We start from the raw sequence: 54,982 nt of genomic DNA, 5'->3' as shown, positions 1-54,982 counted from the left end.
GGGGCAGCCGTTCGATCCCTATCCCTACATCTTCCTCAACCTGATGCTGTCGACGCTGGCCGCGGTGCAGGCGCCGATCATCATGATGAGCCAGAACCGCCAGGCGGCGAAGGACCGGCTGGCCGCCAGCCTGGATTACGAGGTGAACCTGCGCACCGAGCTGGAGATGCTGCGGATGCACGAGGTGATCGACCAGTCGATCGCCGCGCGGCTCGACGAACTGCTCGCGCTGGTGCGCGCGCAGGCGGACGGCGGCGAGCGGGGCCGATCGCGGACGGAGGGGGCGGGATGACGACGCTGCGGCTGCTGGGACGCGCGGTCCTGGCGTTCCTGGTGCTGGCGACGCTGGGGGCGCTGATGTCGATCCATGCGATGCGCGCGCCGCGCGCCGCGGGGCCGGATGCGACCGGCGCCACCTTCGTCGCGGCGCCGGCGGGACTGACGGCGGGGCTGGTCGTCACCAGCCTGCGCGCCGGCGGCCGGGCGGAGGCCGCGGGCCTGCGCGTGGGCGACGTGGTGGAGCGCGTCGGCGGCCATCCGCCCGATTCGCTTGCGGAGGTCGATCGCGCGGTGGCATCAGGGGGCGATGTCGACCTGGTGGTGCTGCGCGACGCGGCCGAGGTGCGGATGACGATGCCGAAGGAGGACGGGCCGCTTGTCAGCGAAGATATTGCTGGTGGAGGACGATACCGCCACCTCTGACTATGTCGCCAAGGGGCTGATCGAGGAGGGGTTCACCGTCGATCGCGCCGACAACGGCCGCGACGGCCTGTTCCACGCCACCGACGGCAGCTACGACTGCATCGTCCTCGACCGGATGCTGCCGGGGATCGACGGCATGGCGGTGCTCGCCGCGCTGCGCGGGGCGGGGATCGACACGCCGGTGATCGTCCTGTCCGCGCTCGGCTCGCCCGAGGATCGCGTGAAGGGGCTGACCGGCGGGGGCGACGATTATCTGGTCAAGCCGTTCGCCTTCGCCGAACTGCTCGCGCGGATCCGCCTGCTGATCCGCCGCGGCAAAGCGGCGCCCGCGGTGCAGACGGTGCTGGCGTGCGACGATCTGGAGATGGACCTGCTGGCGCGCCGCGTGAAGCGCGCCGGGCGCGTCGTCGACCTGCAACCGCGCGAATTCCGGCTGCTCGAATTCCTGCTGCGCCATGTCGACCAGGTGGTGACCCGCACGATGTTGCTGGAGGGCGTGTGGGACTATCACTTCGATCCCGGCACCAACGTGATCGACGTCCACCTCAGCCGGCTGCGCAAGAAGGTGGACGAAGGCTTTGCGCGCCCGCTGCTGCACACCGTGCGCGGCGCGGGCTACCGCCTGGGCGCAACGCCCTGATCCGCGCGATGCTGTGGCGGTCCACCACCTTCCGGTTCGCCGCCCTGGTGTTCCTGCTGCAGATCGCGGCGGCGGCCACGCTGCTCGCCGCGATCCGCACCGTCGTGCTGCGCCAGGTCAGCGCCGGCGCAGCGGAGGCGGGGGAGGTGCTGCGCCAGGATCTGCTGGCGGTGCGCGCGGCGGGCGGCGATGCCGAACTGGCGCGCGCGATCGCGCTGCGTACCACCCGCGTGGTGACGCCGGGCAGCGTGATGCTGCTGGCGGATGCGCGCGGGCGGCGGATCGCGGGCAATCTGGCCGCCTTTCCCCCCAATGTCGCGGTCGATCGCCGGCCGGTGCAGGTCGAGCTGTATCGCATCTCGCACGACGCGCCGGAGGCGATGCTGCTGCGCGCCACCGCCTTGCCCGGCGGGCGGCGCCTGCTGACCGGCAGCGTGGTGGAGGGCGAGCGCCGCGCGGTGCGGCTGCTGGAGGCGGCGACGCTGTTCGCGCTGTCGCTGGCGATCGCGTTCGCCGCGCTGGCGGCATGGCTGGCGGCGCGGATGATCGTGGTGCGGCTGGAGGCGACGGTCGCGACCCTGGACGCGGTGCGCGATGGCGACCTGTCGCGGCGCGTGCCCGCCGACCGGTCGGGCGATGCCTTTGCCGCGCTGGCGCAATCGGTCAATGCGATGCTGGGGCGCGTCGACGGGCTGGTCGCCGAGCTGACGATCGCCACCGACGGGCTGGCGCACGACCTGAAATCGCCGCTCACCCGGTTGCGCTCGGCGCTGGAACGCGCCGCCGCCGCGGTCACCGAACCCGCCGCGCAGGATGCCGTCGACCGCGCGCTGGCGGAGGGCGAGCGGCTGCTGGCGATGGTCGAAACCGCGCTGCGCATCACCCGCGCCGAGGCGGGGATCGGCAAGGAGAGCTTCACCCCGGTCGACCTGGCGGTGGAGCTGGAGGAGATCGCCGAAATCTACGGCCCCGTCGCGGAGGACGCCGGCCGCGCGATCCGCGTCGCCATCGCCGGTCCCGCCACGCTGCCGCTGCACCGCGAGCTGCTGGGGCAGGCGCTGGGCAATCTGGTCGACAACGCGCTGAAATACGGTGCCGGCACGATCACGCTGGCGCTGGATGTCGGCGGGGACACGGCCACCGTATCGGTCGCCGACGAAGGCACCGGGATCGCCCCCGCCGACCGCGACGCCGCGCTGCGCCGCTTCGGCCGGCTCGACACCGCGCGCGGCGGCACCGGCGCGGGGCTGGGCCTGTCGCTGGTCGCCGCGGTCGCACGGCTCCATGGCGGCGCGGTGCGGCTGGACGATGCGGCGCCGGGGCTGGTGGTGGCGATCGATCTGCCGCGGTCGGCCTGCGCCGGGGTGACGAAGGGATGGAGGCAGGAACCCGCTTCGCGTGAGGCTTGAACGCGACCTCGGACGCCCCGCCGAAACGTCACCTCACCCCGCATAGGCCTTTACCAGGTCGAACAGATAATCCCGCGCGGCGTAGAGCGAGGAGACGCGGATCCTCTCGTTCAGGCCGTGGATGCCGTTGAAATCGGGGTCCAGGAACGTGCCCGGCGCGCCATAGACGGGGATCCCAACCGCTTCCAGGAACACGCCGTCGGTCGCGCCGGTCGACATGCTGGGCAGCATCGGCACGCCGGGGAAATGCCTCTTCGCGACCGCCTGCATCGGGCCCAGCACCTTCGGGTCGAGCGTCGGGGGCACCGCGGTGGGGCGGATCGGCTGGTTGGCGGTCACCGTCACCTTGTCCCCCGCCAGCCGCTTCAGCTCGGCCAGCGTCTGGTCGACCGTCTCGCCGGGGAAGATGCGGCAATTGACGTTGGCGGTGGCGCGCTGCGGCAGCGCGTTCTCGGCATGGCCGGCGTTCACCAGCGTGGCGACGCAGGTGGTGCGCAGCGTGGAATGCAGCACCTTGTCGCGGCTGACGATCGCGTCGGCGGCCGTGTCGGCCGGATCGGCGAGCAGCCGCGTGATCGCCGCGCCCAGCTCGCCGCCGCGCACCTTCGCGGTCTGCGTGAAGAAGGCGCGCGTCGTGTCGGTGAAGCGGATCGGGAATTCGTGGCCCTGCACCGCCTTGATCGCGTCGGCCAGTTCGTAGATCGCATTCTCGGGTGTCGGCGCGGAGCTGTGCCCGCCGGGATTGGTGGCGACCAGCGTGAAGTTCTGCGCCGCCTTCTCGCCCACCTGCACGCTCAGCAGTTGACGCTTGCCGGCCGCGTCGAGCAATCCGCCGCCGCCCTCGTTCAGCGCGAATTCGGCGTCGATCAGGTCGCGCTTGTTCTTCGCCAGCCATTCGGCGCCGTTGAACGCCCAGGTCGTCTCCTCGCCGCAGGTCAGCGCCAGTTTCAGCGTGCGCTTGGGCGTCCACCCGGTCTGTTTGAACCGGACGAAGGCATCGGCCCAGATCGCCGACATCGCCTTGTCGTCGACGGTGCCGCGGCCGTAATAATAGCCGTTCTCCTCCACCAGCGTGAACGGGTCGCGCGTCCAGTCGGCACGCTTGGCCTCGACGACGTCGAGATGGCCGAGCAGCAGGATCGGTTTCGCCGCCCGGTCGCTGCCGGGCAGGATCGCGACGATCCCGCCGTCGTCGGGATGCTCGGGGGTGGAAAACAGCGTGATGTCGCCGTCGCGATAGCCCGCCGCCTTCAGCCGCGCCGCCACTTGCGCCGCCGCCTTGGTGCAGCTGCCGACCTTGGCGACGGTGTTGGTCTCCACCATCTCCTTGTACAGGCCGAAGAACGCCTTTTCGTCGGGGCGGTTCTGCGCCGCCGCCGGCATCGCCAGCATCGCGGCCGCCATCGTCGCGATCATCCGTCCTGCCCGCATCATGTTCCCCGTCCTTGCCTTCGTGTCGTGCGAAGGTTGCAGCGAAACGGGCGGCGCGCAAATCAAAAGGCGGCGGCGGTCGCCTGTCGCGGCATCGACAGCCGAAGTTCGCGCCGCGCGAAGTCGATCTCCACCCGCCGGAACAGCCTGAGCGCGTCCATCCCCAGCAGGATCGCGGGCTTGTCCGACAGGCCGAAGGCACGGAACGGCGCCGCCTCGGCAAAGGCGACCGGCAGGGTCTGGATCGTCGCGCTGCCCAGCGTCATGGCGCGGACGATCGCATAGTCGCCGGTCATCGGCTGCCCCAGCACGCCGGTGAACGTCTCCGACGCGATCGGATCGCGCTTGCCCAGCAGCCGGCGCAGCGCGGCATTGCCGATGCTGATCGAAGTGCCGGTGTCCAGGATCACGCGCACCTTGCGCCCCGCGACGCTGGCCTGCGTCACCACCAGCTGGCCGTACAGGTTGCGCGCCTGGATCACGATCTCGTCCGCGGCGGCGCGACGCGTGCGCCCCTCGGCGGAGGAGGGGGTGACGGTCATCCGCTCCGCGACGAAATCGATCGCCAGCCGCCGGCCCTGCAGCGTGTCGATCCCCAGCATCCCGGGCGCGCCGAGCAGCGCATGGTCGATCGCCGGCGCCTCGATCCGCTCGCCGCCCAGCGTACCGGCGGCGACCGTGTCGACGCTCAGCCGCGGGACGATCACGGTATCCGCCTCGCCGGTTCCCGACATCGCGATCAACCGCACGCGCGGCCCCGCCGCCAGCCCCAGCCGCCGCGCCAGCTGGCGCGAGATGACGCTGCGCTGCGCCCCCGTGTCGATCACGAACGGGAACGGCCCTTCGCCCGCGACGCGCACCGGCACGGTCATGCGCGTGTCCGCGGTCAGGAACGACAGGTCTTCTCCGGTGACGGGGTCGACGGGCGCGGGCGGCGTCGCGGACATATCCGTCGCGGGCGCGCCGGCCGGCACCTGCGCCATCGCCGGCGCACCCGCCGCGATCAACGCCAGGGCGATCCACCTCTCCATGGCGGGCAGATTACGCCCGATCCGGCCATGGGCCTAGCAAATTCAGTCGACCGCCATCGCCTCGGCGGCCAGCGCCTCCGCCTCGATCAGCAGCGCGTCGTCGGCGCTGCCGGTCGCCACCTTCTCGCGCCCGATCAGCGTCAGCACCGGCACCGCCAGCGGGGTGACGCGCGGCAGGTCGACATGCACCATCGTGTCGGCGGCGCGGTCCATCAGGTCGGCCAGCCGCCCGACGTCGGTCATCCGCGCGCGCGCATCGGCCCAGGCCGCCTCCAGCAGGACGTGCCCCGGCTCGTACTTGCGCAGCACGTCGTAGATGAGGTCGGTGGAAAACGTCACCTGCCGCCCGGTCTTGCGCTTGCCGGGATGCTGGCGCTCGACCAGCCCGCCGATCACCGCCACCTCGCGGAACGCGCGTTTCAGCAGGTGCGATCGCTCCACCCAGTCGACGAATTCATGTTCCAGGATGTCGGCGGAAAACAGCGCGGCGGGATCGGTCACCGGCTCCAGCGAATAGGTGGCGATCGCATAATCGTTGGCCACGAAGCCCAGCGGCTTCAGCCCCTGCGTCTCCATCCGCTTCGTCACCAGCATGCCGAGCGACTGGTGCGCGTTCCACCCCTCGAAACTGTAGGCGACCATGTAATGCCGCCCCTCGCGCGGGAAGGTCTCCACCAGCAGCTGGTCGGGGCGGGGCAGGGTGGAGCGGCGCTGCTGGATCTCCAGCCATTCGCGCACGTCGTCGGGAAAGCGGTGCCATTCCGCCGGCTCGGCCAGGAAATGGCGCACGCGCGCGGCCAGGTTGGTCGACAGCGGCATCCGCGCCCCGCCATAAGTGGGGATGCGCGCCGGCCGGCTGGTGGCGCGCACCACCAGATCCTCGGTGTCGATCTTCTCCACCTCCAGGCTTAGCCCGGCGAAGAAGAAGGTGTCGCCATGGCTCAGCGTCGCGGCGAAGCCTTCCTCCACCTTGCCCAGCGCGCGGCCGTTGCGGAAACGGACGGTCAGCATCGTCGCCTCCACGATGATCCCGGCGTTCAGGCGATGCTGCGCCACGAATTGCGGATGGCTGACGCGCCAGCGCCCGTCGGCATCCTGCACCAGCCGGCGGAACCGGTCATAGGCGCGCAGCGAATAGCCGCCGTCGCGGATGAACCCCAGCACGCGGTCGAACAGCTCGTCGCCCAGCGCAGAATAGGGCAAGGCGCCGCGCACCTCCGCCAGCAATGCGGCCTGATCGAACGGCGCGGCGCAGGCACAGGCCATGACATGCTGCGCCAGCACGTCCAGCGCGCCCATGCGGAACACGTCGGCGTCCAGCTCGCCCGCCTCCACCGCGTCCAATGCGGCGCGCGCCTCCAGATATTCGAAGCGGTTGCCGGGGACCAGGATCGCCTCCGACGGTTCGTCCAGCCGGTGGTTCGACCGCCCGATGCGCTGCAGCAGCCGCGACGATCCCTTGGGCGCGCCCATCTGGATCACGCAATCCACATCGCCCCAGTCGACGCCCAGGTCCAGGCTGGCGGTGGCGACCAGCGCGCGCAGCCGCCCGGCGGCCATCGCGCCCTCCACCTTGCGGCGCGCCTCCTTTTCCAGGCTGCCGTGGTGGATACCGATCGGCAGCTGCATCGCATTGGCCTTCCACAGGTCCTGGAAGATCAGCTCGGCCAGGCTGCGGGTGTTGCAGAACACGATCGTGGTGCGGTGCGTCTCGATCTCCGCCATCACCTGCTGCGCGGCATAGCGGCCCGAATGCCCCGCCCAGGGGACGCGATCCTCGGGCAGCAGGATCGCGATGTTCGGATCGACCCCGGTATCGCCCGCGACCAGCGCGACCGTGTCGATATCACCATCCGGCGCCAGCCATGCGCGATAGCCGTCCGGGTCCGCCACCGTCGCCGACAGCGCGACGCGCCGGCACCCCGGCGCGATCGCCTGCAACCGCGCCATGCACAGCGCCAGCAGGTCGCCGCGCTTGGTGGTGGCGAAGGCGTGCACCTCGTCCACCACGATCGTCTTCAGCCCCGCGAACATCAGGAAACTATCGGGATAGCTCAGCAGCAGCGACAGCGATTCGGGGGTGGTCAGCAGGATCTGCGGCGGCCGGGCGCGCTGGCGCGCCTTGCGGTCGGACGGGGTGTCGCCGGTGCGCGTCTCGACACGGATGTCGACGCCCATCTCCTCGATCGGGGTGACCAGGTTGCGCTGGATATCGACCGCCAGCGCCTTCAACGGGGACACGTACAGCGTGTGCAGCCCGTCGTGCGGATGCTCGATCAGTTCGGCCAGCGTCGGCAGGAACCCGGCCAGCGTCTTGCCCGCGCCGGTGGCGGCGATCAGCAGCGCATGCCGCCCCGCGCGCGCCTGCTCCAGCATCGCCAGCTGATGCCCGCGCGGCGCCCACCCGCGCGCGGCGAACCAGTCGGTGAGGATGGGGGGCAGCGTGGACAAGGCGCTGATCTAGGAAGCGTGCGCGCGTGCCGCCAGAGCAGATGGTTCGCGCGAAGACGCGAAGACGCGAAGAGCGACCGGCCGGAACGGTGCGATCGGCAGACGACAAGCCAGCGTGTCGCCGGTGCCGCTGCCGCGACCCTGACCTCTTTGCGTCCTCGCGTCTTCGCGTGAATCCGTTCACGGCAGCGGATACGATCCTGCCGCTCGGTAGTTGAAAGATGATGGCGACCCTGGGGGATTGGCTGGAACCGCATCCGACCGGGATCTACGTCCGCCCCGCCGACGCCTGGGTCGATCCCTCCACGCCGCAGCCGCGCGCGCTGGTCACGCACGACCATGCCGACCACGCCCGCGGCGGGCATGGCGCGGTGTGGGCCACGCCGGAGACGCTGGCGATCATGGCGGCGCGCTACGGCCCGCAGGCGGGCATGCCGGTCGGCTATGGCGAGACGATCCGGCTGGGCGAGGTGGAGGTGGGCTATGTCCCCGCCGGCCATGTGCTGGGATCGGCGCAGATCGTGCTGACCCACCGCGGCGAGCGGGTGGTGGTGTCGGGCGACTACAAGCGCCGCGCCGATCCCACCTGCGCGCCGTTCCAGCCGGTGGCGTGCGACGTGTTCATCACCGAGGCGACGTTCGGCCTGCCGGTGTTCCGCCACCCGGACACCGGGGACGAGATCGACAAGCTGGTCGCGCGGCTCCACGCCAATCCGACGCGCTGCGTGCTGGTCGGCGCCTATGCGCTGGGCAAGGCGCAGCGCGTGATCGCGGAACTGCGCGCGCGCGGGCATGACGCGCCGATCTATATTCACGGCGCGCTCCAGCGCCTGTGCGATCTCTATGCCGACCTGGGCGTCGCGCTGGGCGAGCTGATCCCGGTGGCGGGCGTGCCCAAGGCGGCGATGGCCGGGCATGTGGTGATGTGCCCGCCTTCCGCGCTCAACGACCGCTGGTCGCGGCGGCTGCCCGATCCGATCACCGCGATGGCATCGGGCTGGATGCGGGTGCGCCAGCGCGCACGGCAGAAGAATGTCGAGCTGCCGCTGATCCTGTCCGACCATGCCGACTGGGACGAGCTGACCGCCACGCTGGAGGAGATCGCGCCCAAGGAGGTGTGGGTCACCCACGGGCGCGAGGAGGCGCTGGTCCATTGGTGCATGACCCGCCAGATCCGCGCCCGCGCACTGGCGCTGGCCGGGTTCGAGGACGAGGACGACTGAGCGTCTATTCGGCCGGCGCGGCCGGCGCGTCCTGCCCGGTCAGCACCCAATGTTCGGCCGCGTCCATGTCGGCGAATATCCGAACGTTTGCGCCCAGCCGGCCGCCCAGCGCGCGGGTCAGCTGCATCCGCGCCAGCGACGATCCGATCACGAATCCCAGCCGCCGCGACCGAAAGGCCGGGTCGGCGAGCGTCGTGGTGAAGGCGCCGACTATGTCCTGCGACTGGATCATCATCTCGCGCAGGTCGGTCAGCGACAGATGCTCGTTGGGGCCGCACCGCAGCTGTCGGAACGCCGCGGCGCGCGCGTCGAGGTACCGGCCCATCGCCGCCGCATCGAAGAATCCGGTCAGCGTCGTCCGCACCAGATCGCGGTCGACGTCCACCGCCACGTGGAAGGTCGCGTCCATCGTCCCGCTGTGCCTGATCGTGGTTAATGGATGGTTGCCGACGCACGGCTTGCGCGCCGCGCACGCCGCCGATTAGACCAGCGACCCTGACCGATCGGAGGATGTCTTTCATGCGTTTGCGCCTTGTCGCCGGGTTGTTGCTGGCCACTTCCACGATCGCGGCGGCGCAGGACCGCGGCGCGCCCGCCGGCCGGCCCCAGAAGCCGGCGGAAAAGACCGCGGCCGACGCGCAGAAGGATGCGGTCGAGGCGGGCACCGCCGTCGCGCCCGTGGAGGAGCGCGAGGAACGATCGAAGGGCGCGGTGACGGTGGCGGGGCGGCGGCTGGCCTATACCGCCACCGCCGGCACGCTGACGCTGCGCGATACGGAGGGAAAGCCGACCGCGTCGATGTTCTACACCGCCTATACGCTCGACGGGACGAAGCCGGGGACGAAACGCCCGATCACCTTCTTCTATAACGGCGGGCCGGGCAGTCCGACCTTCTGGCTGCACATGGGGTCGTTCGCGCCGGTGCGGCTTCAGACCGGCAACCCCGAATTCATCCGCCCCGCGCCGTATGATTTCGGGCCGAACCCGTACACCCTGCTCGACAAGACCGACATGGTGTTCCTGGACGCGATCGGCGCGGGCTATTCGCGCCCGCTGGGCGACATGAAGCCGGCGGCCTTCTACGGCGTGGACGAGGATGCCGATGCCTTTGCCAGGGCGATCCTGCGCTACGCCACCAAGTTCGGGCGGTGGAACAGCCCGAAATTCCTGTTCGGCGAAAGCTATGGCACGCTGCGGTCGGGCGCACTGGCGTACCAGTTGCAGGATCGCGGCATGGCGCTGAACGGCGTGGTGCTGCTCAGCTCGATCATGAACTACGGCTATCGCCAGCCGGGGCTGGACCAGGTCTATCTCAACTATTTGCCCAGCTATGCCGCCACCGCTTGGTACCACAACCGCCTCGCCAACCGCCCGGCGGACGTCGCGACGGTGGTGCAGCAGGCGCGCGATTTCGCGACCGGGCCGTACATGTCGGCGCTGGCCAAGGGGCAGAACATCTCCGATGCGGAGCGCGACCAGGTGGCGGAGGGGATGAGCCGGCTGATCGGCCTGTCGCCCGATTTCATCAAGCGCGCGAACCTGCGCATCGACCTGCCGCGCTTCCAGAAGGAATTGCTGCGCGGCACGCGCCAGACGGTCGGCCGGTTCGATTCGCGCTACACCGGCACCGACAGCGATGCCGCCGGCGAGCGGCCGGAAACCGACGTGTCGTCGGATGCGATCTCGGGCGCGTTCATCGCCACGTTCAACGATTATACGACCCACACCCTGGGGTATAAGACCGACATGCCCTATCGCCTGTCGGCGCGCGACGCGGCGGGGTGGACGTGGAACTGGAAGCATGACGCCCCCAATCGCATGGGGCAGCAGAACAACCCCAATACCGCGATCGACCTGGCCGCGGCGATGCGCGCCAACCCCTATCTGCAGGTGCTGTCGATGAACGGCTGGTACGACATGGCGACGCCGTTCTTCGGGACGGAGAACGACCTGGGCCACATGATGCTGGAACCGGGGCAGCGCGCGAACCTGCGCTTCGTCTATTACCCCGCCGGGCACATGACGTACCTCAACCCGGAAGCGCTGGTGGCGATGAAGCGCGACCTGTCCGACTGGTACGACCGCGCGGTCGCGGTCGCCCGCTCGGGCACGCCGCCGGTGACGCCGACGGTCGCGGCGGCGGGACCGACGCCGAACTGACGGCCGGCGGCCCCAGTCGGTCGCCCCGCACCGCGTCGCCCCAGCGAAAGCTGGGGCCTCCCCGTGATGACCGGTGCGCTTAGCCGCAGGAGATCCCGGCTTCCGCCGGGATGACGTCAACGCGAACCGCTACGCCCCCTGCAACGCCTTCGCGCGCCGGCGCTGTACCGAACTGCCGATCCCCATCGCTTCGCGATATTTCGCCACCGTGCGCCGCGCGATGCCGAAGCCCTTGGCGTTCAGCATCTCCACCAGCGTATCGTCCGACAGGATCGTGTCGCCCTCGCCCGCGATCAGCGCGCGGATCGCGCTCTTGACCGCCTCCGCCGACACCGCATCGCCGCCGTCCGCGGCCTGGATCGCGGAGGTGAAGAAATATTTCAGCTCGAACAATCCGCGCGCGCAGCTGAGATATTTGTTGCTGGTCACGCGGCTGACGGTCGATTCGTGCATCTCGATCGCCTCGGCCACCTGCCGCAGCGTCAGCGGCCTGAGGTGCGCGACCCCCTTCAGAAAGAACGCCTCCTGCTGCTTCACGATCTCGGTCGCGACGCGGATGATCGTGCGCTGCCGCTGGTCCAGCGCCTTGACCAGCCAGTTGGCGCTGGCCAGCTTTTCCGCCAGCCACGCCTTGCTGCCCTTGTCCTGCGGCCCGGCCGACAATTCCCCGTAATAGCGCCGGTTGACCAGCACGCGCGGCAGCGTCGCGCTGTTCATCTCGATCGCCCAGCCGTCGCGCGTGCGCACCACCGTCAGGTCCGGGATGACCGGCATCGGCGTGTCGCCGCCGAACCGGCAGCCGGGCTTGGGATCATAGCCGCGCAATTCGCGGATCATGTCGGCCAGATCCTCGTCATCCACCCCGCACAGCCGCCTGAGCCGCGAAAGGTCGCCGCGCGCCAGCCAGTCGAGATTGTCGATCAGCCGCGCCATGCACGGATCGTAGCGATCCGCCTCGCGCGCCTGGATCGCCAGGCATTCGGCCAGGTCGCGCGCGCCCACGCCGGTCGGCTCGAACCGCTGGATGCCCGCCAGCACCGCCTCGATCCGCGACAGCGGCACGCCCAGCCGCCGCGCCACGTCGATCAGGTCGGCGCGCAGATAGCCGGCCTCGTCGATCTGGTCGATCAGCGCGCGCGCGATCATCAGGTCGGCCCCCGCGAAGGCCGCCCCCGCCTGCGCCAGCAACACGTCGGCCAGGCTTTCGCTGGTGTCGGCGAAACTGTCGAAATCGATCGCCTCGCCCGATGCCGATCCGCTGGCGGTCGCCCCGGCGGACGGGCCGGCATGGTCGCCCGGCCCGTCGTCGAAGCGTTCGGCGGCGATATCGACGTCCAGCGATTCGCCCGCGCCCTCGCCGGCCATCACCAGTTCGTCCGCGCCGGCCGGTTCCTCGCGCGCCGGGGCAGGCGCGTCGGCGGGGGCGGCGGCCGGGGCGTCGCCCGCGGCGGGCGCGGTTTCCAGCAGCGGGTTCTTCTCGATCTCCTCGGCGATCACCCCCTCGATTTCCAGGTTGGACAGCGTCAGCAGCTTGATCGCCTGCTGCAGCTGCGGCGTCATCACCAGCGATTGCGACTGGCGCAGGTCGAGGCGCGGCGCGAGCGTCATGCGGGGCGGCGGCGATCGGAGGCGAGGGGCCGGGCCATGGAAGCTACAGCGTGAAACTTTCGCCCAGGTACAGGCGGCGCACGTTCTCGTCGCGGACCAGTTCGTCCGGGCTGCCGGTGAACAGCACCTTGCCGTCGTAGATGATGTAGCCGCGGTCGACGATGTCCAGCGTCTCGCGCACATTGTGGTCGGTGATCAGCACGCCGATCCCGCGTTCCTTCAACTGGCACACCAGGTCGCGGATATCCGCGATCGAGATCGGGTCGATCCCCGCGAAGGGTTCGTCCAGCAGCATGATCGACGGGTCGGCGGCCAGCGCGCGCGCGATTTCCGCGCGCCGCCGCTCGCCGCCCGACAGCGCCATCGCGGGCGCATCGCGCAGCCGCGTCAGCCCGAATTCGCCCAGCAGCTTCTCCAGCTTCTCGGCGCGCGCCGCCGCATCCGGTTCGGCCAGTTCCAGCACGGTCAGGATGTTCTTCTCGATCGTCAGCCCGCGGAAGATCGACGTTTCCTGCGGCAGATAGCCCAGGCCCAGGATCGCGCGGCGATACATCGGCAGGCCGGTGATATCGTGCCCGTCCAGCATGATGCGGCCCGAATCGGGCTTCACCAGCCCCATCACCGAATAGAAACAAGTCGTCTTGCCCGCGCCGTTGGGGCCGAGCAGCCCGATCACCTCGCCGCGCCCGACCGATACCGACACGTCGGTCAGCACGACGCGCTTGTCATAGCTTTTGGCGATCGACACCACCTGCAGCCCGTCCGTCACGGGCGCCTCGTGGATCGCCTCGACCTGGTCGAGCGGGGTGGTCATCACATCCATCGGCGTTCGGCCTCGCGAAACAACGGGCGGCGACGTGCTGGCACGGCGCCTTGGCAGGATTCATGCATGATGGCGCGCGCGCGGCATAGCCCCGACGTGGCGCGGCGCGCCGACTTGCCGGTCAGTTGTTGCGTTTGGGCACCGCGAACGTGCCGGTGACGCGCCCGTTGGGGGCCGGCTGGACGCCGTTCGCGCCGCTGCCGCCGCCCGCCACCGACGATCCGTCGATCACCGCGCGCCCCGAATCGAGGTTGATGGTCAGCCGCCCGCCGTTCACCGTGCTGCCGCCCTGCGTCAGCCGCACCGCGCCCAGCATCGTGATGATCCGGCGGTTGAGGTCATAGACCGCGAACTGGCTGCGCGCGGTCTGGTCCGGGCGGATCACCGTCACCCCGCCGCTGGCGTCCATGCGCGAGATCTGCGGGTTCCCGCCCTCGATCTGCCCGGTGTAGGTCAGCACGATACGCTGCGCGCGCAGCGTCATTTCCGCCTGCTGGACCTGAACGTTGCCGGCGAAGACCGCGCGGTTGGCGCGATCCTGCAACTCGATATGGTCCGCCGCGACGTTGACCGGCGCGTTGGTATCGTGGCGCGTCTGCGCCGTGGCCGGCGCCGCAATGGCAAGCGCGAGCGCGAGGATCGGGAAAGCGGCGTGGCGCGACATGGCGGGCTATTTCGTCGCTCGCGGGTCGATCCGCAAGCGGGCATTGCCGTCCAGCCGCACGGTCCGCGATTCGAGGTCGGCGCGCATCGAATTGGCGCTGAACGTCCCCTGCCGCACCGTGCCGGTCACCGCGCCGGTCGATTGCAGCTGGCGCGTCTTCAGGTCGACGACCGCGTCCTGCGTGTCGAGCGCGTAATTGTTCGGTCCGCGCACCGCGATCGGGCCGTCCACCTTCACCTGTTCGGTGTCCATGTCGTAGCGGCCCGACGGCGCCTTCACCGTGGCGGGGCCGTCCGACAGGCGGATCGCGGCGGCCAGGTCCTGGATGCGCACGATCGGTTCGGCGGAGCTCTTCTGCACCGCGGAGCCGGCGTCCAGCTCGAACGGCTGCCCCTTGCCGTCGGTGCCGCGATAGCGCGCGGCCTCGATCTTCATCCGCTCCTTGGCCACCTCGACCTTGTTCTTGTCGAGCACGAACGACGATTCGCCGCCCATCGTCAGCGGGGCGAGCACCAGGAAGGCGGCCAGCACGCCGATCGACACCGGCAGCAGCCAGTTGGCGGTGGCGATCACATGGTCGTGCCGCCCGCCGGGCAGCGCCCAGCGTTGCCGCGCCGACCGCGATCGCACCGCGACGTCAGACATGCGCGAAGATGTCCGTTTCCGGCCAGCCGGCCAGATCCAGCTCGGCGCGCGCCGGCAGGAAATCGAAACATGCCTGTGCCAGCGCGGTGCGCCCCTCGCGCACCAGCCGGCGGTCCAGCTCCTCGCGCAGGCGGTGGAGGTAGCGCACGTCCGACGCGGCATAGTCGCGCTGCGCCTCCGACAGGTCCGGCCCGCCCCAGTCGGACGATTGCTGCTGCTTGGAAATGTCCTGCCCCAGCAGTTCGCGCACCAGTTCCTTCAACCCGTGGCGGTCGGTATAGGTGCGCACCAGCCGCGAGGCGATCTTGGTGCAATAGACCGGCGCGGCGACGACGCCCAGGTAATGGCGGATCGCGGCGATATCGAATCGGCCAAAATGATACAGCTTCACGCGCCCCGGATCGGCCAGGACCGCGCGCAGCACCGGCGCGGCATAATCGCTGCCCGGGCCGAACCGCACCAGATGCTCGTCGCCCAGCCCGTCGGACAGCTGGACCAGGCACAGCCGGTCGCGCGCGGTGATCAGCCCCATCGTCTCGGTATCCACCGCGATCGCGGCGCCGGGGGCGAACACGTCGCCCGGCAGGTCTTCTTCGTGAAAAAATACGGCCATGATCGCGCTCTAGCGGGGCCGGGCGCGCGGCTCAACGCTTCACGTCACCGGCGGCGCGATTGCGGCATGAGCGGGGCGGGGCCGGCACGACGTGCGATGAATTGTGCCCAAGTTGCGATCGTTGCGGACAAAATCGACATGCGGACACGAAAAGATGCGCAAAACGATTCGCCGCGCGTGATCGGATCGGCTATGGATGGGATGAGGCGCGATTGTCATCTGCGCCCGGGGAGCCGCGTTCGCCGTCCTGCGCGTGGCCTCGATGCAATCGTTCGGGCGGACCGGGAAGACGAACAGGGTTATGGGTTACGACAAGGGCGGCCGCGGCAATCGCGGCGGGCGTGGGCGCGACAAGCGCGATGGTTTCGGCGGCGGCAGTGACGATTTCGGCGGCGGTGGCGGCTTCGGCGGCGGCGGCTTCGGTTATGAGGACCGCGGCGGCTTCGGCGGCGGCGGCGGTGGTCGCGGCTTCGGCGGCGGCGGCGGTGGTTTCGGTGGCGGCGGCTTCGGCGGTGGCGGCGGCGGTGGTCGCGGCTTCGGCGGTGGTGGCGGCGGCGGTTTCGGCGGCGGTGGCCGCGGGATGCCCCCGCAGGTCGTCGGCGAAGGCACCGGCGTGGTCAAGTTCTTCAACGGCCAGAAGGGCTTCGGCTTCATCGTCCGCGACGACGGCGGTGAGGACGTGTTCGTCCACATCTCCGCCGTGGAGCAGGCCGGCCTGACCGGCCTGGCCGAGGGCCAGCCGCTCGGCTTCACCCTGGTCGATCGCGGCGGCCGCATCTCGGCCACCGATCTCAAGATCGACGGCGAGCCGATGGCGGTGCAGGAACGCGCCCCGCGTGACGGCGGCTTCGGCGGTGGCGATCGCGGCCCGCGCGCCGGCGGTGCCCCGCAGCGCCAGCTGACCGGTGAGAAGGCGACCGGCACGGTCAAGTTCTTCAACGCGATGAAGGGCTTCGGCTTCATTCAGCGCGACGACGGCCAGCCCGACGCGTTCGTCCACATCTCCGCCGTCGAGCGTGCGGGGATGCCGACCCTGAACGAAGGCGACCGCCTCAGCTTCGAAATCGAAGTCGATCGTCGCGGCAAGTATGCGGCGGTGAACCTCGAATCGGGCAGCTGATCGCTTCCTGACCGACGTTGATCGAACGACGGCCCGTCCGGCACCCGCCGGGCGGGCCGTTGTCGTTGGTGCGGTGACGATCGCAGGTACGCGGCGGTCTGGAAACGGTATCGCCGCCCGCGTGATGCGCCCCGTCATGCCGGACGTGTTCCGGCATCCATCGTGCCGCATGCGCACAGGTCAGCGAGGTCGCGTCACTGCGCCACCGAAACATTGCGACCGGCGCCGAACGTCCAACCGCCCCGCCCGCCGCCACCTCCCCGCGCCTCCACGCCTCCGCGCGAACACCCTTCTTCCCGGCGCCCCGCCCCAAAGTCGATGACGCGCCCCGCCATCCGCGGTAAGCCTGTCGCGATGACGCGCTGGTTCCTCCTCCCGCTCGTGGCGCTGGTCGCGCCTGCCTCCGCCGTACCGCAGGCCGCTGCCCCCGCGGCGCCCGCCGCCGCGGCCGCGCAGCGCCCGCCGCTGATCGTCCCCACCGTCGTCGCGCGCTACCCGCACGATGCCGCGGCCTTCACCGAAGGGCTGATCTGGAACGGCGGGCAGCTGGTCGAAAGTGTCGGTCTGGAGGGGCAGTCGGACGTGCGCCGCGTCGACCTGGCCACCGGCAAGGTCACCGCGCGCGCGACGATCCCCGCGGCGCAGTTCGGCGAAGGGCTGGCGGCGTGGAAGGGGCAATTGGTCAGCCTGACATGGCATGACGGCATCGCTCACCGCTGGGCCGCGCCCACGCTGAAGCGGCTGGGCATGCTGCGCTATGCGGGCGAGGGCTGGGGGCTGGCGAGCGATGCCACCGGCCTGGTCCGGTCGGACGGCAGCGCGACGCTGACCTTCCACGATCCCGCGACGCTGGCGGTACGCCGTACGGTGTCGGTGACGCTTGCCGGTCGCCCGCTGACCCAGCTCAACGAACTGGAGGTGGTCGGCGGCGCGATCCTCGCCAATGTCTGGCACCAGCCGTTCATCGTCCGCATCGACCCCGCATCGGGGCGCGTCACCGGCGTCATCGACCTGCGCGCGATCGTCGCGGAGGTCGGCGCGACCGATCCGGAGGCGGTCGCCAACGGCATCGCCTGGGACGCGGACGAGCGCCGGCTGTTCGTCACGGGCAAACGCTGGCCCACCGTCTTCGAGATCCGCCTGCCGCGGTAGCGCGGGAACGGGCGTGCCCGCGCCCATCGGGGCACCGGTGCCTTGATGTGGCCCGGGCGAACCGTGACCATATCCAAACCGTGCGCCGACGGTCCCGCCATTAACTCTCCGTCATGCCGGACTCGTTCCGGCATCCACCGCCCCGCGCAACTGTCAGCCGTTGATCGTGCGGAACCCTGGATGCCGGAACAAGTCCGGCATGACGGAATGAGCGCCACCCCGCGCCCACCAAAAAAGACCCGGTACGTCGCCGTACCGGGTCGAGGTGTGTCCGCAGGAGGAACCTGGTGAGCGGTGGCGGGCCGTCCCGCCGCCGCAATCTCGTCAACTGTTGTAGGCGCGCTCGCCATGCTCGCCGAGGTCGAGGCCTTCGCGCTCGACCTCCGCACTGACGCGCAGCCCGGTCAGCGCCTTGGCGGCATAGGTGGCGATCACGGTGCCGATCGTCGCCCATACGATGGTGGTGACCACCGCGATGACCTGCGTGGTCAGCTGCGATCCGATCGCGAAGTCCGGCTTGCCCGGCCCGCCCAGCGACGGGGCGTAGACGATCGCGGTGCCGACCGCGCCGATCATGCCGCCGATGCCGTGGACGCCGAAGGCGTCGAGCGCATCGTCATAGCCCAGCTTCGGCTTGAGCACCGACACGGCGTAGAAGCAGATCACCGAGGCGACCGCGCCCAGCACGATCGCGCCGAACGGGCCGGAATTGCCCGCCGCCGGGGTGACCGCGACCAGTCCGGCGACGATGCCCGAGCAGAAGCCCAGTGCCGATCCCTTGTGGCCGTTCAGCCGTTCCGCCAGCATCCAGAACAGCCCGCCCGCCGCGGTCGCGACGAAGGTGTTGATCATCGCCAGCGCCGCCGATCCGTTGGCCTCCAGCGCCGAACCGGCGTTGAACCCGAACCAGCCGACCCACAGCAGGCCGGTGCCCACACCGGTCATCGTCAGCGAGTGCGGCACGATCCGCTCGGTCGGATAACCGATGCGCTTGCCCAGGATCAGCGAGGCGACCAGCGCCGACACGCCGGCGTTGATGTGCACCACGGTGCCGCCCGCGAAGTCCAGCGCACCCATCTTGAAGAACAGGCCGCCCGATGCCCACACCATGTGCGCGATCGGGAAATAGACGATCGTGAGCCAGATGGCGCCGAACACCATCACCGCGGAAAATTTCATCCGCTCCACGACCGATCCCAGCACCAGCGCGACGGTGATCGCGGCGAAGGTCATCTGGAAACAGACGAAGACATATTCGGGGATCGCGACCCCGGCGGTGAAGGTGGCGGCGACCGAATCCGGGGTGATCCCCTTCAGGAACGCCTTGCCGAAGCCGGAGATGAAGTCGTTGCCGCCGTCGCCGAAGGCCATGGTATAGCCGTACATCACCCAGATCAGCATCGCGAGGCACGCGACCGCACCGATCTGCGTCATCGTCGACAGCATGTTCTTCGCGCGGGTAAGCCCGCCGTAGAACAGCGCCAGCCCCGGCACGATCATCATCAGCACCAGCACGGTGGACGTCATCATCCACGCGGTGTCGCCCTTGTTGACGGTCGGTGCGGCGGCGGCGGCCTGCGCGAGCGCCGGGCTGGCGGCCAGCGCGCCGAGCGCCAGCATCGCGCCCCCGCCGATCGTCTTCTTCGATATCGTCATTGTCACCCCCCTCAGAGTGCGGTGTCGTCGGTTTCGCCGGTGCGGATGCGCACCGCCTGTCCGACGTCCAGGACGAAGATCTTGCCGTCGCCGATGGCGCCGGTGTTGGCCGATGCCTGCACCGCTTCCACGACGCGATCGGCGATGTCGGAGGCGCAGACGACCTCGATCTTGATCTTGGGCACCATGTTCGTGCTGTATTCGGCACCGCGGTATATTTCGGTCTGGCCCTTCTGCCGGCCGAACCCCTTGACCTCGGATACCGTCATCCCGGCCACGCCGATCGTGGTGAGCGCTTCGCGCACCTCGTCCAGCTTGAACGGTTTGATGATGGCTATGACCAGCTTCATCGCGCCCCCTTCCGAATAACCCGGAACAGGGCATCGCAAGCCGCGTGCCAATCGCCGCCACGGCGCGCGGCAGGGCCATTCACGCGCCGGCGGGCGTTAACGGAACGTAAAAATTATGCAGCGCCGCGAAGCTGCCCGTTTTTTAGGCAGTGCCAGCTATCACCTGCGCGGCGGCCAGGTCATCCTCGTCCACCATCACCCGTACCGGGATCAGCAGCCAGCTGCCGTCGGCGATCGACGCGCCGCCGTCGAAGGCGAGCGCGGGGATCCCGTCCGCCTCCAGCCGCGATACCAGGATGTTCGCCAGGTTGCGGTCGTACCGCCCCAGTTCCACCAGCGCCATCAGGCCGCGGCCGTCATGCGGGCGCCCGCGTCGGGTTGCGCACCGGCAGGCCGTCGATGCTGGTCGTGCGCACCGCATATTTGGCGAAGCGCGTCGCATCGCCGTTGGCGGTGTGATATTTGCTCAGCGTCGTGCGCTCGCGCTCGAACGCCATGTACGGCACGCCCCAGCCGCACGACGTCTGCACCTGCTCCACCGCGATCACGAAGATCTGCCGCGTGCCCGGCAGCAGCGTGAAATGCGCGGCCAGTTCCGCCCATTCGTCGTCCTGCGGCAGCACCGGGCGCCCGCGGCCATAGATGCGGAAGATCAGCGCCGGATTGTCGAAGGCGCAGAACATGATCGTGATCCGCCCGTCCGCGATCAGATGCGCATTGGTCTCGTTCCCCGAACCCGCGACGTCCAGATAGGCGACGGTGCGATCGTCCAGCACGCGGAAACTGTCCATCCCCTTGGGGCTGAGGTTGATCCGCGCATCCGCCGCGGCGGTGGCGACGAAGAACACCGGCTGCTTCGCGACGAACGCGCGGTGATCGGCGGTGAGGGCGGGGAAGAACTCGGCCATCGTGCGCTCCATTGACGCGCATGGATCATGCGCATAGCTTGGGGCGCATGAAGCATGAAATTCTCGATGCGGGCAAGCCGAAACGCCGATCGGTCAACCTGTCGCTCGACACCGGCATCGTGGCCGCCGCGCGCGAGGCCGGGCTGAACCTGTCGCAGATCAGCGAGGATGCGATCCGTCGCGCCACCAAGGTCGAACAGGAGCGACGCTGGCGGGAACAGAACCGACCGGCCGTCGACGCCTGGAGCCGATGGTACGAACAGAACGGTCACCCGCTGGAACGGCACAAGGCGTGGTGAGGGCGCCGTTCGATGTTTATCGGCTTCCCGACGCAACGCTGGTGGTAGACGTCCAGTCGCCGCTCGCCTCGGTTCATGCGACGCGCTTCGTCATTCCACTGCTGCCCCTTGGCGACGCCACGCCGCCGATCCCGCGACTCAACCCGAAGGTCAGCATGGACGGGCAGCCATGGGTTCTGGCCACGCATTTCGCGACCACGGTCGACAACCGCATTCTCACACACCCCGTTGGGTCCGTGGCCGATCAGGAATGGGTCATCAAGGGCGCGCTCGACTTCCTGGTCAACGGGTTCTGACCGCCTAGCCCGCCGCGGTCCCGCCCACCGTCAGCCCGCCGACCAGCAGCGTCGGCTGCCCGACGCCGGCGGGCACGCTCTGTCCGCCCTTGCCGCACACGCCGATCCCCTCGTCCAGCGCCATGTCGTTGCCGATGCCCTGCACGCGCGTCAGCACGCTCGGCCCGTCGCCGATCAGCGTCGCGCCCTTGATCGGCGCGCCCAGCCTGCCGTCCTCGATCAGATACGCCTCGGTGCAGGAGAAGACGAACTTGCCCGACACGATATCCACCTGCCCGCCGCCGAACGATTTGGCGAAGATGCCCTTCTTCACGCGCGACAGCAGCTCGGCGGGATCGTCCTGACCGCCCTTCATGAAGGTGTTGGTCATCCGCGGCATCGGCGCATGGGCATAGCTTTCGCGGCGGCCGTTGCCGGTCGGCTCCACCCCCATCAGCCGGGCGTTGAGCCGGTCCTGCATATAGCCCTTCAGGAAGCCGTCCTCGATCAGGATCGTCTCGCGCGTGGGCGTGCCCTCGTCGTCGATGGTCAGGCTGCCGCGGCGATCCGCGATCGCGCCGTCGTCCACCACGGTCAGGCCGCGCGCCGCCACCTGCTCGCCGATCCGGCCGGAGAAGGCCGACGTGCCCTTGCGGTTGAAATCGCCCTCCAGCCCGTGGCCGATCGCCTCGTGCAGCAGCACGCCGGGCCAGCCCGGGCCGAGCAGCACGGTCATCTCGCCCGCGGGCGCGGCGACCGATTCCAGGTTCACCAGCGCCTGCGCCAGCGCCTCGTCGATCGCGCGGTTCCAGGTCGCCGGCTCGAACAACCGGTCGTAGAGGTAGCGCCCGCCGATCCCGAACGTCCCCGTCTCGCGCCGCCCGTTCGCCTCCGCCACGATCGACACGTTCAGCCGCACCAGCGGACGCACGTCGGTGGCGACGAAGCCGTCGGGGCGCACCACCTCCACCACGCTCCACGTGCCCGACAGCGATACCGACACCTGCGCCACGCGCGGATCGCGCGCGCGCGCGGCGGCGTCGATCGTCTGGCACAGGTTCACCTTGTCGGCGAAGGGGATCAGGTCGAGCGGATCGGCATCGGTATACAGGCGATGGTTGGTGCGCGCGGGCGGCGCGGCCCGGGTCGCGCCCGACGGGTCGATCAGCGCCATCGTCTCGCCCGCGCGGCGGATCGCGGCCTCCGACAGCTCGTTGGCGTGCGCGAAGGCGGTCATCTCGCCCGATACCGCGCGCAGCCCGAACCCGGCGTTGGTGTCGTAGCTGGCGGTCTTCAGCCGCCCGTCGTCGAACCCGAACGCCTCCGCGCGGCGATATTGCAGGAACAGCTCGCCGTCATCGGCCTTTGCCAGCACGTCGGCGGTGACGCGCAGCGCGTTGTCGGGATCGAGCGTGTCGCGGTACAGGAAGGAGCGGGGGTCGGTCATCGCGCCAAGATAGGCGCGCGCGTCCCCCGATACTACTGCGGGCTTGCTACTGCGGGCTGGCGCCTTCGGAAATGTCGGGCAGGCGGCTGTGGTCGGCGCCGTCGGCGGGGCCGCCGATCAGCACGAAGCGCCGGTCGCAATAGCCGCAGTCGATATAGCCATGCTCGTCAATCTGCAGCCACACGCGCGGATGGCCCAGCGCCGCGCCGCCGGGAATGTCGCTCGCCCCGTCGCAGGCGATGCGGGTCTGGGAAACGCGGACGATTTCGGGCGGCGGCAACATGGGGCGATGCGTTAGCAAGCCGCGCGCGATGCGACAATTCCTTTCGCCGCAAGGATTGGATTCGCGCCGCCGCGGGCGTAATCCCCGCGCATGACCGATGCCGCCATCTCGATCCGCGACCTGTGCAAGACCTACGCCGGGGTGAAGGGCGGCGCACCGAAACGCGCGCTGGACGGCGTTTCGTTCGACGTGCAGCGCGGCAGCATCTTCGGGCTGCTCGGCCCCAATGGCGCTGGCAAGTCGACGCTGATCAACATCCTGGCCGGGCTGGTCAACAAGACCAACGGCAGCGCGACGATCTGGGGCTTCGACATCGACGAACACCCGCGCAACGCCAAGGCGTCGATCGGCATCGTCAACCAGGAGATCCTGTTCGACCCGTTCTTCACCCCCGTCGAGACGCTGGAGATCCAGGCCGGCCTGTACGGCGTGCCCAAGAAGGAGCGCCGTTCGATGGAACTGCTGCGCGCGGTCCATCTGGAGGACAAGGCGAAGGCCTATGCCCGCACGCTGTCGGGCGGCATGAAGCGGCGGCTGATGGTGGCCAAGGCGATGGTCCATTCCCCGCCCGTGCTGGTGCTGGACGAACCGACCGCGGGCGTCGACATCGAACTGCGCCAGCAATTGTGGAGCTATGTGCGCAGCCTCAACGACGCGGGCGTCACGGTGGTGCTGACCACGCATTACCTGGAGGAGGCCGAGGAACTGTGCGATCGCATCGCGATCATCAACCACGGCCGCGTCATCGCCAACGAACCGACCGCCGAACTGGTCGGCAAGGCGCAGGAGAAGATCGTCGCGGTCACTGTCGACCGTGACGTCGCCGCGCTGCCGCGCTCGACCTGTTTCGAGAAGATCGTGCTGAAGGGCGCGCGCACGCTGGAGATCACCTATTCCAAGGACCGGGTGAACGCCGGCGAGGTGCTGGGCGCGGTGCAGGCCGAGGGGTTCGGGATCGTCGACGTCTCCACCAAGGAAGCCGATCTGGAGGACGTGTTCCTCAACCTGACCCGCGCCGCCAACGCGGGCTGATCCCGCCGGCCCGTCGCAGGCCATGTCCCGGCGAGGGCCGGAATCCAGGGCGCGGCGCGCCGACGCCCGTCACGACCCGCAATCCTTCGCTTCTCCCTGCGCCGGCGCACAACGCGCCCGCACCCCCTGTCCCACGCCCCCCGATCTGTGCCACATGATCGTCATGCCCCGCCCGATCCCCGCCGCGATACCCCGCGATCGTCTCAACATTCGCAACATTCGCGGGGGCGCGCGATGACCGACAGCGACGTGCTGATCGTCGGTTCGGGCGCCGCGGGCCTCACCGCCGCGCTCAACCTGGCGGATCGTTTCCGCGTCACCGTGCTGGCCAAGGGCGCGCTCAACGAAGGGTCGACCGCCTGGGCGCAGGGCGGAATCGCCGCGGTGCTGGAACCGGGCGACACGTTCGACAACCATGTCGACGATACGATGGTCGCGGGCGCCGGCCTCAACGACCGCGCGGTGGTGGAGATGGTGGTGGAACGCGCCCCCGCCGCGATCCGCCGGTTGCAGGAACTGGGCGTCCCCTTCGCCGAGGAAGGCGGCGCGCTGCACCTGACGCGCGAGGGCGGGCATTCGCACCGCCGCATCGTCCATGTCGCCGATGCCACCGGCTGGGCGGTGCAGGAGGCGCTGCAACGCGCGGCGGAGGCGCATCCCAACATCACGCTGGTGCCCGATCAGGTCGCGATCGACCTGGCGACCAGCCGGCACGAGCAACGCTATTCCGGCGCGGGCAACGTGTGGGGCGTCTATGCGATCGACCGGCAGAGCGGGCGCGTCGCGCTGCACACCGCGCGCGCCACGGTGCTGGCCACCGGGGGCGCGGGGCGCACCTATCTGTTTTCCACCGCGCCGCGCGGCGCGACGGGGGACGGGATCGCGATGGCGTGGCGTGCGGGCGCGCGCGTCGCGAACATGGAATTCATGCAATTCCACCCCACCTGCCTCTATCATCTGGAGGTCAAGAATTTCCTGATCACCGAGGCGGTGCGCGGTGAGGGCGGGCGGCTGATCAACCCTGTCACCGGCAAGCGGTTCATGCCCTATTACGACGAACGGCTGGAACTGGCGCCGCGCGACGTGGTGGCGCGCGCGATCGACGCGGAGATCAAGCGCTACGGCCTCGATTACGTCCATCTCGACATCAGCCACCAGCCGGCCGACTTCGTCCGCGGGCATTTCCCGAACATCTACGACAAGCTGCTGGGGCTGGGCATCGACATGACGGTGGCGCCGATCCCGGTGGTGCCGGCGCAGCATTATACCTGCGGCGGGATCATGGTGGACCAGGACGGGCGTACCGACCTGCCCGGCCTCTATGCCGCCGGGGAATGTACCGAAAGCGGGCTGCACGGCGCCAATCGCCTAGCCAGCAACTCCCTGCTGGAATGTTTCGTGTTCGGCGAGGCGGCGGCGCGCCACATCGCCGCGCATTGGGATGCGCTGCCCGCCGTCCCCTCGATCCGCCCGTGGGACGAAAGCCGCGTGACCGATTCCGACGAGGAAGTGGTCATCAAGCAGAACTGGACCGAAATCCGCCGCTTCATGTGGAATTACGTCGGCATCGTGCGCACCACCAAGCGGCTGGAGCGCGCGAAGCACCGCATCGACCTGCTGCGTTCGGAGATCGAGGATTATTACGGCCATTTCCGCGTCACGCCGGACCTGATCGAGCTGCGCAACCTGCTCCAGACCGCCGACCTCATCGTCCGCTCGGCGCTGCACCGCAGGGAAAGCCGCGGGCTGCACTATACGCTCGACTATCCGCAGCTGGTCGATCCGCCGGTCGATACGGTGCTGGTGCCGTGACGCGCGCGCCGCGATCGGTATCGGAATCAACGGCTTGATCGCCGGCGACCGACCGGTCGCGACTCGTCGCACGTCCGGGGGCGGTCGTCGCACCGGCACGCCCGCCGGGATTGCCACGCCCGCCACCCCCGCCGAAGGCTCCGGCTCGGCAGGGGTAGGCGTACACGACATGAACAGCAGGACTTTCGGACGCCGCGCGATCATGATCGGCTGGTCGCTGCTGATCGCCGGATGCGGCGCGGGCGCCGGCTCCGCGCTGATCCCCGCGCCGCCGCCCGCGCCGCTGGTGTCGATCCCGCTGCCCCCGCCGCCGGTGCAGACCCGCCCGTCGCTGCCGCCGCGCGCGTTGCAGGCGCGCGTCGCCGAACTGGTCCGCGCCTTCCCCGGAAAGGCGGGGGCGGCGATCCGCTCGGTCGATGACGGCTGGGTGGTGGGGCAGGGTGGCGACCTGTCGCTGCCGCAGCAGAGCGTCAGCAAATTGTGGGTCGCGATGACCGTGCTGGCGCAGCGCGACGCCGGACGGCTGAAGCTGGACGATCCGGTGCTGGTGTCCCGCGACGACCTGACGCTGTTCCACCAGCCGATCGCCTCGCTGGTGAAGGGCGAGGGATATCGCACCACGCTGTCCGGGTTGCTGACGCGCGCGCTGACGCAGAGCGACAATACCGCCAACGACCGGCTGCTGACCTATGTCGGCGGCCCCACGGCGGTGCGGCGTTTCCTGGCCTCGAAGGAGTTGACCGGCATCCGCTTCGGTCCGGGCGAGCGCCTGTTGCAGAGCGGCACCGCCGGGCTGACGTGGAACCAGTCGATGGCGCTGGGCCGCGGGTTCGAGGCGGCGCGCGCCCGGCTGGCGCCGGCGGTGCGGCAGGCAGCGCTGCAACGCTATATCGACAATCCGCCCGACGGCGCGTCGCCCAACGGCATCACCGCCGCGCTGGCGCGGCTGGCGCGCGGCGAATTGCTGACCGAGACGTCGACGCGCATCCTGCTCGACACGATGGCCGCCTCGCGCACCGGCCACGCCCGGCTGCGCGCGGCGACGCCGACGGGGTGGCAGCTGGCGCACAAGACCGGCACCGGGCAGGAACTGGGCCGCCGCAACGCCGGCTTCAACGATGTCGGGCTGCTGACCGCTCCCGACGGGCGGCGCTATGCCATCGCGGTGATGATCGGCGACACCACCGCGCCGATGCGCGACCGCCAGAAACTGATCCAGGACGTTTGCGCCGCGCTGACCGGCGCGCAGCCGCGCGGCGGCGCGGCCGAGGTGGACGAGCGGCTCGAATAGCTTGGCGGTTTCGCCCGCGCGCGAATCGCTTTAGGGCAGGGCCATGCCGCACCTCTACCTCGTCGACGGATCGGGCTACATCTTCCGTGCCTATCACCGTCTGCCCCCGCTCACCAACAAGCATGGCGAGCCGGTCGGCGCGGTCTATGGCTATACCGCGATGCTGTGGAAACTGGCCGACCAGGTCCACAAGGCGGACGGGCCGACGCACATGGCGGTGGTGCTGGACAAGTCGAGCAAGACGTTCCGCAACGACCTGTACGACCAGTACAAGGCGCATCGCCCGCCCCCGCCGGAGGATCTGGTCCCGCAATTCCCGATGATCCGCGACGCCACCCGCGCGTTCAGCCTGCCGTGCATCGAGACGGAGGGGCTGGAGGCGGACGATATCATCGCCTGCTACACCAACGCCGCGCTGGCGGAAGGCTGGCAGGTGACGATCGTCAGTTCCGACAAGGATCTGATGCAGCTGATGACCGATCCGTCGGTCGACATGCTCGACACGATGAACAACCGCACCCTCGGCCCCGATTACGTGGTCGAGAAGTTCGGCGTCGGCCCCGAGAAGCTGGGCGACGTGCTGGCGCTGATGGGCGACAGCGTCGACAACGTCCCCGGCGTGCCCGGCGTCGGGCCGAAGACCGCGGCCAAGCTGATCACCGAACATGGCAATCTGGAAGCGGTGCTCGCCGCCGCGCCCGACATGAAGAAGGGCAAGCTGCGCGACAACCTGATCGAACATGCCGACAATGCGCGGCTGTCGAAGGTGCTGGTGACGCTGAAGTGCGACGCGCCGCTGCCGCAGCCGCTTGACGAACTGGCGTTGCAGGGGATCCCCGACGCGCCGCTGCGCGCCTTTCTGGAGCATCACGGGTTCCGCACCTTGCTGTCGCGGCTGGGCCAGGTCGCCGACGCGCCGGTCGCCGAGCCGGCCGGCGTGCCGCAGGAGGAAGACCCGCCGTGCAACCACGACGGCTATGAAACCGTGGTGGACGAGGCCGCGCTGGACCGCTGGATCGCGGTCGCGCGGCACCAGGGGTGGGTGGCGGTCGACACCGAGACGACGGGCAAGGATCCGATGGCGGCCGATCTGGTCGGCATCTCGCTCGCGCTCCATCCCAATCTGGCCTGCTACATCCCGCTGGCGCATGGCGGCACCGACATGTTCGCCGAAAAGCCGGCGCAGCTGGACGCCGCGGTCGCGCTGGCCAAGCTGAAGCCGCTGCTGGAGGACGGCAGCGTCCTCAAGATCGGGCACAACCTGAAATATGACATGATCGTGCTGGCGCGCGCCTATGCCGCGACCGGGGGCGTCACGCTGGCCCCCTATGACGACACGATCGTGATGAGCTTCGCGCTCGACGCCGGGCTGCACGGCCACGGCATGGACGAACTGGCCGCGACGCACCTGTCGCACAGCTGCATCGCGTACAAGGACGTGGTGGGCACGGGCAAGAAGGCGCTCGGCTTCCGCGAAGTCGATCTGAAGGCGGCGACCCGCTATGCGGCGGAGGATGCCGATGTCACGCTGCGGCTGTGGCGGCGGTTCGGCCCGCGCCTGCCGGTGGAAAGCGCGACGCGCGTCTACCAGATGGTCGACCGCCCGTTGGTCGCGGTGGTCGCGCGGATGGAGCAGCGCGGGGTCAAGGTCGACCGCGAGCGGCTGGCGCAGCTGTCGGGCGACTTTTCCGGCCAGATCGCGACGCTGGAGACGGTCGTCCACGATCTTGCCGGCGGGCCGTTCACGATCGGCAGCCCCAAGCAGCTGGGCGACGTCCTGTTCGAGCGCATGGGCCTGAAGGGCGGACGCAAGGGCAAGAGCGGCGTCTATTCCACCGACGTGACCGAGCTGGAGCGGCTGTCGGCCGACAAGGATTCGCCCGGTGCGGCGATCGCGACCAAGGTGCTGGAATGGCGCCAGCTGACCAAGCTGAAGAACACCTATACCGACGCGCTGCAGGAACAGATCAACCCCGCCACGGGGCGCGTCCACACCAGCTATTCGCTGACCGGCGCGCAGACCGGGCGATTGTCGTCGACCGACCCCAATCTTCAGAACATCCCGATCCGTACCGAGGTGGGACGGCAGATCCGCGACGCCTTCGTCGCGGAGCCGGGCAACGTCATCCTGGCCGCCGACTATTCGCAGATCGAGCTGCGGCTGGCCGCGCACATGGCCGACGTGCCGCAGCTGAAGGAAGCGTTCGCGCGCGGCGACGACATCCACAGCCTGACCGCGCAGGAGCTGTTCGGCGAGGTGACGCGCGACACCCGCGCCAGCGCCAAGACGATCAACTTCGCGATCCTCTACGGCATCAGTCGCTGGGGACTGGCGGGGCGGCTGGATATTTCGGCGGACGAGGCGCAGTCGATGATCGACCGCTATTTCGATCGCTTCCCGGGCATCAACCGCTACATCGCCGAAACGCTGACCCAGGTGCGTGAACGCGGCTACACCACCACGTTGTTCGGCCGGAAGACGCATTTCCCGCGCATCCGCAGCAAGGTGCAGCACGAACGCCAGGGCGCCGAGCGCGCCGCGATCAACGCGCCGATCCAGGGCACCAGCGCCGATATCATTAAGCGGGCGATGCTGCGGATGGAACCGGCGCTGGCCGAGGCGGGGCTGCACGACGTGCGAATGCTGTTGCAGGTGCACGACGAACTGGTGTTCGAACTGCCCGAAGGCGATGTGGAGGCGGCGCGCGCGGTGATCGCGCGGGTGATGGCGGCCGCCGCCGAACCGGCGGTGACGCTGGACGTGCCGCTGGGCGTGGAGATCGGGGTCGGCGCCAGCTGGGGGGCGGCACATTGACCGCGCAGCTTGGCAGCGGGCTGCTGCCCGCTGACTCGAGCAAGCGCGGCCGGCGGGCAACGCCCGTCCGACGACGCGGCTTTGCCGCGGCGCGGCCTCGATTTGCCCTCGCGCGTCCTCGTCCACAGGCGCACGGGCCGGCAGGCGGCGCATGACCGGGCAGAGCGAGGACATCGCCGCCCTCGCCAAGGGGGGCCGCACCAACGTCGCGGGCTTCGTGCTGCGGCTGGGCGCGCGCATCCCGTTCCTGTTCATCGCCGGCCACATGTACGGCGCGGAACTGGTCGGGCGGTTCGCGATCGCGGTCGTCGTGGTGGAGTTTGCGGCGCTGCTCGCGACGCTGGGGCTGAAGCGCGGGCTGGCGCAGGCGCTGTCCTCGACGCAGCGCCCGCACAATCATGTGGTCTTCGACGCGCTGGCGCTCGCCACGATCGCCAGCCTGCTGGCCAGTGCCGTGCTGTTCGCCTTTCCACAGGCGATGTACCCCAATTCGGCGATCGGTGGGCTGGACCGGTTCTTCCCGCTCATCATCCTGGCCCCCGCGCTGTCCGACGTCAGCCTCGCCGCGCTCGCCTATCGCCACAATGTGAAGGCCAGCGTCACCGCGCGCGCGGTGATCGAGCCGTGGACGCTGTCGATCTTCGCGTTCATCTTCTCGTTCTTCACGCACAAGGACGGGCTGGTGCTGGCCTATGTCGCCAGCATGGTCGCCGCACTGACCGCCAGCATCGTGCCGCTGATCCGCAGCTATGGCGTGCCGCACGGATGGTCGCCGCATGTCGGGCCATTGTGGCAGATGACGCGTGCGAACACGCCGCTGGCGGGCGCGGACGCGCTGGAATGGGGCAGCCGTAACGTCGACCGGCTGATCCTGGGCACACTGTTCCCGCCCAGCGTGGTCGGCATCTATTACATGGCGCAACAGGTCGCGAGCCTGCCGCAGAAGCTGAAGACCAGCTTCGACCCGATCCTGGGCCCGGTCGTGACGCAGAGCCTAGCGCGCGGCGACCTGGCGGCGATCGCGCGGCAGGTGCGGCAGGTGGCGTTCTGGATCATCGCCGCGCAACTGGCGCTGGCGATCACCGCGTCGATCCCGCGCGAAGGGGTGATGGCGACGATCGGGCCGCAGTTCGTCAGCGGCGCGGCGGCGATGGTGTTCCTGCTGTTCGCGGAGGTCTTCGCCTCGACCGGCGCGGTATCCGAATCGGCGCTGGTCTATATGGCGCGGCACCGCAACCTGCTGGTGTCGATGACGATGCTGGCGCTGCAGATCGCGCTGTCGTTCGCACTGATCCTGGTGCTGCGCGCGGCGGGCTATGGTGTGACGGTGCAGGCGGCGGGCGCGCCGGTCGCGCTGATGCTGGTGCTGCTGCTTACCTCGTTCATCAAGGCGTGGATGCTGGGGCGGCTGCTGGGCAGCAGCGTGTCGCCGATGCGCTGGCCGCTGGTCTGGGCGGCGTGCGCGGGGGCGCTGGTCGGCGGGGCTTTCGCGCTGCTGCCGCCGGGCTGGCGCTGGGCGCAGGTGTCGATCGGGGTGGCCGCGACGCTGGCCGCGTATCTGTTCGTGATCTGGCGCTACGCCTTCGGCCCGGAGGACCGCGCATTGTTCAGCAAGATGCCGAGCGCGGAGGAAGCCACGATCCCTAACGAGGGCGGGTTCATCCGCTGAACGCAGCACGGGGTCGTCGCCCCTGCCTGGGCCGGGGCGACGGCGCCGATTTGCGATCAGTGCCGGAAATGGCGCATCCCGGTGAAGATCATCGCGAGCCCGGCTTCGTCGGCGGCGGCGATGACATCGGCATCGCGGATCGACCCGCCCGGCTGGATCACCGCGGTCGCCCCGGCCTCCACCGCCGCCAGCAGCCCGTCGGCGAACGGGAAGAAGGCATCGCTGGCCACCGCCGATCCGATCGTGCGCGGCGCGTCCCACCCGGCCTTGTCGGCGGCGTCCTTCGCCTTCCACGCGGCGATGCGTGCCGATTCCAGGCGGTTCATCTGCCCCGCGCCGACGCCCGCGGTCGCGCCGTCCTTGGCATAGACGATCGCGTTCGACTTGACGTGCTTGGCCACCGTCCAGGCGAACAGGCAGTCGGCCAGTTCCTGCTCGGTCGGCTGGCGCTGCGTCACCACCTTCAGATCGGACAGGCCGATCCGCCCGGCATCGCGCGACTGCACCAGCCAGCCGCCCGCGATCGTCTTCGCGGTCAGCCCGGCGCGCGCCGGATCGGGTAGTTCGCCGGTCAGCAGCAGGCGCAGGTTCTTCTTCGCCGCGAACAATGCGATCGCTTCCTCATCGGCGTCGGGCGCGACCACCACCTCGGTGAAGATGCCGGTGATCGCCTCCGCGGTGGCGCGGTCGAGCGGGCGGTTGACCGCGATGATCCCGCCGAACGCGCTGACCGTGTCGCAGGCAAACGCGGCCCGATACGCCTCGGTCAGCGTCGCGCCGGTCGCGACGCCGCACGGATTGGCGTGCTTGACGATGACGCAGGCCGGATCGCCGTCGCGAAATTCGCTGACCAGTTCCAGCGCCGCATCGGCGTCGTTGTAATTGTTGTAGCTCAGCGCCTTGCCCTGCACCTGCCGCGCCTGGCCGATCCCGCGCGCCTGCGTCCCCGCGGCGGCGTAGAAGGCGGCGTGCTGGTGCGGATTCTCGCCATAGCGCAGCTCCGGCCCGGCGCGCTTCAGCACGAACGGCAGCGTATCGGGGAAGGTCAGCCCCTGGTCGGCGAAGGCGAACCAGCTGGCGATCGCCGCGTCATATTCGGCGGTCAGCGCGAACGCCTTGGCCGCCAGCCGCTTGCGATCGGCCAGCGTCGTCTCGCCCGAAATGACCAGCGGATAGTCGGCCGGATCGGTGACGATCGCGACATAGGCGTGGTTCTTCGCCGCCGAACGCACCATCGACGGGCCGCCGATGTCGATATTTTCGACCACCTCGTCGCGCCCGGCGCCCTTCGCCACCGTCTGCTGGAAGGGGTAGAGGTTGACGACGACCAGATCGATCGCGCCGATCCCGTGCTCCTCCATCGACGCGGCATGGGCGGCATCGTCGCGCACCGCCAGCAGCCCGCCGTGCACCTTGGGGTGCAGCGTCTTGACGCGCCCGTCCATCATCTCCGGAAAGCCGGTCACGTCGGAAATGTCGCGCACCGGCAGGCCCGCGTCGCGCAGCGTCTTCGCCGTGCCGCCGGTGGAGATCAGGTCGACGCCATTGGCCGCCAGCGCGGTGGCGAGTTCGACGATGCCGCTCTTGTCGGATACCGACAGGAGCGCGCGACGGATGGGGAGGGTGGTCGTCATCCGCGCGCGGATAGGCGCTGGGGCCGGATCGCTCAACCCATTAGCGGACCGCGATCCGCTATCGCGCGCGCTTCATCACCCAGCCGACATGCGCGCCGCCGGCCTGTGCCAGCCCCTCGATCACCACCTGGCGCGTGGGGACCATGCGCCCGGCGGGATCGGTCCAGATGCTGTCGTCCACCACCAGCCGTTCGCCGCGGGCGCGCAATTGCCAGAACGCGCCCGACGGGGTGCGCAGCATCGCCGCCTGCCCGTCGGCGGTCGCCACCGCCTCGACCCCGGGGCCGAGGTGGAAGCGCAGCGAGAACGGCGTCGGCCCGCGGTTCGCGCGGCGCGGCCACGCGGGGCCGGTGCGCGGCGCGGGCAGCAGCGAATCCTCGCCGCGCAGCTCGCGCCCGTCGCCGGTCAGCAGCAGCTGGCGGCGATGATACAGGCCGTGGCGGCGGACATAGCCGTCGTGGCGCGCCTCGATCCGGCTGCCCGCTTCCGATTCCTGGCGCGCCAGCTCCACCTCCGCCACGCCGCGGCCCAGCGTGCCGTCGGGGTGGAGCGCGGTGGAATGCGAATCGGCCAGCACCAGCGTGGAATGCGCGGCGGTGGAGCGCAGCCCCAGCGCGACCTCGGGCGAATAGCGCGCGGCGGCCAGCGCCGCCCCGCCGCAGCCGACGATCAGCCGCTCCGCCCCGTCCGACAGCTCGAACGCCAGCGTCGATGCCGATCCGCAGCCGGCGACCGGCGTGGCGGGCGGGGGCGCGGCGTCCATCACCAGCACGCATCCGCCCGCCGCCAGCCGCTGATAGCCCCAGTCGCGCGCCTGGCGCAGCGGGCGGCCGTGCGCGCCGCTGGCCATCAGCACGTCGTTCAGGCGCTGCGCATCGACCGGCAGACCGCCCTGCCAGCTCGACAATCCGCCGTCGCCCATCGCCACGCCGAGCAGCGCGGGGGTCATCCGCGCCAAGATCTGCTGCACGACCAGCGGCAGCGACTGGCGCCGTGCGTCATAGGCCGCGCGCAGCAGCCCGATGGTGGCCATCGCGTCGAGCAATGCGGTGGGCGATCGGCTGACGATGCCGCCGTCGTCGGTGATCGAGGCGTCCAGCGCGCGCGCCAGCCCGACCTCGCCGATCGCCAGCCGCGTTTCCCCGCCGGGGATCAGCAGCCCGGCGACGATCACCCCGGCCCAGGCGATGATCCGCTCGGCGCCCGCCGGTGCCTTGTCCGCGGTACGATCGAGGTGGCGGGCGGCGCGCGCGATGCCGTTCAGGATGCGCGAGCGGAAGACGAGGTCGGTCGACGACAGCAGCAACGGTGCGTGGAACGACCATTGGATCAGCCGCCGTGCGACCACGTCGGGGCGCCACGCCACGTCGGATACGTGATCGCCATGCGCCGCCAGCCAGCGTGCCGTCAGCGCCTCCGCCGCGGGGACGGTGCGCGCACGGTCGCCGACCGCGTCGAGGTCGCGCAGCCATTCGAAGCCATGGACATGCGAAACGAACGCCGCCCCGCCGGTCAGCCGCGCGATATCCAGGTCGGCGAGCGGACGGCGTTCCCCGCCCGCGACCATCCACCCGTCGAGCAAAGCGTTGCCCGCGTCCTCATCCCCCGGCAGCGGATCGACCGGCACCGCCACCAGCTTGACCGGGTGGCGCCCGTCCAGCCGCCGGTCGTGGAGCGGGGTGCGCCACGTCAGCCGTTCGAGGTAATGCGCCAGCCGGTGCGACAGCGACAGCGCGGCATTCGGCTCCACCTTGATGAGCCGTTTTCCCTGTTCGATCCCGTCCGGCGCGTCGTCGGTCATCCCCCGCGCAGCATCCGGATATTGTCGGCGTAGCGCTCCGGCCCGCCGCGGAAGGTGGCGGTGCCGGCGACCAGTGCGTCGGCACCCGCCTCGATCGCGCGGCGGCAGGTCGCCGCGTCGATCCCGCCGTCCACCTCCAGGTCGATATCGCGGCCCGACTGGTCAATCATCTTGCGGATCGCGGCGATCTTCCTGAGCTGGCTGTCGATGAAATGCTGTCCGCCGAACCCGGGATTGACGCTCATCACCAGCACCAGGTCGACCATGTCGATCAGGTAATCGAGCATCTTGGCCGGGGTGCCGGGGTTCAGCACCACGCCGGCGCGCTTGCCTAGCCCCTTGATATGCTGGATCGAGCGGTGGATGTGCGGGCCCGCTTCCGGGTGGACGGTGATCGTATCCGCCCCGGCCTCGGCAAAGGCGTCCAGATAGGCGTCGACCGGGGAGATCATCAGATGGACGTCGAAGGGCTTGGCGGTGTGCGGGCGCAGCGCCTTCACCACCGCCGGGCCGATCGTGATATTGGGCACGAAATGCCCGTCCATCACGTCGATATGGATCCAGTCCGCCCCCGCCGCGTCGATCGCGCGGACTTCCTCGCCCAGGCGGGCGAAATCGGCGGACAGGATCGACGGGGCGATGCGGACGGGCTTGATCATGGCGCCCCGATAGCGTGCCCGCGCCTCACGTCAAAGCGCGACGCCATCGCGCGATGAAGAAGCCGTCGCATCCGCCCGCGTCCTCCAGCATCCCCGGCAGCGTGCGGACCCAGCCTTCGGGGGTGGCAGGGATGCCGGCTGGCAGTTCGTCCGCCGTGGCGGGCAGCGGGGTGAAGCCGGGGTGCGCGGCGGCGAAGCGCGTCGCCTGATCCTCGCCCTCGGCGCGTTCCAGCGAACAGGTGGCGTAGACCAGCACGCCGCCCGGCGCGACCCATTGGGCGGCGCGATCCAGGATACGCGCCTGCACGTCGGCCATCTCCGCCACCATCGCGTCATGCGCGCGGTACAGGACGTCGGGGTGCCGGCGGAAGATGCCGGTCGCGCTGCACGGCGCATCGACCAGCACCGCCGCGGCGGGGGCGGGGGGCTGCCAGCCGAGCACGTCGGCGATCGCGATGTCGAAGGGCAGGCGGGTCCGCGCGCGATTCTCCTCAAGTCGCGCGGCGCGACTTTCCGATGCGTCGACCGCGGTCACGCGCCAGCCCGCCGCGGCAAGCTGCAGCGTCTTGCCGCCGGGCGCGGCGCACAGGTCCAGCGCGACGCCGTCGCCGCGCCCGATCAGCCGTGCGGGGATCGACGCGGCGATATCCTGTACCCACCACGCACCCTCGTCATAGCCGGGCAATTCGCCGACCGCGCTGCCCGCCGGCACGCGGCGATGTGCGGGGGCGAGTGACGGCGCGTCGATCCCGTCCCACGCAGGGTCGGCGAGCGACAGGTCGATCGGCGGCGGCGCGGCGATCGCGCGGGCGGCGGCGGCGACGTCCTCGCCCCAGGCCGCGCGCCAGCGTCCGGCGACCGCGGAGGGCAGCGTCGGCACCTCCGGCAACGTCACGCCGCCGCGCATCAGCGTGCCGAACACGCCATGCACCAGCTTGCGCGGGCCGCCGTCGACCAGCGGCAGGACGGTGGAGATCGCAGCGTGCGGCGGCGTGCCCAGCCCCAGCACCTGCGCCAGCGCGATGCGCAGCACGAACCGCGCCTTGGCATCGTCGGGCAGCCGGTTGCGCGTCGCCGAATCGATCAGCGCATCCAGATCGGGCAGCCGCCGCAGCGTCTCGGCGGCGATGGCATGCGCCAGCCCGCGGTCCGGGCCGCCGTGCAGCGCGCGCGTCGCCAGCCCCAGCGCCGATTCGAGCGGCTCGCCCCGCCGCAGCACCGCATCGAGCAGGCGCAGCGCGGCGCGGCGCGCGGCCGTGCCCAGCGGCTCGCCCGCGCGGGTCATGTCGCGCGCCATGTCAGGCGGACGGAGCGAGGGCGCCGGCGCGGCAACCGGTGACGGGGGCAAGGGCGGCGCGGTGCGCAGAAGGGGAAGCGATCATCCCCGCCTCCTGCGCCATTGCGGGCAGCGCGGCAACATGGTCGGCTTGAAGCCGCTCCTTCGCCGCCATATGTGCCATCCACCCCGGCTGAACGGAGAATCCCATGGGCAAGCGTCCCGATCACGTCCGCCCGCCCGCCTATCTGACGCCGAACACCCCGGTGCCCGAGCCGGAGCCGGTCGAGCGGCCGGAGCACGATCCGCTCGGCCGCGACCCGGTGCGATTCGGCGACTGGGAGCTGAAGGGCATCGCGGTCGATTTCTGACCGCTCCCCCATCGTCATCCAAGCCAAAGCTGCGATCTTTCGCTTGTCGGCCGTGTCGTCATTTTCGCGAGAGACCCAAGCTTCCGGCGGGGCGACGGTGATCGGGCCTATTCCCCCCGCAGCGGCCGGGCGAGCAGCGCGCCGATCACGTCGTGCACCGCATCGCCCGCCAGCAGCCGGCACACCGCCTCGGTAATCGGCATCTCCACCCCGATCGCGCGGGCGGCATCGCGCAGCACCGGCGCGGTATGCGCGCCCTCCGCCACGGTGCGGCGGTTCGCCAGCAGCGCCGCGGCCTGTTCGCCGCCGCCGATCCCCATGCCGAGCGAGAAATTGCGCGAGGCGGTCGACGAACAGGTCAGCACCAGGTCGCCCAGGCCGGACAGGCCGGCGAGCGTTTCGGCACGCGCGCCCTTCGCCAGGCCGAAGCGCGTCATTTCCGCAAAGCCGCGCGCGATCAGCGCGGCGCGCGCATTCTCGCCCAGTCCCGCGCCCGCGATGACGCCGCACGCGATCGCCAGCACGTTCTTCACCGCCCCGCCGATCTCCGCGCCGATCACGTCGTTGCTGGCATAGGGACGGAAATGCGGCGCCGCGATCCGCGCGGTCAGCGCGCGGCCGGTCGCCGCGTCCGCCGACGCCAGCGTCACCGCGGTGGGCAGCCCGCGCGCGACCTCCGCGGCGAAGGTCGGCCCGGACAGCACCAGCACCGGGGAGGCGGGGTGCACCGCCTGCGCCACCTCGCTCATCAACAAGTGGGTGCCCGCCTCGATCCCCTTGCAGCACAGGATCAGCGGGTGGCCATGCTGCGGCAGGTCGGCGAGCACCGCGCGCATCGCCTGCGCGGGCGTGACGATCAGATTGGCCTCCGCCGCCGCCACATGCGCCAGATCGCCGGTGGCGCGAATCAGCGGCGACATCGGGATGCCCGGCAGATAGGCGGCGTTTTCGTGGCGGTCGTTGATCGCCGCGACCAGGCCGGCGTCGCGCGCCCACAGCCGCACCTCATGCCCGTTGGCAGCGGCGACCTGAGCCAGCGCGGTGCCCCAGGCGCCCGCGCCGATGACGCCGATGACGCCGCCGCCGCTCACGCCTTGACCCCCGCGCCGCGCACCTTTTCCGCGTGCGGATCGAGCGGCCAGCGCGGGCGTGCCGCGACGTCGAGCGGATCGGTCAGCCCGGCGGCGAACCGCTCCGCGCCGGCCCAGGCGATCATCGCGGCATTGTCGGTACACAGCCACAGCGGCGGCGCGACGAAGCGCAGCCCGTGCTCGTCCGCCAGCCCCTTCAGCGCCCCGCGCACCGCGCCATTGGCGGCGACCCCGCCCGCGACGACCAATGCGGTCGCGCCAGCGGCGATGCGCAGCGCGCGGCGCGTCCGGTCGATCAGGCAATCAACCACCGCCTGCTGGAAACTCGCCGCAACGTCCGCCGCGGCATGATCGGGCGCGGCCCGCGCCACCGCCGCCTTCAGCCCCGCGAACGAGAAATGCGGCTCCGCCGACCCTTTCAGCGGGCGCGGTAGCGGGACCGCCGTGGCGTCACCATCGGCGGCGGCACGCTCCACCGCCGGGCCGCCGGGGAAGCCGAGGCCGAGGATCTTGGCGGTCTTGTCGAACGCCTCGCCCGCGGCATCGTCGATCGTCGTGCCCAGCCGGCGATAGGCGCCGACCCCCTCCACCAGCAGGAGCTGGCAATGCCCGCCCGACACCAGCAGCAGCAGATAGGGAAGGTCGAGGTCCGGGTCGGCGAGCCGCGGGCTGAGCGCGTGCCCCTCCAGATGGTTGACTGCGACCAGCGGCTTGCCCGCGGCGTGCGCCAGTGCCTTGCCGGTGACCAGCCCCACCATCACCCCGCCGATCAGCCCCGGCCCGGCGGTGGCGGCGACCGCATCGACATCCGCCAGCGTCACCCCGGCATCGGCGAAGGCGGCGTGGATCAGCGGCTCCAGTGCCTCGACATGCGCGCGCGCGGCGATTTCGGGTACGACGCCGCCGTACGGGCGGTGCGCCGCCTCCTGCCCGGCCAGCCGGTGCGCCAGCACGCGGCGGTCGCCGGTCACCAGCGCGGCGGCGGTTTCGTCGCAGGAGGATTCGAGGCCCAGGATCAGCATCGCCGCTATCTAGGGAGGTTGCAGCCGGTTGTCGAAGGCGGCAAGGCGGTGGGCATGTTCCGGCTCGGCACCCGTGGTTCACCGCTTGCGCTCACCCAGGCAGGTATGGTGCGAGACGCGTTGATGGCGGCGCATGGCTGGGACGACGTCGAGATCGTCGTGATCCGCACCACCGGCGACCGCGTGCAGGACCGCGCGCTGGCGGAGATCGGCGGCAAGGCTCTGTGGACCAAGGAACTGGACCGCGCGCTGCTGGCGGGTGAGGTCGACGCCTGCGTCCATTCGATGAAGGATGTCGAGACGCTGCGCCCGGATGCGATCGCGATCGCCGCGATGCTGCCGCGTGCCGACGTGCGCGACCGGTTGATCGGGGCGGAGACGATCGCGGCGCTGCCCGAGGGCGCGACGGTCGGCACCAGCAGCCCGCGCCGCGCCGCGCAGGTGCGGCGGTTGCGCCCGGACGTTGTCACCACGCTGTTCCGCGGCAATGTCGATACGCGGCTGGGCAAGCTGGCGGCGGGCGAGGTGGACGCGACGCTGCTCGCCGCGGCGGGGCTGGAGCGGCTGGGGCGGCACGATACCGGCGCGGTCATCGCGCTGGACGTGATGCTGCCCGCCCCGGCACAGGGCGCGGTCGGGATCGAGACGCTGGCGGACGGTCCGGCGCGCGCGCTGGTCGCGGCGATCGACGATGCCGCGACGCATCGCGCGGTCGCGACGGAGCGGGCGTTCCTGGCGGCGTTGCGGGCGGATTGCCATTCGCCGGTGGCGGCGCTGGCGCAGGGGGAGGACGGCGGCGGGTTGCTGCTGCGCGCGCAGCTGCTGTCGCCCGATGGCGCCTGTTCGGTGGAGGGCAGCGCGCGCGGGGACGATCCGGTCGAGCTGGGCGCGCGGCTGGCGGGGGAACTGCTGGCCGGGGCGCCGGCGGTCGTGCGCGACCTGTTCGGCTGATGCCGCCGCGCCGTGCGCTGGTGCTGCGGCCCGCGCCGGGGGCCGCGCGCACCTGTGCCGCGCTGGCCGCCGCAGGGGTGGAGGCGCACGCGCTGCCGCTGTTCGAAACGCGCGCGGTGGCATGGACTCCGCCCGATCCGGCGCGATTCGATGCACTGTTGCTGACCAGTGCGAATGCGCCGCGCCACGCCGGCGCGGCGCTGCGGGCGCTGTCGACGCTGCCCGTGGTGGCGGTGGGGGCGGCGACCGCGGCGGCCGCAACGAAGGCCGGGCTGCGTATCGCGCATGTCGGGACGGGCAATGCGCGCGATGCCGTCGCCGAGGCGCCGCAATTTGCGCGCCTGCTGCACCTGGCGGGACGCGACCGGATCGACCTGCCGGGCGTCACCGCGATCACCGTCTACGCCAGCGAGGCGCGGCCGGTCGCGGGAGATGCGTTGGAAACGGCATCGTCGGGCGCGGTCGTGCTGCTCCATTCGGTGCGGGCGGCGACGCATTTCGTCGCCGGAATCGGCCACATGCCGCGATCGGGCACGCGAATCGCGGCGCTGAGCGCGGCGGTCGCGGCCGCGGCGGGCGACGGCTGGGGGGCGGTGGGGATCGCCCCGGAGCCGAGCGACGCGGCGCTGGTCGCGGTCGCGGTGCGGCTCGCGATTGACCCGTAGCGCGCAGCCGGGGATAAGCGGCGCATGACCGACCGTTCCGGCTTCGAGCGCAGTGCCCCGCGGCCCCGGTTCGGCCCCGTCCTGACCATCGCGATCATCGGCCTGCTGATCGGGCTGGGGCTGATGGCCTATGCGGTGCGCAACACCCCGGGCTTCTTCCGCACCTCGGCGAGCACGCCCGCGACGGCGGCATCCGGCGTCACGCCGGCGCCCGCACCCACCGCCGCCGCGCCCGCCACGAGCGCGCTGTCGGCGGAGGCGGCGACGCTGGCGCTGCGCGAAAGCGCGCTGGCGGCGCAACTCGCCAATCTGGAGGCGCGCGCGGCGCGGATCGACAGCGACAGCGCCGCCGCCGCGGGGCGCGCGGGCCGCGCCGAGGCGATCCTGACCGCCTTTGCCGCGCGCCGCGCGATCGAGCGCGGGGTGGGGCTGGGCTATCTGGAGGGGGAGTTGCGCGAGCGGTTCGGCCCGACCCTGCCCAATGACGTCAACGCCGTGATCCGGTCGGCGCGCGCGCCGGTGACGCTGGAGGACCTGCACACCAGCCTGAACGCCGCGGCGCCGACGCTGCTGGCCGCCCGCAGCGACTGGTGGAGCGGGCTGGGCGCCGAATTGCGCAACCTGGTGGTGATCCACAAGGCGGGCACGCCATCGCCGCTGCCGTCCGACCGGCTGGCGCGCGCGCGGCGGATGATCGAGACCGGCAATGTCGAGGGCGCGCTGGCCGAGGTGAAGCGGCTGCCCGGCGCCGCGGACGCGGGCAGCTGGACCGCCGCGGCACAACGCTGGATCGACGCGCGCCGCGCGCTCGACACGCTGGAAGCCGCCGCGATCACCGGCGCGATTGCCCCGCCACGCGCGTCCCCGGTCGCGGCGACGCCGATGCCGGGGGCGATACCGACGCCGACGCCGTCGCCGAGCGAGGCGGCACCGGCGGAGAGCGGCGGGCTGTTCTAGGCGGGGCTTCCCTCGCCTTCGGCCACGGGGTTCGATCGTAGCGGCGTCCTACGGCGTGCAATTCCCCGGCACTCGTCACCCCGGACCTGTTCCGGGGTCCACCGTGCCGCACCATCAACCCTCTGCGGGGTATGCGGCGCAGTGGATGCCGGAACACGTCCGGCATGACGGGAAGGCGTTTAGACACGTCCGGTGTGACGGGCGGGGTGGTTGTCCGATCGGGATCGGTGCTGCGGTCGCCGGACGCCCGCCTTTGTGAGGCAGTGGCTGGGTTCACGCGGAGGCGCGGAGACGCGGAGAGTAACCGCGAGGCGCAGCGTCACCCTCTGACCGCAACGTCGTCTCTAAAGCCGCTGCGCGGCGGCACGCGCCGCCCCTCTGCGCCTCCGCGTCTCTGCGCGAATCCACCTTCTTCCGATGCGGCGCAGCCCGGATAGCGATCGCCCGCACCGCGCAGGCGGCGAGGCTATGCCGCCGCCAGCGCCTCGCCGATCAGCGCGCGGGTGTTGGCGATGCCGTACAGGCGGATGAAGCTGCCCATGCGCGGCCCCTGGCTGGACCCCAGCAGCGTTTCGTACAGCGCCTTGAACCAGTCGCGCAGTTCGGCGAAGCCACCCGTCTTGCCGATCTCGTAGACGATGTTCTGGATGTCCTCGGCGCTCGCATCCTCGGGCAGCGCGGCCAGTTCGGCGTCGAGCCGTTCCAGCGCCGCCACCTCCACCCCCGCGGGCGCGCGGCGCTTCAGCGTCGGGGCGATATGGTCGCGGTGATAGGCCAGCGCATGGCCGATCAGCCGGTCCAGCTCCGGATAGGCGGCGGGGGTCGCATCGGCGACGTAATTGGCCAGATACGCCCACACCTGCTCGCGCGTCGCGCCTTCGCCCATCACCCCGACGAGGTTGAGCAGCAGCCCGAACGTCACCGGCAGCGTGCCGTCGGGCAGCTGGCCGTCATGGACGTGGTGGACCGGGTTGCCGAGCTTCTCCTTGGCGGCCTGTCCGGCGTAATTGCCGCGGAACTGCCAGTAATCGTCCACCGCGCGCGGGATGACGCCCATGTGCAGCTGCTTGGCCTTCTTCGGCTCGCGATAGATGTAGAAGGCTAGGCTCTCTTCCGGGCCGTAGGTCAGCCATTGTTCGATCGACAGGCCGTTGCCCTTCGACTTGGAGATCTTCTCGCCCTTTTCGTCGAGGAACATCTCGTAGTTGAAGCCTTCGGGCGGGCGGCCGCCGAGCACGCGCGCGATCTTCGACGATTGCGTGACCGAATCGATCAGGTCCTTGCCCGCCATTTCGTAATCGACGCCCAGCGCGACCCAGCGCATCGCCCAGTCGACCTTCCATTGCAGCTTCGAGAGGCCACCGAGCGCGGACTGGACGATCCGCTCGCCCTCATCCTCGAACGCGATCGTGCCCGCCTCGGCGTCGACCACCTCGACCGGCACCTGCAGGACGATCCCGCTCTTCGGGCTGACCGGCAGCACCGGCGAGTAGGTGGCGCGGCGTTCGGCGCGCAGCGTCGGCAGCATCACGTCCATCACGCCCTGCCAGTGGCGCAGCACGCCGCGGATCGCGTCGTCGAAGCGGCCGGAGGTGTAATAGTCGGTCGAAGAGGCGAATTCGTAGTCGAAGCCGTAGCGGTCGAGGAAGTCGCGCAGCATCGCATTGTTGTGCGCAGCGAAACTGTCGAACTTGCCGAACGGATCGGGGATGCGCGTCAGCGGCTTGCCCAGGTGTTCGCGCAGCATGTCGCCGTTGGGGACGTTGTCCGGGACCTTGCGCAGGCCGTCCATATCGTCGCTGAACGCGATCAGCCGGGTCGGCAGGTCGCTGAGCGTGTGGAAGGCGTTGCGCACCATCGTGGTGCGCAGCACTTCGTTGAACGTGCCGATATGCGGCAGGCCCGACGGACCGTAGCCGGTTTCGAACAGGATCGGTTCGGGCTTTCCGTCCCTGGCCGGCTTTCCGTCCGGGTAACGCTTGAGGAGCTTGCGCGCCTCCTCATAGGGCCAGGCCTTGGATTCGAGGGCGGCGGAGCGGAGATCGTCGGTCATGATGCACCGCGACGTAGCGGGCGCGCGCCGCGATGGCTATATGCGCGCGATCATGTCCTTCTGGGCCGCGCTTTCCCTGTTCCTCCTCACCGTCGCGCTGATGGAGGGTTTCGCTTACGTCATGCACCGCTGGGTGATGCATGGCTGGGGCTGGTTCCTGCACGAAAGCCATCATCGCGCGCGCCATGGCAATTGGGAGCTGAACGATCTGTACGCGGTGATCTTCGCCGTGCCGTCGATCGTGCTGCTGCTGGGCGGGGTGCAGCTGGGCTGGTGGCCCGGGTTCACGTGGATTGGCGCGGGGATCGCGGCCTATGGCGCGATTTATTTCGGGTTCCACGACGTGATCGTGCATCAGCGTATCCCGACGCGCTACCTGCCGAAGTCGGCCTATATGAAGCGGATCGTCCAGGCGCACCGGCTGCATCACGTGGTGGAGACGCGCGAGGGCAATGTCAGCTTCGGCTTCCTGGTGGCACCGCGGCCGGAGGCGCTGAAGGCGGAGCTGAAGCGGCGCGGGCGCGCGGGCGTGCGCCGCGCCGTGGGGGATCGGTCGGCGGCCCCGGCGGCGTTTGTGGAAGATTAACCCGATCCTGCCAATGTGCGGGGCCATGGAACAGGCCGTCCCGCTGCCCATCCCGTCAGAAGACGACAATCACCGCCACGCACTGCGCCGCGCGGTGAAGATGCGCGCGCACCTGCGCGATCGCGGGACGACCCGGTTCGAGATCGAGGTCGTCGACCTGTCGGTCACCGGATTCCGCGCGCAGACCAGCTTCACGATGTGGCCGGGAACGACGGTGTGGCTGACGCTGCCCGGCCTCGCCGCGCTGGAGGCGGTGGTCGCGTGGCGCGACAAGACCAGCTACGGCTGCGCGTTCAGCAAGCCGCTGCATCCCGCGGTGTTCGGCCACATCGTTGCACTGGGCAATCGGTAGGGGCGGCGACGCCGCGCCGTTGGCGTAGCGAAACGATTGCCCGGCCGGCGGGCAGCGACAGCCGGCCCGTCCGACGACGCGGGCCCTTCGGCTACCTGCAAGGCAGGCGCTCAGGACATGCTGTTGCCCGCGGCGAAATGTTTTTTGTCAGATCAGCAGGTCAGGAATCGCCGGCAGCGCCGCGGGCGAAGCCTGCGTCGTCGGACGGGTTCGGCCCTTGGGCCGACCCGCCGGCCGTGCCGGTCGCTGCGCGCGGGCGCAGCGGCGCGGACGTCGCCGCGCCTGCGACCGTCAATCGAACAAACTGCTCACGCTCGATTCGTCGGCGATGCGGCGCACCGCCTCGGCCAGCAGCGGGGCGATCGTCAGGTGGCGGATCTTCTGCGCGCCGGCGATCGCTTCCTGGTTGCCGATCGAATCGGTGATGACCAGTTCGTGGAGCGCCGACCCCTCGACCCGCGCGACCGCCCCGCCCGACAGCACGCCGTGCGTGACATAGGCGACGACGTCCTCGGCGCCGGCTTCCTTCAGCGCGGCGGCGGCGTTGCACAGCGTTCCGGCCGAATCGACGATATCGTCGATCAGGATGCAGAAGCGCCCCTCGACGTCGCCGATGATATTCATCACCTCCGATTCGCCCGCGCGCTCGCGGCGCTTGTCGACGATCGCGAGCGGGGCATTGTCCAGCCGCTTCGACAGGGCGCGCGCGCGCACCACGCCGCCGACGTCGGGGGAAACGACCATCAGGTTCTTCTCGCCGAAGCGCGAGCGGATGTCCGCGCTCATCACCGGCGCGGCGAACAGGTTGTCGGTGGGAATGTCGAAGAAGCCCTGGATCTGCCCGGCGTGCAGATCGACCGACAGCACGCGGTCCGCGCCGGCGGTGGTGATGAGGTTGGCGACCAGCTTGGCCGAGATGGGCGTGCGCGGGCCGGGCTTCCGGTCCTGCCGGGCATAGCCGAAATAGGGGAGGACCGCGGTGATCCGCTTGGCCGACGCGCGCTTCAGCGCGTCGATGATGATCAGCAATTCCATCAGATTGTCGTTGGCGGGATAGCTGGTCGACTGGATGACGAACACGTCCTCGCCGCGGACGTTCTCCATGATCTCGACGAAGATTTCCTCGTCCGCGAACCGGCGCACCAGCGCCTCGGTCAGCGGGATTTCGAGGTAGTTCGCGATCGCGCGAGACAGGGGAAGGTTGGAATTGCCCGCCAGAAGCTTCATGGGTCGCCCGTCCATGATGGAAGAAGATGCGCGCGCCATAGAGGGCGCCGGGCGTTTGTGAAAGCCATGTGACGCACGGGAGGGTCGATGATGGTCGAGGTCGCGTTCACGCCCACACCGGAGGATTATATCGCCGTGCAGCGCACGATGTTCGCGCGGCAGATGCGGTCGCGCCGGGTGATGATCCGCATGGCGTTGCTGGTGGTGGCCGCGATCGTCGTGGTGGTGATCGTCGTGCTGCCGGCGGGGATGGACGCGGCGCTGGGCGCGGCGGCGGGTGGCCTTGGCGGCGGGCTGATCGGGATAGCGCTGCTGGCGGCGATCACGTGGTGGTTGCTGCCGCGTCGGTCGCGCCGGCTGTTCGCGCAGCAGCGCACGCTGCACCACGAACATCGCACGACCTTCGATGCGGAGGGGATGCGGCAGGTCAGCGAGCGCGCGGATGTGCGGATTCCGTGGAGCGACTTTCCCTACTGGCACCTGGGGCGCGACGTCATGCTGCTCTACAGCAACGATTACCTCGCCTATTTCGTCCCGCGACGTGCCTTTGCCGACAATCAGCTGGAGGCGGCGATCGCGCTGATCGCGGCGGCGGGGGTGGAGCGGCGCTGACGCGGTTGCCGCGCCGCCGGGGGCTACCTACACGGCCGGGATGATCGTCACCCGTTTCGCGCCGTCGCCGACCGGCACCCTGCACGTCGGCAACATCCGCACCGCGCTGCACAACTGGATGTTCGCGCGCGCCCACGGCGGGCGGTTCGTGCTGCGCATCGACGATACCGACGCGCAGCGCAGCGAGGAGCGGTTCGTCGACGCGATCCGCGCCGACCTGGCGTGGCTGGGGCTGGTGCCCGATGCGGAAGAGCGGCAGTCGGCGCGCTTCGAGCGGTATGAGGCGGTGTTCGACGAACTGCGCGTCGCGGGCCACATCTATCCCGCGTACGAAACCGCGCAGGAACTGGACCTGAAGCGCAAGATCGCGCGCGGGCGCGGGCTGCCGCCGGTGTACGACCGCGCGGCGCTGGCGCTGAGCGATGCGGATCGCGCCGCGCTGGAGGCGGACGGCACGCGCCCGCACTGGCGGTTCCGGCTGGATCACGACGCGCCGATCGCCTGGGACGACCTGATCCGCGGGGCGCAGGCGTTCGATCCGCGCACGATGAGCGATCCCGTCATCCGCCGCGCCGACGGATCGTGGCTGTACATGCTGCCCAGCGCGATCGACGACCGCGACATGGGTGTGACGCATGTCGTGCGCGGCGAGGATCACGTGACGAACACCGCGCTGCAGTTGCAGATGTTCGCCGCAATGGGCGTGGCGCCCCCCGCCTTCGCGCACGAGGCGCTGCTGACCGGGGCGGAGGGCAAATTGTCGAAGCGGCTGGGCAGCCTGGGCGTCGAGGCGCTGCGCGACGAGGGGATCGAACCGGCGGCGATCGTGTCGCTGCTGGCGCGGCTGGGCACCAGCCAGCCGGTCGAGCCGCTGGCCGATCCCGCGCCGCTGGTCGCCGCATTCGACTTCGCGCATTTCGGCCGCGCGCCGGCGCGCTTCGACGAGCGCGAGCTGGCGCAGGTCAATGCGCGCATCGTCCACCAGCTGGCGTATGACGCGGTCGCCGATCGCCTGCCGCCGGGGATGGACGCCGCGGCGTGGGAAGCGGTGCGCCCCAATCTGGCGACCGTCGCGGAGGCGGCGGACTGGTGGGCGGTGGTCGAGGGACCGGTGGATGCCCCCGCGCCCGATCCGGACGATGCCGCCTATCTGCGCGAGGCCGCCGCGATCGCGCGGACGATCGACTGGGGCGCGGACCCGTGGCACGCGCTGACCGCCGCGTTGAAGGACGCGACCGGGCGCAAGGGCAAGCCGCTGTTCCTGCCGCTGCGCCGCGCGCTGACCGGGCGCGATCATGGTCCGGACATGGCCGCGCTGCTGCCGCTGATCGGGCGCGAGCGTGCGGTCGCGCGGCTGGACTCGAACAGCGGCGCGTAAACGCCTATATTATCGCGATGCCCACGTTCCTCGCCCGTCTGTCGCCGACCAATGCGTACCGCGACCTGCGCTTCTTCCTGCGCACGCGCGAGCGATACGAATGGAGCTTCTTCGCGCTGTCGCTCACGATCACCGCGCTGATCATCTGGGCGTTCTTCGTCGATTCGCACTTCGAGAAGCCGTACAAGCCCAACATCATCTACTTCCAGCAATGGACGCTGGACCGCACCGACGAGCAGATCGTCGCGCAGCAGAAGATCGACCAGGCCAAGCGCGTCATCGCCGAGCGCGAGCAGAAGGCGCGCGAGGAAAAGCTGCGCCAGGGGTTCAAGCGGCTGGACGAGAAGCTCGACGCGCTGGGCATCTGATACGTTGATGGACGACACTCGCTGGATGGCGGCGGCGGTGGCGCTGGCGGAGCGGACGCGCGGGCGGACCGCGCCCAACCCCAATGTCGGCTGCGTCATCGTCGACGCGCACGGCCGCGTCGCCGGCCGCGGCTGGACCCAGGCGGGCGGGCGCCCCCATGCCGAGGCCGCGGCGCTGGCGCAGGCCGGTGCGCGGGCGCGCGGTGCGACCGCATTCGTCACGCTGGAGCCATGCGCGCATGTCTCCCCGCGCGGGCCGGCGTGCAGCGACCTGCTGATCGCCGCCGGGGTGGCGCGCGTCGTCGTGGCGCTGCGCGATCCCGATCCGCGTACCGACGGACAGGGGATCGCGCGGCTGCGCGCCGCCGGGATCGAGGTGGCGACCGGCGTCGGCGAGGATGCCGCGCGGCGCACCATGGCCGGTTTCCTGACGCGGCGGCGCGCGGCGCGCCCGCTGGTGGCGCTGAAACTGGCGGTGTCGCTGGACGGCGCAGCGGCGATGGCGGACGGGCGCAGCCAGTGGATCACCGGCGCGGGGGCGCGTGCGCACGCGCATCTGGAACGCAGCCGGCACGAAGCGATCCTGGTCGGGCGCGGCACGTGGGAGGCGGACCGCCCGCGGCTGGACGTGCGGCTGGCGGGGCTGGAGCATCGCGGCCCGGTGCGCGTCGTGCTGTCGTCGCGGGATGAGGGGCTGCCCGACAATGTGGTGCGGATCGCCTCGCCGCACGGGATCGCGGCGCTGCCGGGCGACCATGTGCTGATCGAGGGCGGGATGGCGACCGCCGCCGCCTTCCTGCGCGCCGGGCTGGTCGATCGGCTGCTGCTGTATCGCGCGCCGATCGTGATCGGCGGCGGGCGGACGCTGCCCGACATCGGGCTGGCCGATCTGGGACAGGCGCACGGGCGCTGGCGGTTGCACGACGCGCGCCAGCTTGGCAGCGACCGGATCGAGGTCTACGAGGCGGGCTGAGAGGGTTTATGTTCACGGGCATCGTCACCGATATCGGCACCATCCGCGACGTGGAGCGGCGCGGCGACACGCGCGTCGTGATCGACACCGCTTACGACACCGCCACCGTCGACATGGGCGCGTCGATCGCCTGTTCAGGTGTGTGCCTGACCGTGGTGGACAAGGGGCCGGGCTGGTTCGCGGTCGACGTGTCGGGCGAAACGATCGCACGCACCGCGCAGGGGCAGTGGACGCAGGGGCGGCGGCTGAACCTGGAACGCGCGATGAAGCTGGGCGACGAACTGGGCGGGCACATCGTCACCGGCCATGTCGACGGCGTGGCCGAGGTGACCGGCGTCGTCGCCGACGGCGATTCGAAGCGCATCGGCTTTCGCGTCACCGCCGATCTGGCGCCGTTCCTGGCGCCCAAGGGATCGGTGACGGTCGACGGCGTGTCTCTGACCGTCAACGAGGTGCGCGACGAGGATGCCGGGGACGGCGGATCGACGCATTTCGCGATCAACCTGATCCCGCATACCCAGGCGGTGACGACGCTGGGCGCGCTGGACGCCGGCGTCGCCGTCAATATCGAGATCGACGTGCTGGCGCGTTACCTGCAACGGATGGAGCATTATCGTGGTCGCTAAGCCCGCGGAGTTGGCGCGCCTGCGCCACGGATACCTTTCCTCGCCCGAGGAGATCATCGAGGAGGCGCGCAACGGGCGCATGTTCATCCTGGTCGATGACGAGGACCGGGAGAACGAAGGTGATCTGGTCATCCCCGCGCAGATGGCGACGCCGGAGAAGATCAACTTCATGGCGCGCCACGGCCGCGGGCTGATCTGTCTGGCGATGACCAAGTCGCGCGTCGACGTGCTCGGCCTGCCGTTGATGAGCCGCAACAACGGCACCCGGCACGAAACCGCCTTCACCGTCTCGATCGAGGCGCGCGAGGGCGTCACCACCGGCATTTCCGCCGCCGACCGCGCGCGCACCGTCGCGGTGGCGATCGATTCGACCAAGGACAAGGCCGACATCGTGACGCCGGGCCACGTCTTTCCGCTGGTCGCGCGCGACGGCGGCGTGCTGGTGCGCGCCGGCCATACCGAGGCGGCGGTCGACGTGTCGCGGCTGGCCGGGCTCAACCCCTCGGGCGTGATCTGCGAGATCATGAACGAGGACGGGACGATGGCCCGGCTGGACGATCTGGTGTCGTTCGCACAGCTCCATTCGCTCAAGATCGGCACGATCCGCGACCTGATCGCCTATCGCCGGCGCCACGACCATCTGGTCGAGCTGGTGTCCGAGGCGCCGTTCAAGAGCCGCTGGGGCGGCGACTGGAGCGTGCGCGCCTATCGCAACAAGGCGACCGGCACCGAACAGATCGCGCTGGTGAAGGGGCGCATCGACCCCGCGCGCCCCACGCTGGTGCGGATGCACGCGCTGTCGCCGTTCGCCGACATGTTCGGCGAGGACAGCGAGCGCAGCCAGATCCTGTCGCGGTCGATGGAGATCATCGCGAGCGAGGGCGCGGGCGTGATCGTCGTCGTCAACCGCCAGCGCGAGGATGCCTTCACCACCGCGGTGCGGCGCAAGGCGGGCGAGCCGATCGACCTGCCGATGGAGGAATTGCGCGATTATGGCGTTGGCGCGATGATCCTGGCCGAACTGGGCGTGCACGACATGGTGCTGTTGACCAATACGCATCACACGCTGGTCGGGCTCGACGGCTATGGCCTGTCGATCGTCGGCGAAAGGGAAATCGACTGATGGCCAATGTGCTGATCGTGGAAGCGCGCTTCTACGACCATCTGAACGACATGCTGGTGGCGGGCGCGAAGGCCGCGATCGAGGGCGCTGGCCATCATGCCGAGGTGCTGACCGTGCCCGGCGCGCTGGAAGTGCCCGGCGCGATCGCGCTGGCGTCCGAGAGCGGGCGCTGGGACGCGTTCGTCGCGCTGGGCGTGGTGATCCGCGGCGAAACCTATCATTTCGAGATCGTCGCCAACGAAAGCGCGCGCGGGATCATGGCGCTGACCATGGACGGCGTCGCGATCGGCAACGGCATCCTGACGACCGAGGACGAAGCGCAGGCGATCGCGCGCGCCGATCCGGCGCAGCTGGACAAGGGCGGCGGCGCGGCGAAGGCGGCGCTGGCGATGCTGGACCTGAAGGACCGGCTGGGCTGACGCGCGGCGCGGTGGCCGGGGGGCGGCGCTGATGTACCCGTTCGCCGGATTGCGCCTGCTGCTGCCCGCGGTGGTGCCGTCGTGGCGATTCTTCGACACGGTCGCCGCCAGCCCGCGGATCGACCATGCGCTGCTCGCCGGTCCCGATGACGAGGCGGCGGACTGGCACGAATTCCGCCCGCGCCCGGCGGTGCTGACCGTCGGCGCGATGCTGCGGCGGCTGGTGTGGAATGCGCAGTGGAACGAAAATCTGTTCCTGGTCAGCCTCGCCGAGCGCCTGATCCACGATCCCGACGCGGCGACGCGCGCGCATAGCGAGCGGGAGCTGGTGATGCGCGTCTCGCGCCATCTGTCGCGGCACGGGGCAGGGGCGGCGTTCGCGCAGGTGCGCATCCGGCTGGTCGCGCGCGGCGAGGATGGCGAGCGGCTGGGCGAGCAGGTCGTCCATTGCACCGATCCGTTCGCGATTCCGGACCACGCATGACGCTGGACGGCGCGATCGCGGCGAGCACCGCCATGATGGCGGCGGCGTTCGTCCAGCAGAGCGCCGAGCATCTGCGCCCCGCCGCGCGGCCAGCGGAGCGGCGGCTGTTCGCGGCGCGGATCATGCTGTCCGCCGCGCTGCTGGCGGCGGTGCCGCTGGCCCCCGCGGCGGTGCTGGCGCTGCTGGCGGCGCTGGTCCTCCTCCATCTCGCGATCCTGCCGTTCTTCAACGGGCCGTATAACGGCGGCGCGGACCGGATGAGCCTGTTGCTGCTGGTGTGCCTGACGCTGGCATGGTGGCTGCCCGCGGCGCGCGAGGCGGCGTTCGGCTATCTGGCGATGCAATTGCTGCTCAGCTACGCGATCGCCGGCTGGGTGAAGCTGGTGAACCCGGCGTGGCGGCGGGGCCGCGCGCTGCGCGACGTCTTTGCGCTGTCCGCCTATCCGGCGGGCGAGAATTGGCGCGCGCTGGCGGGACGCCCGCGGCTGTTGCTGGTCGCCGGCTGGGGGGTGATCCTGTTCGAACTGGCGCTGCCGCTCGCCTTCCTGTCGCGACCGGCGCTGATCGCGGCGCTGGCGGTGGCGGCGCTGTTCCACCTCGCCAACGCCTGCCTGTTCGGGCTGAACCGCTTCTTCTGGATCTGGATCGCGGCGTATCCGTCGATCCTGTGGCTCCACGACCGCATCCTGCGCTGAGCGGCGGTCACCCCACCCGTTCGATCAGCGCCATTGCACCGTGCGGCGCGCGGACCTTCGCGCCGTTGATGAAGAAGACGAAGGCGTCGCGCGGGCGCACCGGCGGCGGTTCGGCGACATAGGGCAAGTCCGCGGGGCTTTCCCCGGCCGCCCAGCCGCGCGCGACCTGCGCCCAGCGATCGAGCGCGGCGGGGGCGTAGCCGGCCGGTTCCTCCTCGCGCGCATTCTCCAGCCGCGCATAGGTGAAGTCGCCCGACACGTCGGCGAGTGCGGGATGGTCCGCCGAATCGGCGAAGACGATCGCCACCCCGGCGGCGCGGCACAGCGCGACGAAGTCCGGCACCAGGAAGCTGGCGTGCCGCACCTGGATCGCGTGGCGCAGCGTCACCCCGCCCTCGGCGGCGGGCAGCAGCGCCAGGAAGGCGGCGATGTCGTCGGGGTCGAACGCCTTGGTCGCGGGCAATTGCCACAGGATCGGCCCCAGCTTCTCCCCCAGCTCGACGATCCCCTGTCCGACGAACCGCGCGACCGATTCGCCCGCCTCGCCCAGCCGCTTGCGCGACACGCAATAGCGCGACGCCTTCAGCGCGAAGACGAAGCCGTCGGGCGCGGTATCGCGCCACCCCGCGAAGGTCGCTGGCTTGAACGAGGAATAGAAGGTGCCGTTGACCTCGATCGCGGTGACGTGGCGGCTGGCATATTCCAGCTCGCGCTTCTGCGGCCATTTGGGCGGATAGAAACTGTCGCGCCACGGCTCGTAGGTCCAGCCGCCGATGCCGATTCGGATGGGGGAGGTCATCGTGCGACGCTAGGGCAGCCGGCGTGCCGCCGCAAAGCCCGCGCGCGCTATTCCGGACCGACGCGGCTGAGATCGGTCAGGTAATCCTGCGCGAAATCGACCTTGAACGCCGACCACAGCACCAGATGGTCGGACATCTGGTAGGTCTTCCATTCCTTGTACTTCGGCGGCTTGCCCGATTTGGTCGGCCTCATCTCCGGCGTGTAGAGCGCCTCGTCCTCGGCACGGAACACCGCTTCGTAGAAATCGAACACGCCGCCGCGCGGCGTCTCGTCGAAGCGCTTGCCGCGCCATACCGCGATCTGGTCGTAGAATTTGTCCTTGCCCATGTTGCTGCCCTTGCGATCGGTCAGCACCTTGGGAACGACGAAGCCGGCATCGGTGATCGCCTTCAAGGTCGCGTCCTTGGGGTCGAAGATGTTGAAGTCGCCCAGCAGGATCATCGTGTCCGGTTCGGGCGCGCGTGCCACGACGGCGGCGCCCTTGCCCGCGGGCGGCTGCGCGGCCTTCTTCGCGCGTTTCGACAGGAAGCCGGCGAGGTGGCGGATCTCCGCCAGGCGGCGGGCGTCGAGCGGCTGGCTTTCGCCGTAATAGATATGGACGGTGCACAGGTCGATCTTCGCCCAGCCCGCGCGGAAGCCGCAGACGAACGGCGTGCGCGCGAATTGCAGCACTTCGGTATCGACCTTCGACGGCGGCAGCACGATCTCGCCGGCCAGCCCGCCGAACGTGACCTTGCGGCTGTCGTAGAGGAACGCCATCCGCTCGCCATTGCCGCCCAGCGCGCGGTCGGTGACGTCGGTGACGACATATTTCCACCAGCTGCCCAGCAGCCCCTGCACCCTTTCCAGTGCCGACAGGTCCTCACGCACTTCCTGGATCGCGATCAGGTCGAAATGGCTGAGGATTTCGGCGATGTAATAGAAGGCGTCGGTCAGCCGGCCGCCATATTTGCGGCTGTCGAACTCGCGGATGTTCCAGCTGGCGATCAGCACGTCGCCCGCCAGCGTGCGCGGCGGCACCCCCTGGTCGACGATCGCCTGCCGCAACCGCAACAGCCCGGCGGCGATCCGCGCGCGGACGGCCGGCGCCTCCCGCCGCAAGCTGGCATAATAGGGCATCGCGCACCTCCCCCGGATCGGACCTGAGCGCGGATGCTAATGGGCGATCGCGGCGGTGAGAAGCCCGCGTGGCCCGAAGGCGAGAATCCCGTCGATGTCGGAAAAGTCGCTGGAGCGGGCGAAGGGAAATCAGCCGTGGCACCATTCTCAGCCGCTTCGCTGACCGCCTGAGCACGGTCTCGCAAGCGTTCGGTGATGGTCTGGATGGTGGCGGGTGCCTCGTCATTGAG

The 54,982-nt window shown here is 70.3% G+C and carries 55 protein-coding genes (1 of these 55 cut by a window edge); 30 read left to right on the top strand and 25 right to left on the bottom strand.

The genetic code is table 11. The features are described from left to right. The 4 genes in view from COA07_RS15690 to COA07_RS15675 are tightly spaced (at most 8 nt apart) and all read left to right on the top strand, a layout consistent with a single transcriptional unit that may run on beyond the window. Positions 1-292, top strand: the 3' portion of a protein-coding gene (locus COA07_RS15690) for a DUF1003 domain-containing protein (RefSeq protein WP_066713024.1). Its footprint begins 272 nt before the window's first position; 292 of the gene's 564 nt are visible here — the last part of the coding sequence; its start codon lies beyond the left edge, outside the window; the stop codon is at positions 290-292. Then, the gene (locus COA07_RS15685; RefSeq protein ID WP_066713026.1) at positions 289-702 is read left to right on the top strand and encodes a PDZ domain-containing protein; all 414 of its coding nucleotides are present in this window, start codon (positions 289-291) and stop codon (positions 700-702) included. The genes COA07_RS15690 and COA07_RS15685 overlap by 4 nt, the downstream gene beginning before the upstream one ends. Beyond that, positions 656-1,342, top strand: a complete 687-nt coding sequence (locus COA07_RS15680; protein ID WP_066713028.1) for a winged helix-turn-helix domain-containing protein — start codon at positions 656-658, stop codon at positions 1,340-1,342. The genes COA07_RS15685 and COA07_RS15680 overlap by 47 nt, the downstream gene beginning before the upstream one ends. Before the next feature lie 8 nt (positions 1,343-1,350). Then, positions 1,351-2,751 carry a sensor histidine kinase gene (locus tag COA07_RS15675; protein WP_096641328.1) on the top strand — a complete coding sequence of 467 codons (1,401 nt, stop codon included), beginning with the start codon at positions 1,351-1,353 and terminating at the stop codon, positions 2,749-2,751. A 33-nt stretch (positions 2,752-2,784) separates the two neighbouring features. On the opposite strand, the gene COA07_RS15670 is transcribed toward COA07_RS15675, so the two are convergent. From COA07_RS15670 to COA07_RS15660, 3 genes are all read right to left on the bottom strand, one after another. After that, a complete protein-coding gene (locus tag COA07_RS15670) occupies positions 2,785-4,182 on the bottom strand; it encodes a M20/M25/M40 family metallo-hydrolase (RefSeq protein WP_066711328.1) in 1,398 nt (465 codons plus the stop codon). A 62-nt stretch (positions 4,183-4,244) separates the two neighbouring features. Continuing rightward, complete coding sequence (locus tag COA07_RS15665) at positions 4,245-5,213, bottom strand: aspartyl protease family protein (RefSeq protein ID WP_066711325.1); 969 nt, start codon at positions 5,211-5,213, stop codon at positions 4,245-4,247. Positions 5,214-5,255: 42 nt separating this feature from the next. After that, positions 5,256-7,664: a ligase-associated DNA damage response DEXH box helicase gene (locus tag COA07_RS15660; RefSeq protein WP_083956885.1), complete on the bottom strand. Its 2,409-nt coding sequence runs from the start codon at positions 7,662-7,664 to the stop codon at positions 5,256-5,258. 224 nt (positions 7,665-7,888) lie between these two features. On the opposite strand from COA07_RS15660, the gene COA07_RS15655 reads away from it, so the two are divergent. Beyond that, positions 7,889-8,887: a ligase-associated DNA damage response exonuclease gene (locus COA07_RS15655; protein WP_066711326.1), complete on the top strand. Its 999-nt coding sequence runs from the start codon at positions 7,889-7,891 to the stop codon at positions 8,885-8,887. A 4-nt stretch (positions 8,888-8,891) separates the two neighbouring features. On the opposite strand, the gene COA07_RS15650 is transcribed toward COA07_RS15655, so the two are convergent. After that, positions 8,892-9,296 (bottom strand): hypothetical protein, encoded by a 405-nt coding sequence (locus COA07_RS15650; RefSeq protein WP_066711324.1) that lies wholly within the window; start codon positions 9,294-9,296, stop codon positions 8,892-8,894. Positions 9,297-9,406: 110 nt separating this feature from the next. Between COA07_RS15650 and COA07_RS15645 the strand changes: the two genes are divergently transcribed. Next, complete coding sequence (locus COA07_RS15645; protein WP_245842202.1) at positions 9,407-11,047, top strand: S10 family peptidase; 1,641 nt, start codon at positions 9,407-9,409, stop codon at positions 11,045-11,047. A gap of 129 nt (positions 11,048-11,176) precedes the next feature. Here COA07_RS15645 and rpoN read toward each other — a convergent pair whose 3' ends face one another. The 5 genes from rpoN to COA07_RS15620 form a co-directional block, all read right to left on the bottom strand. After that, a complete protein-coding gene (rpoN, locus tag COA07_RS15640; RefSeq protein WP_096641327.1) occupies positions 11,177-12,655 on the bottom strand; it encodes an RNA polymerase factor sigma-54 in 1,479 nt (492 codons plus the stop codon). Positions 12,656-12,698: 43 nt separating this feature from the next. Next, a complete protein-coding gene (lptB, locus tag COA07_RS15635) occupies positions 12,699-13,469 on the bottom strand; it encodes an LPS export ABC transporter ATP-binding protein (RefSeq protein WP_096641333.1) in 771 nt (256 codons plus the stop codon). A 130-nt stretch (positions 13,470-13,599) separates the two neighbouring features. Further along, complete coding sequence (locus COA07_RS15630; RefSeq protein WP_066712697.1) at positions 13,600-14,142, bottom strand: LptA/OstA family protein; 543 nt, start codon at positions 14,140-14,142, stop codon at positions 13,600-13,602. Between the two features lie 6 nt (positions 14,143-14,148). Next, complete coding sequence (gene lptC / locus COA07_RS15625; protein WP_066712694.1) at positions 14,149-14,787, bottom strand: LPS export ABC transporter periplasmic protein LptC; 639 nt, start codon at positions 14,785-14,787, stop codon at positions 14,149-14,151. Beyond that, on the bottom strand, positions 14,780-15,400 hold the full coding sequence (locus COA07_RS15620) for a ribonuclease D (protein WP_066712691.1): 621 nt from the start codon (positions 15,398-15,400) through the stop codon (positions 14,780-14,782). Before COA07_RS15620 ends, lptC begins: the two co-directional genes overlap by 8 nt. A gap of 301 nt (positions 15,401-15,701) precedes the next feature. Between COA07_RS15620 and COA07_RS18735 the strand changes: the two genes are divergently transcribed. Together COA07_RS18735 and COA07_RS15610 are read left to right on the top strand one after the other, a co-directional pair. Continuing rightward, the gene (locus tag COA07_RS18735) at positions 15,702-16,520 is read left to right on the top strand and encodes a cold-shock protein (RefSeq protein WP_066712688.1); all 819 of its coding nucleotides are present in this window, start codon (positions 15,702-15,704) and stop codon (positions 16,518-16,520) included. Positions 16,521-16,874: 354 nt separating this feature from the next. Then, positions 16,875-17,672, top strand: coding sequence for a glutaminyl-peptide cyclotransferase (locus COA07_RS15610; RefSeq protein ID WP_096641326.1), 798 nt, complete (start codon positions 16,875-16,877; stop codon positions 17,670-17,672). 324 nt (positions 17,673-17,996) lie between these two features. Here the strand turns inward: COA07_RS15610 and COA07_RS15605 are convergent, their stop codons facing one another. The 4 genes from COA07_RS15605 to COA07_RS15590 all read right to left on the bottom strand — a co-directional run bounded on the left by COA07_RS15605 (position 17,997) and on the right by COA07_RS15590 (position 20,586). Next, entirely contained in the window at positions 17,997-19,328 is a 1,332-nt protein-coding gene (locus COA07_RS15605) for an ammonium transporter (RefSeq protein WP_096641325.1), read from the bottom strand. An 11-nt stretch (positions 19,329-19,339) separates the two neighbouring features. After that, a complete protein-coding gene (locus tag COA07_RS15600; protein ID WP_066485802.1) occupies positions 19,340-19,678 on the bottom strand; it encodes a P-II family nitrogen regulator in 339 nt (112 codons plus the stop codon). A gap of 142 nt (positions 19,679-19,820) precedes the next feature. Continuing rightward, entirely contained in the window at positions 19,821-20,021 is a 201-nt protein-coding gene (locus COA07_RS15595; protein WP_066711854.1) for a putative signal transducing protein, read from the bottom strand. A gap of 13 nt (positions 20,022-20,034) precedes the next feature. After that, positions 20,035-20,586 carry a pyridoxamine 5'-phosphate oxidase family protein gene (locus COA07_RS15590; RefSeq protein ID WP_066711860.1) on the bottom strand — a complete coding sequence of 184 codons (552 nt, stop codon included), beginning with the start codon at positions 20,584-20,586 and terminating at the stop codon, positions 20,035-20,037. Between the two features lie 47 nt (positions 20,587-20,633). On the opposite strand from COA07_RS15590, the gene COA07_RS15585 reads away from it, so the two are divergent. Together COA07_RS15585 and COA07_RS15580 are read left to right on the top strand one after the other, a co-directional pair. Further along, positions 20,634-20,885, top strand: coding sequence for a type II toxin-antitoxin system CcdA family antitoxin (locus tag COA07_RS15585; RefSeq protein ID WP_066711861.1), 252 nt, complete (start codon positions 20,634-20,636; stop codon positions 20,883-20,885). Beyond that, entirely contained in the window at positions 20,882-21,181 is a 300-nt protein-coding gene (locus tag COA07_RS15580) for a CcdB family protein (RefSeq protein WP_245842201.1), read from the top strand. Before COA07_RS15585 ends, COA07_RS15580 begins: the two co-directional genes overlap by 4 nt. Positions 21,182-21,185: 4 nt before the next feature. On the opposite strand, the gene tldD is transcribed toward COA07_RS15580, so the two are convergent. Continuing rightward, positions 21,186-22,607, bottom strand: coding sequence for a metalloprotease TldD (gene tldD, locus COA07_RS15575; RefSeq protein WP_066711856.1), 1,422 nt, complete (start codon positions 22,605-22,607; stop codon positions 21,186-21,188). A 46-nt stretch (positions 22,608-22,653) separates the two neighbouring features. Further along, positions 22,654-22,890 carry a zinc-finger domain-containing protein gene (locus COA07_RS15570; protein ID WP_066711857.1) on the bottom strand — a complete coding sequence of 79 codons (237 nt, stop codon included), beginning with the start codon at positions 22,888-22,890 and terminating at the stop codon, positions 22,654-22,656. A 90-nt stretch (positions 22,891-22,980) separates the two neighbouring features. Between COA07_RS15570 and COA07_RS15565 the strand changes: the two genes are divergently transcribed. The 5 genes from COA07_RS15565 (at position 22,981) to COA07_RS15545 (ending at position 31,509) form a co-directional block, all read left to right on the top strand. Further along, complete coding sequence (locus COA07_RS15565) at positions 22,981-23,922, top strand: ABC transporter ATP-binding protein (protein WP_066711858.1); 942 nt, start codon at positions 22,981-22,983, stop codon at positions 23,920-23,922. Between the two features lie 234 nt (positions 23,923-24,156). After that, positions 24,157-25,734: an L-aspartate oxidase gene (gene nadB / locus COA07_RS15560; protein WP_066711859.1), complete on the top strand. Its 1,578-nt coding sequence runs from the start codon at positions 24,157-24,159 to the stop codon at positions 25,732-25,734. A 169-nt stretch (positions 25,735-25,903) separates the two neighbouring features. Continuing rightward, positions 25,904-27,025: a serine hydrolase gene (locus COA07_RS15555; protein WP_245842200.1), complete on the top strand. Its 1,122-nt coding sequence runs from the start codon at positions 25,904-25,906 to the stop codon at positions 27,023-27,025. A gap of 43 nt (positions 27,026-27,068) precedes the next feature. After that, positions 27,069-29,840 (top strand): DNA polymerase I, encoded by a 2,772-nt coding sequence (polA, locus tag COA07_RS15550; protein WP_066711644.1) that lies wholly within the window; start codon positions 27,069-27,071, stop codon positions 29,838-29,840. Between the two features lie 151 nt (positions 29,841-29,991). After that, positions 29,992-31,509 carry a lipopolysaccharide biosynthesis protein gene (locus COA07_RS15545; RefSeq protein ID WP_066711643.1) on the top strand — a complete coding sequence of 506 codons (1,518 nt, stop codon included), beginning with the start codon at positions 29,992-29,994 and terminating at the stop codon, positions 31,507-31,509. Between the two features lie 56 nt (positions 31,510-31,565). Here the strand turns inward: COA07_RS15545 and purH are convergent, their stop codons facing one another. From purH to COA07_RS15525, 4 genes are read right to left on the bottom strand one after another with little or no spacing between them, the layout of a single operon-like run. Continuing rightward, positions 31,566-33,143, bottom strand: a complete 1,578-nt coding sequence (gene purH, locus COA07_RS15540) for a bifunctional phosphoribosylaminoimidazolecarboxamide formyltransferase/IMP cyclohydrolase (RefSeq protein WP_066711642.1) — start codon at positions 33,141-33,143, stop codon at positions 31,566-31,568. A gap of 58 nt (positions 33,144-33,201) precedes the next feature. Further along, positions 33,202-34,944 (bottom strand): heparinase II/III family protein, encoded by a 1,743-nt coding sequence (locus COA07_RS15535; protein ID WP_096641324.1) that lies wholly within the window; start codon positions 34,942-34,944, stop codon positions 33,202-33,204. Further along, positions 34,941-35,603, bottom strand: coding sequence for a ribulose-phosphate 3-epimerase (gene rpe, locus COA07_RS15530; protein ID WP_066713506.1), 663 nt, complete (start codon positions 35,601-35,603; stop codon positions 34,941-34,943). The genes COA07_RS15535 and rpe overlap by 4 nt, the downstream gene beginning before the upstream one ends. Before the next feature lie 25 nt (positions 35,604-35,628). Continuing rightward, complete coding sequence (locus tag COA07_RS15525) at positions 35,629-36,900, bottom strand: RsmB/NOP family class I SAM-dependent RNA methyltransferase (RefSeq protein ID WP_096641323.1); 1,272 nt, start codon at positions 36,898-36,900, stop codon at positions 35,629-35,631. A gap of 188 nt (positions 36,901-37,088) precedes the next feature. Here COA07_RS15525 and COA07_RS15515 point away from each other — a divergent pair, with 188 nt between their 5' ends. Then, positions 37,089-37,250 (top strand): DUF1674 domain-containing protein, encoded by a 162-nt coding sequence (locus COA07_RS15515; RefSeq protein ID WP_083957088.1) that lies wholly within the window; start codon positions 37,089-37,091, stop codon positions 37,248-37,250. A gap of 107 nt (positions 37,251-37,357) precedes the next feature. On the opposite strand, the gene COA07_RS15510 is transcribed toward COA07_RS15515, so the two are convergent. After that, complete coding sequence (locus COA07_RS15510) at positions 37,358-38,341, bottom strand: NAD(P)H-dependent glycerol-3-phosphate dehydrogenase (protein ID WP_245842198.1); 984 nt, start codon at positions 38,339-38,341, stop codon at positions 37,358-37,360. Next, positions 38,338-39,363, bottom strand: a complete 1,026-nt coding sequence (tsaD, locus tag COA07_RS15505) for a tRNA (adenosine(37)-N6)-threonylcarbamoyltransferase complex transferase subunit TsaD (RefSeq protein WP_096641322.1) — start codon at positions 39,361-39,363, stop codon at positions 38,338-38,340. Before tsaD ends, COA07_RS15510 begins: the two co-directional genes overlap by 4 nt. Positions 39,364-39,417: 54 nt before the next feature. Here tsaD and hemC point away from each other — a divergent pair, with 54 nt between their 5' ends. From hemC to COA07_RS18360, 3 genes are read left to right on the top strand one after another with little or no spacing between them, the layout of a single operon-like run. Continuing rightward, positions 39,418-40,314, top strand: a complete 897-nt coding sequence (hemC, locus tag COA07_RS15500) for a hydroxymethylbilane synthase (protein WP_066713721.1) — start codon at positions 39,418-39,420, stop codon at positions 40,312-40,314. After that, on the top strand, positions 40,314-40,979 hold the full coding sequence (locus COA07_RS15495) for a uroporphyrinogen-III synthase (RefSeq protein ID WP_096641321.1): 666 nt from the start codon (positions 40,314-40,316) through the stop codon (positions 40,977-40,979). The genes hemC and COA07_RS15495 overlap by 1 nt, the downstream gene beginning before the upstream one ends. Positions 40,980-41,003: 24 nt before the next feature. Continuing rightward, complete coding sequence (locus tag COA07_RS18360; RefSeq protein ID WP_096641320.1) at positions 41,004-41,936, top strand: hypothetical protein; 933 nt, start codon at positions 41,004-41,006, stop codon at positions 41,934-41,936. 466 nt (positions 41,937-42,402) lie between these two features. Here the strand turns inward: COA07_RS18360 and COA07_RS15485 are convergent, their stop codons facing one another. Further along, positions 42,403-43,989, bottom strand: a complete 1,587-nt coding sequence (locus COA07_RS15485) for a lysine--tRNA ligase (protein ID WP_066711718.1) — start codon at positions 43,987-43,989, stop codon at positions 42,403-42,405. A 52-nt stretch (positions 43,990-44,041) separates the two neighbouring features. On the opposite strand from COA07_RS15485, the gene COA07_RS15480 reads away from it, so the two are divergent. Next, the gene (locus COA07_RS15480) at positions 44,042-44,575 is read left to right on the top strand and encodes a sterol desaturase family protein (RefSeq protein WP_083956922.1); all 534 of its coding nucleotides are present in this window, start codon (positions 44,042-44,044) and stop codon (positions 44,573-44,575) included. Positions 44,576-44,600: 25 nt separating this feature from the next. Next, positions 44,601-44,927 (top strand): pilus assembly protein PilZ, encoded by a 327-nt coding sequence (locus tag COA07_RS15475; RefSeq protein ID WP_096641319.1) that lies wholly within the window; start codon positions 44,601-44,603, stop codon positions 44,925-44,927. Positions 44,928-45,218: 291 nt separating this feature from the next. Here the strand turns inward: COA07_RS15475 and COA07_RS15470 are convergent, their stop codons facing one another. Then, entirely contained in the window at positions 45,219-46,154 is a 936-nt protein-coding gene (locus COA07_RS15470) for a ribose-phosphate pyrophosphokinase (protein ID WP_066487524.1), read from the bottom strand. 87 nt (positions 46,155-46,241) lie between these two features. On the opposite strand from COA07_RS15470, the gene COA07_RS15465 reads away from it, so the two are divergent. Genes COA07_RS15465 through COA07_RS15425 form a run of 9 tightly spaced genes read left to right on the top strand, consistent with a single transcriptional unit; the run spans position 46,242 to position 52,832 of the window. Continuing rightward, a complete protein-coding gene (locus COA07_RS15465; protein WP_066711715.1) occupies positions 46,242-46,766 on the top strand; it encodes a YcxB family protein in 525 nt (174 codons plus the stop codon). Between the two features lie 40 nt (positions 46,767-46,806). Next, a complete protein-coding gene (locus COA07_RS15460; protein WP_066711714.1) occupies positions 46,807-48,144 on the top strand; it encodes a glutamate--tRNA ligase in 1,338 nt (445 codons plus the stop codon). A 17-nt stretch (positions 48,145-48,161) separates the two neighbouring features. Further along, complete coding sequence (locus COA07_RS15455) at positions 48,162-48,512, top strand: hypothetical protein (RefSeq protein WP_066711713.1); 351 nt, start codon at positions 48,162-48,164, stop codon at positions 48,510-48,512. Positions 48,513-48,519: 7 nt separating this feature from the next. Continuing rightward, complete coding sequence (ribD, locus tag COA07_RS15450; RefSeq protein WP_096641318.1) at positions 48,520-49,485, top strand: bifunctional diaminohydroxyphosphoribosylaminopyrimidine deaminase/5-amino-6-(5-phosphoribosylamino)uracil reductase RibD; 966 nt, start codon at positions 48,520-48,522, stop codon at positions 49,483-49,485. An 8-nt stretch (positions 49,486-49,493) separates the two neighbouring features. Continuing rightward, positions 49,494-50,111 (top strand): riboflavin synthase, encoded by a 618-nt coding sequence (locus COA07_RS15445; protein ID WP_066711956.1) that lies wholly within the window; start codon positions 49,494-49,496, stop codon positions 50,109-50,111. Continuing rightward, positions 50,101-51,234, top strand: coding sequence for a 3,4-dihydroxy-2-butanone-4-phosphate synthase (gene ribB, locus COA07_RS15440; RefSeq protein WP_066711954.1), 1,134 nt, complete (start codon positions 50,101-50,103; stop codon positions 51,232-51,234). Before COA07_RS15445 ends, ribB begins: the two co-directional genes overlap by 11 nt. Then, positions 51,234-51,653, top strand: coding sequence for a 6,7-dimethyl-8-ribityllumazine synthase (gene ribH, locus COA07_RS15435; RefSeq protein ID WP_066711952.1), 420 nt, complete (start codon positions 51,234-51,236; stop codon positions 51,651-51,653). The genes ribB and ribH overlap by 1 nt, the downstream gene beginning before the upstream one ends. 31 nt (positions 51,654-51,684) lie before the next feature. Further along, positions 51,685-52,137, top strand: coding sequence for a hypothetical protein (locus tag COA07_RS15430; protein ID WP_096641317.1), 453 nt, complete (start codon positions 51,685-51,687; stop codon positions 52,135-52,137). Next, complete coding sequence (locus COA07_RS15425) at positions 52,134-52,832, top strand: HTTM domain-containing protein (RefSeq protein WP_066711947.1); 699 nt, start codon at positions 52,134-52,136, stop codon at positions 52,830-52,832. Before COA07_RS15430 ends, COA07_RS15425 begins: the two co-directional genes overlap by 4 nt. Positions 52,833-52,839: 7 nt before the next feature. Here COA07_RS15425 and COA07_RS15420 read toward each other — a convergent pair whose 3' ends face one another. Next, positions 52,840-53,631: a DUF72 domain-containing protein gene (locus COA07_RS15420; protein WP_066711946.1), complete on the bottom strand. Its 792-nt coding sequence runs from the start codon at positions 53,629-53,631 to the stop codon at positions 52,840-52,842. 47 nt (positions 53,632-53,678) lie between these two features. Then, positions 53,679-54,752 (bottom strand): endonuclease/exonuclease/phosphatase family protein, encoded by a 1,074-nt coding sequence (locus COA07_RS15415; protein WP_066711945.1) that lies wholly within the window; start codon positions 54,750-54,752, stop codon positions 53,679-53,681. Between the last annotated feature and the right edge of the window lie 230 nt (positions 54,753-54,982).

This window comes from Sphingomonas adhaesiva (assembly GCF_002374855.1).
Lineage (GTDB): Bacteria > Pseudomonadota > Alphaproteobacteria > Sphingomonadales > Sphingomonadaceae > Sphingomonas > Sphingomonas adhaesiva.
This window is presented reverse-complemented; position numbering and strand designations above follow the sequence as displayed.

Coding starts and splice junctions, on each gene's coding strand:
- COA07_RS15470 (WP_066487524.1), bottom strand. CDS start 46,154: ATGAAGCTTCTGGCGGGCAATTCCAACCTTCCCCTGTCTCGCGCGATC.
- COA07_RS15600 (WP_066485802.1), bottom strand. CDS start 19,678: ATGAAGCTGGTCATAGCCATCATCAAACCGTTCAAGCTGGACGAGGTG.
- COA07_RS15645 (WP_245842202.1), top strand. CDS start 9,407: ATGCGTTTGCGCCTTGTCGCCGGGTTGTTGCTGGCCACTTCCACGATC.
- COA07_RS15685 (WP_066713026.1), top strand. CDS start 289: ATGACGACGCTGCGGCTGCTGGGACGCGCGGTCCTGGCGTTCCTGGTG.
- COA07_RS15565 (WP_066711858.1), top strand. CDS start 22,981: ATGACCGATGCCGCCATCTCGATCCGCGACCTGTGCAAGACCTACGCC.
- COA07_RS15595 (WP_066711854.1), bottom strand. CDS start 20,021: ATGGCGCTGGTGGAACTGGGGCGGTACGACCGCAACCTGGCGAACATC.
- COA07_RS15515 (WP_083957088.1), top strand. CDS start 37,089: ATGGGCAAGCGTCCCGATCACGTCCGCCCGCCCGCCTATCTGACGCCG.
- ribH (WP_066711952.1), top strand. CDS start 51,234: ATGGCCAATGTGCTGATCGTGGAAGCGCGCTTCTACGACCATCTGAAC.
- COA07_RS15555 (WP_245842200.1), top strand. CDS start 25,904: ATGAACAGCAGGACTTTCGGACGCCGCGCGATCATGATCGGCTGGTCG.
- COA07_RS15655 (WP_066711326.1), top strand. CDS start 7,889: ATGGCGACCCTGGGGGATTGGCTGGAACCGCATCCGACCGGGATCTAC.
- COA07_RS15570 (WP_066711857.1), bottom strand. CDS start 22,890: ATGTTGCCGCCGCCCGAAATCGTCCGCGTTTCCCAGACCCGCATCGCC.
- polA (WP_066711644.1), top strand. CDS start 27,069: ATGCCGCACCTCTACCTCGTCGACGGATCGGGCTACATCTTCCGTGCC.
- COA07_RS15605 (WP_096641325.1), bottom strand. CDS start 19,328: ATGACGATATCGAAGAAGACGATCGGCGGGGGCGCGATGCTGGCGCTC.
- COA07_RS15460 (WP_066711714.1), top strand. CDS start 46,807: ATGATCGTCACCCGTTTCGCGCCGTCGCCGACCGGCACCCTGCACGTC.
- ribD (WP_096641318.1), top strand. CDS start 48,520: ATGGACGACACTCGCTGGATGGCGGCGGCGGTGGCGCTGGCGGAGCGG.
- tldD (WP_066711856.1), bottom strand. CDS start 22,607: ATGACCGACCCCCGCTCCTTCCTGTACCGCGACACGCTCGATCCCGAC.
- COA07_RS15585 (WP_066711861.1), top strand. CDS start 20,634: ATGAAGCATGAAATTCTCGATGCGGGCAAGCCGAAACGCCGATCGGTC.
- COA07_RS15430 (WP_096641317.1), top strand. CDS start 51,685: ATGTACCCGTTCGCCGGATTGCGCCTGCTGCTGCCCGCGGTGGTGCCG.
- tsaD (WP_096641322.1), bottom strand. CDS start 39,363: ATGCTGATCCTGGGCCTCGAATCCTCCTGCGACGAAACCGCCGCCGCG.
- rpoN (WP_096641327.1), bottom strand. CDS start 12,655: ATGACGCTCGCGCCGCGCCTCGACCTGCGCCAGTCGCAATCGCTGGTG.
- COA07_RS15610 (WP_096641326.1), top strand. CDS start 16,875: ATGACGCGCTGGTTCCTCCTCCCGCTCGTGGCGCTGGTCGCGCCTGCC.
- COA07_RS15590 (WP_066711860.1), bottom strand. CDS start 20,586: ATGGCCGAGTTCTTCCCCGCCCTCACCGCCGATCACCGCGCGTTCGTC.
- COA07_RS15545 (WP_066711643.1), top strand. CDS start 29,992: ATGACCGGGCAGAGCGAGGACATCGCCGCCCTCGCCAAGGGGGGCCGC.
- COA07_RS15665 (WP_066711325.1), bottom strand. CDS start 5,213: ATGGAGAGGTGGATCGCCCTGGCGTTGATCGCGGCGGGTGCGCCGGCG.
- COA07_RS15485 (WP_066711718.1), bottom strand. CDS start 43,989: ATGACCGACGATCTCCGCTCCGCCGCCCTCGAATCCAAGGCCTGGCCC.
- COA07_RS15630 (WP_066712697.1), bottom strand. CDS start 14,142: ATGTCGCGCCACGCCGCTTTCCCGATCCTCGCGCTCGCGCTTGCCATT.
- COA07_RS15415 (WP_066711945.1), bottom strand. CDS start 54,752: ATGCCCTATTATGCCAGCTTGCGGCGGGAGGCGCCGGCCGTCCGCGCG.
- COA07_RS15480 (WP_083956922.1), top strand. CDS start 44,042: ATGTCCTTCTGGGCCGCGCTTTCCCTGTTCCTCCTCACCGTCGCGCTG.
- hemC (WP_066713721.1), top strand. CDS start 39,418: ATGTTCCGGCTCGGCACCCGTGGTTCACCGCTTGCGCTCACCCAGGCA.
- nadB (WP_066711859.1), top strand. CDS start 24,157: ATGACCGACAGCGACGTGCTGATCGTCGGTTCGGGCGCCGCGGGCCTC.
- COA07_RS18735 (WP_066712688.1), top strand. CDS start 15,702: ATGGGTTACGACAAGGGCGGCCGCGGCAATCGCGGCGGGCGTGGGCGC.
- COA07_RS15525 (WP_096641323.1), bottom strand. CDS start 36,900: ATGGCGCGCGACATGACCCGCGCGGGCGAGCCGCTGGGCACGGCCGCG.
- COA07_RS15425 (WP_066711947.1), top strand. CDS start 52,134: ATGACGCTGGACGGCGCGATCGCGGCGAGCACCGCCATGATGGCGGCG.
- COA07_RS15675 (WP_096641328.1), top strand. CDS start 1,351: ATGCTGTGGCGGTCCACCACCTTCCGGTTCGCCGCCCTGGTGTTCCTG.
- COA07_RS15445 (WP_066711956.1), top strand. CDS start 49,494: ATGTTCACGGGCATCGTCACCGATATCGGCACCATCCGCGACGTGGAG.
- lptB (WP_096641333.1), bottom strand. CDS start 13,469: ATGACCACCCCGCTCGACCAGGTCGAGGCGATCCACGAGGCGCCCGTG.
- lptC (WP_066712694.1), bottom strand. CDS start 14,787: ATGTCTGACGTCGCGGTGCGATCGCGGTCGGCGCGGCAACGCTGGGCG.
- COA07_RS15620 (WP_066712691.1), bottom strand. CDS start 15,400: ATGGCCGTATTTTTTCACGAAGAAGACCTGCCGGGCGACGTGTTCGCC.
- COA07_RS15475 (WP_096641319.1), top strand. CDS start 44,601: ATGGAACAGGCCGTCCCGCTGCCCATCCCGTCAGAAGACGACAATCAC.
- COA07_RS15495 (WP_096641321.1), top strand. CDS start 40,314: ATGCCGCCGCGCCGTGCGCTGGTGCTGCGGCCCGCGCCGGGGGCCGCG.
- COA07_RS15650 (WP_066711324.1), bottom strand. CDS start 9,296: ATGGACGCGACCTTCCACGTGGCGGTGGACGTCGACCGCGATCTGGTG.
- COA07_RS15420 (WP_066711946.1), bottom strand. CDS start 53,631: ATGACCTCCCCCATCCGAATCGGCATCGGCGGCTGGACCTACGAGCCG.
- COA07_RS15465 (WP_066711715.1), top strand. CDS start 46,242: ATGATGGTCGAGGTCGCGTTCACGCCCACACCGGAGGATTATATCGCC.
- purH (WP_066711642.1), bottom strand. CDS start 33,143: ATGACGACCACCCTCCCCATCCGTCGCGCGCTCCTGTCGGTATCCGAC.
- COA07_RS18360 (WP_096641320.1), top strand. CDS start 41,004: ATGACCGACCGTTCCGGCTTCGAGCGCAGTGCCCCGCGGCCCCGGTTC.
- COA07_RS15670 (WP_066711328.1), bottom strand. CDS start 4,182: ATGCGGGCAGGACGGATGATCGCGACGATGGCGGCCGCGATGCTGGCG.
- COA07_RS15455 (WP_066711713.1), top strand. CDS start 48,162: ATGCCCACGTTCCTCGCCCGTCTGTCGCCGACCAATGCGTACCGCGAC.
- COA07_RS15535 (WP_096641324.1), bottom strand. CDS start 34,944: ATGACCGACGACGCGCCGGACGGGATCGAACAGGGAAAACGGCTCATC.
- rpe (WP_066713506.1), bottom strand. CDS start 35,603: ATGATCAAGCCCGTCCGCATCGCCCCGTCGATCCTGTCCGCCGATTTC.